This is a genomic window from Microcoleus sp. CZ3-B2 (assembly GCF_036705055.1).
In the GTDB taxonomy this organism is placed as follows: domain Bacteria; phylum Cyanobacteriota; class Cyanobacteriia; order Cyanobacteriales; family Microcoleaceae; genus Microcoleus.
On sequence record NZ_JAUBTN010000021.1, the window covers coordinates 44992 to 97608 of the forward strand.

Below are 52617 nucleotides of genomic sequence, written 5' to 3' on the forward strand. Positions count from 1 at the left end.
CTAGTAGTAATTGTATAAATCAGCGTATCGCCCGCCTTGATGGTTGCCGGAGCAGTCTTTTGGGTGACAATATCGGCACCAGGACTGACGCTGGTGGACACGGTGGCGCTGGGGTCGGTACCGTTGTTGTTGCCAGGAGTCAAGTCGGGAGTGATCGAGCTACTTCTGGCGGTGTTGCTGAAGGAAGTTGCTGTCAGGGGTACTGTGAAGCCGATCGTCCGGTTGACTGTTTCACCGTTGGCGATCGCCACGGGTGGGAAGGTAACAATTCCTGTCACTGCATCGTAAGTGCCCTCGTTAGATGCCGTGACTCCCGTTAATCCGGGAACGATGCTGTCAGTGATGGTTACAGCTTGTGCCGGACTGGGGCCGTTGTTGAGTGTGGCGATGCTGTAGCTGACCGAGCTGCCGGGGATAGCAGTGGTAGAGCCGGTTTTGGTGGTTGCCAGATCGGCGTTGGGCGTAATAGTTGTCGTAACACTAGAGTTGGTCGGAGTTCCCTCTTTGTTGGTGGTGGAGCCGTTGTTGTTACGGTTGTTCGGGTCGGGAGTCGCCGATCGGCTCCGAGCCGTGTTGCTGATGGTGTTAAGCGTGGCTGGCGCAACGAAACTGACGGTGCGGGGCTCAGTCGCCCCGTTTGCCAGCGTCGCCACCGGTGGAAAGGAGACAATGCCGGTTTGTGCGTCATAGCTCCCGCCGTTGGAAAAGCTAACTCCTGTTAAACCCGGAATAATACTGTCAGTGATGGTCACGTCGATCGCTGGGTCGGGCCCCCTATTAGTCGTGTTCAGCGTGTAGGTGACGGTTGACCCGGCAGCAGCAGTCAGATTGCCGCTCTTGGTAGTGACTACATCCGCGACTGTATTGACAATTGTGGTAAAGACTACACCAGGCCCATCGACTTGCCCCGGCGGGGATATAGCGCTGTTGTTGCTGAGGTCAGGGTCGAAAGTCGAGCTATTGCTGAATGCAATGTTAGAAAAAGTAGTGCCGACAGGTAAATCAGACCGCACATTAACTGTCACGCTGTAAGTGAGAGTCTCGCCGGGATTGAGAACGGGAACTACAGGCCAGGTGACAGACTTCGTTTGGTTCTGGTAAGTGCCATTATCCGAGACATTGAGAATTGGCGGGTTTCCGGGGGGAATGAGCAGTTCAAAAGGTATTTCGTCTTGAATCTTGACGTTTCTAGCGGGCGCTGGCCCTTTGTTGACCGTTGTAATCGTGTAGGTAATGCTGCCCCCTGGCTTGATGAACGCAGGGCCGGTCTTGATCGTGCTCACGTCAGCCGAGATAGTCGGAGGATTTACCGTCTCGACTACCAGGTTTTGAAGTTCGTGAATGTTGTTGGCACCTCCTGTGGAACTGCCAAAACCAAATTTGAAAATTGGCGGTACTGGGCCGTTTTCGGTTGACAAGTTGGGGATGTCGATCACTGTAGTTTCGTAGGTGCCGTCAAAATCCCTATCGAAGGCAACGGTGAGGCGATTGGGATCCACCTTGTCGTTAGATGGATTTAGGGTAACTTGAACGGCTCTTCTGGCTTGATCCCGATCGCTCGTGAAGGTATTGCTGAAATTAAAACTGCTGCCGGCAACAGGGCCACTAAAGTCAATGCTCGTAGGAATGTTATCGATGCCGAAGGGAACGATCGCATTTGTTAAAAACGAATAACTATTTGCTTGATTTCCTCTAATAGTTACTGAATCAGGTCTGAAAGAACCAATAGAGGAGCCGGGAATCGAAGGAGGCTCCGGGCCAGAGCGCCCTTCTGTGGATGTTGAAAAATTGCCAAACTCGTCAAGCCCAATGCCTAAATAACCTCCGTCAATACCGGCTGTACCCGTTCGTGGAGCATAAGCCAGAGAACCGCCAAAACCCCCAGTCCTGGTTGGGCTAACAGTGCCATCAATCAAGAAGAAACCCAGCCCGTCTCCTGGCTGAGGGCTAATAAAGCCTTGCGGAGACGCAAATTGCTGGCTTGAACCGTAGGAATAAAAATCAAACTTAACTCTGATACCGTCGGTTGAAGGAATGGGGTTGTTGTAGATGACGAAGGCTTCCCGGTTGTTTACTGCTGGAGTTAATCGCAGGGCACCATCGCCTGGAACACTGCCTCCGACAGCCGGAAGTATGCCGGATACAGTCCCTCCGGTAATGCCGGGGATATCTTGAGAAGATGCTGGCCCCCCAGCCGGATTGAACAGCGCACCGCCTGTTCCCCCGTAAATCCAAGGCCCCCTAACTGTGGCGTTCTTGAAAGTTTCGTTAACTAATGTGCCTAGGGTGTAGCTGTATGCTTCGAGCGCTGCTTTTTCAATGGCGATACTCGCCTCGATTTCCCCTGTCGCAAATTCTAATTTCCAGTCGCCGCCTAGTGCCGCGCTCCCCGTCAAGTTGTCGGAGGCTGCAATATCTGCACCACTAATTGCCTTCAGCCGCCGCACGAAGGCCCGGCCGCTTTCTCCGGCTGCGACGCTGCACCCGCACAACAAGATAGCTCCTCTCTCGCTGAGGCTTTTTCCCCACTGCTGCAACAAATGGCTGTAGGTTTCTATGTTGTCGCTGCTCAGGGCGATCGACCCTAGTTGCACTGCTGCTTCTCGACCGTGAGAAATTATTTGCAGGCTGTCTAAATTGCTACAACTAGCCAAAATTGTAGTAATTTGCTCGACTCCATCCCGCTGCGAGTCGAGTATAAATACTTCTGTACCTGCTGTTGCTCCGCTTGCCAAGCTGTCGTATTGCTCTACTCTGGCATCGAGGAACAGCACATTTTTTACACTCCGGGCGATCGGCGATTCTGTTACTGGCAAAAATTCTGTTTGGGAGTTCCCAATTCCCGCACTCTCATCGTTTTTTGAGGAATATAAACACCAGTCTCCATTTACTTCTTGTATTTTTTGAGCGGGATGAGTTGCTATTATTCGGGATGTTTTGTTAGTAATGCTTGCGGTGGTATTGCTTACTTTTTGGGTTGTGAAAATTGGTTTGTTGCAGATGCTTTGCATGGTAGAATTCCCTGAGTAATAATTGCCGTAAGATGCCCGTTTCAAGATGATAGCGACATCGGAAAAAAAAGCTTGGATTGCAGAGTTATCAGCTATGCAGCTTGAATGTGATCGAGAGCAAGAGGCTTATTTTACTCAGCACAAAGCTGTGCTATCTCGCTCTTTGATAGCATTGCAAATATAGTCGGCGCAAGCGCTGAAGATTGGGAACTTAAATTCCACCAATCTATCTATTAGGAGATATTTCGCATTCGATTTTTGCGATCGAGTGTATTTTTATACCCGCATTTTTTTTACATCCGGCAACGGACAATAACAAGAATTCTCAAAAATTTATTTTATGAGGTTTCTGTCGATCGTCCAATGCAGTTTACGGGTAGAGAAATTTCACTATTTCTGAACTAAGAAACCGGGCTTCACAGACAAAAAGAGTTCCTTGCAGCCCTCACTCCCGGTAAAAAACCCGGTTTCTTGGGTTTTGGTGCGCTAGCCCCCTTCGCAATCGCCCAAAGAGATTAATTAAGGATGGGATTGCTAGAAAGCGGCCGGGACATCATTAGGCCGGCAGCATCCAAAACCTGTGATTAAACTGAAACATACATACCCTGTAGCGACGAGGTGTCTTAAAAATTTATGAGTTGCAGTCTGGAGACAACAATTATGGTTTGAGACTGCGTTTATTTGCACAAAAACAGATTGGTACAGCTAGCAAGAAACTTCTCACTCCAACTGTCAACTTATAGTCTTCTAGCGAGTTTATGTTTGAGGTTAATGGTCGGGACAATTGTTTGTACACAATTTTTCATGATGTTTTGCAGAAATCGAGTTGCAGATGTGTTTGTCAGCTACTGGCGATTTTTATTCGCTCATTTTTTCAACTGCAGGAGGGCGTCTAGGAGAGTCGGAACTAACTTGATTCCTAGATTTTTCGCCACCAAATTCAGATTTATTCTCTAAACCTGGTTTTTGCGTGCAAGTCCTCAACTAGAAAAGCACCGGATCGCAGTCTGCCACTTATAGCAACTGTAACCAAGCAATACTGCTCGATTAATTTTTAATTGCTGAGTTGTGGCACGGCTTGTGCTGAAAAAGATCCAACAACAATCCTTACACTTAAGTACATACTAACTTATCAATTACTGCATCAGCAAATTTACGTAGATAGTAGCCCCATTACAAGCTATATCTTTTCACCGCGAACGTCAAGAGTTCTGGCTCGGTAGTAGCGACAATCAAGACAGGGCCCTGAAAGATTGACTGCACAACGGATGTAATGAGAGCGGGCGTTGTACTCGCGATCTCGCCGATCGCATAACCGAGGTCTTCTACGTAAGTGCGATCGACCGTTGCTAGTTGATTTCGCACAGGTATGTTTGCTACCGCTAGCCCGACCGCTGCAATTTTATCTTGGGCTTGGCTCTGGCCGATCGCATCACCCACAAAGACAGCAGCGACGGAGCTAAACCTATGAAAATAATCAAGATAGCAGTTAGTACATTTAGTCAACTTGTGTGGGGAATATTTTCTTTAATTTAGGCGATCGACAACAGAAAATTATCCGCCGAGAGACGGTTTTAAATCATAAAAGTTCCCGGAAAAGTTTGAAACTTTGCCGGTGCGTTAGCCGTTTGCTGGCTGCTACTCGCGGGAGAGCGGTTATTTTACAAAACTAGACAGGAGAAACCGGGTTTAGTTCAAAAACAGACAAGCCCGTAATAGGTTCGATCGTTCGGACTTTAATCCTCTTTAAATCAGAGGACTAAAATCCGAACGATCGAACGGTTGGAAAAAATCCGGTTCCTCTCAAAAACCAAAACGGTTAAACCTTAGCAACATCCGCCGCTAAATCCATCAATGTACTAGAAGCCTCCACCTTCGCAACATCCAACAAAGTCTTTAAAACCGAATCGGGATTCAAACTAATCGAATCAATTCCCAACTCCACCAAGAATCGAGCAAACTCAGGATAATCGCTTGGTGCTTGACCGCAAATCCCAATCTTGCGATCGTACTTTTTCGCCGCTTTAATGGCAATTTCTATCATCCGCTTCACAGCTTCATTACGTTCGTCAAAAATGTGGGCGACTAAAGCAGAATCTCGGTCTAATCCTAATGTTAGCTGAGTTAGATCGTTAGAGCCGATCGAGAATCCATCAAAAACCTGGGCAAATTCATCAGCAAATATGACATTGCTGGGCAATTCGCACATCACATAAACTTGCAAGCCGTTTTCACCCTTGACTAAACCGTGTTTTGCCATCTCAGCTAAGACTTTTCGGCCTTCCTCCGGCGTGCGACAAAACGGAATCATCGGAATCACATTTGTCAAGCCCATGGAGTCGCGAACTCGCTTCAATGCTTTGCATTCTAAAGCGTAAGCTTCGCGGTAATTCGGGTCGTAATAGCGAGAAGCGCCGCGCCACCCAATCATCGGGTTTTCTTCTTTGGGTTCAAACTGCCGCCCTCCCAAAAGATTAGCATATTCGTTGCTCTTGAAATCGCTCATCCGCACGATGACAGGATTGGGATAAAATGCGGCGGCGATGGTGGCAATTCCGCAGGCTAATTTGTCGGTAAAAAAATCTGGTTTGTGTTCGTAAAGTGCTGTGAGTTTGCCAATTCGACGCTTGACGGATTCGTCGGTCAATTCGTCAAAGTGAATCAGTGCCAGGGGGTGCGTTTTGATGTGGTTGGCGATGATGAATTCCAGCCGCGCTAAGCCTACTCCGTTGCAAGGAATTGCTGACAAACTAAAAGCTTCTTCTGGGTTGCCGACATTCATTAAAATTTGAGTGCGGGTGCGGGGCAAATTGTCGATTGCACTTTCTTGTATTTCAAACTCCAGTAAACCCGAATAAACTTTGCCTTCGTCTCCTTCGGCACAACAAACAGTAATTTCTTGATTGTTTTGCAAGACTGTCGTAGCATCGCCGGTGCCGACAATTGCGGGAATTCCCATTTCTCGGGCAATGATGGCAGCGTGGCAAGTGCGGCCGCCGGAATTGGTGACAATGGCGCTGGCTTTTTTCATGATCGGTTCCCAATCCGGGTCAGTTTTGTTGGTGACAAGAACTTCTCCAGCTTCAAATTCGGCGATTTTGTGAGAGTCTAAAATGATATGGGCTTTGCCTTGTCCGATCGCTTCGCCCACGGCGCGTCCCGTTGCCAAAACTGTGCTGGAACCGTGCAATTTGTAGTTCCGCAAAACTGTAGCGGATTTTTGTGATTGTACTGTTTCCGGTCGCGCTTGGACGACAAAGAGTTCGCCAGTATTGCCGTCTTTTGCCCACTCGATATCCATCGGCGTGTAGGTTCCCCGCACTTGGGAATAGTGTTCTTCGATCTGTATTGCCCAACGTGCTAGTTGCAGAATTTCGTCATCGTTAATGGCGTATTTGCCGCGTTCTTTTGGCGATACTGAGACGTTTTTGGTGTATTTAGAACCGCCAAGATCGTACACCATTTTGATGTCTTTTGTACCGAGCAGTTTGTCGAGAATTGGGCGGAAACCTTGTTTTAATGTGGGTTTAAAAACTAGGTATTCGTCGGGGTTTACGGCTCCTTGAACGATATTTTCTCCTAATCCGTAGGCGGCGGTAATTAATACGGCATTTTTGAAGCCGGTTTCGGTGTCGATGCTGAACATGACGCCGGAGGATGCTAAGTCCGATCGCACCATTTTTTGCACGCCGACGGATAAAGCGACTTCTAAGTGGTCGAAACCTCGGAGTTGGCGGTAGGAAATTGCTCTGTCGGTGAAGGTGGAGGCGAAGCATTTGTGACAGCATTCGAGCACGCCGGTGCAGCCGTGAACGTTGAGGTAGGTTTCTTGCTGTCCGGCGAAACTCGCGTCTGGTAAGTCTTCGGCGGTGGCGGAGGAACGTACTGCTACGTCGGTGCCCTCGCCGTAGCGATCGCACAATTTTTCGTAAGCATCGGCGATCGCCGCTTGCAGTTCTTCTGGAAATGGTGTACTCAGAATCAATCCGCGCGCTTCCTTGCCTTTTTGTTGTAGGTTGTGCAGGTTTTCTACGTCTAAATCAGCAAATATTTCGCGCAATTTTGCTTCTAAACCCCCCGCAGAGATGAAGTAGCGGTAAGCGTATGCTGTAGTTGCAAATCCGTTGGGGACGCTGACTCCTTTGGGTTTTAGCTGTTGGATCATTTCGCCCAAAGAAGCATTTTTACCGCCTACTAATGGGATGTCGGCGATCCCGACTTCATCAAACCACAATACTAAGGCTTTTTCTTTGGGAATTAAAAGTTGTTGTTGACTTGCTAATTTTTCTAGCATGAGTTTTTTCCTCTCAACTTCATTTCTGTTCTGTCAGTTGATATAGCCTTTCAAGCTCTCATAGGAGGTACTATCCGGCCTAGGGCATACCTCACTGTTTTAAGAACCGCTATATGAGATTTGAGATTGTACCTCTTCCATTCATTCACCAATAATCTGAAATAGCCTGGATCTGTGTCGATTCGCCTTTCATCTGGGGTTTATATCAAATCCTCTCTTCATCGAAATAGTAAATTCACTGTTGACTGTTGACTGTTAACCGTTAACATCATTTGAATCCACAAGCTTAAACTCTCGTCTCAACTTTTGGCTCGATCGCGAGTTCTACCTTCAACTTGTGTATCGCTTTTGGGCCGGGGCAAAAGACGGTCAACAAAAAACTGTCAACTTTTTAAGGTATTTTTTCGCGAAGTTTATCGAGTTTTTTCCTAGGCTGTATCCAGCAGAGTTTTTGATTGCCTATATTTCAATAGTATCACTTTTTTTATAAATAGCAAGACTGGTAGAAAAAAAAATCATTGCAAAAAGTTAAGAAATGGCTCTGGGGATTTTATGTAAGCTATTATAAAAAAAACTGGCGGACAGATGAATATCTAAGATAGTTGCCACGGTTTTTTTGCACTGACCGCGCTGTGCGGGGACAGGGCTGGGATTGTTTTGGTAGCCGAATCTACGGGCAAAAAAGAATTGGTTGCTGGGGGCGATCGCCCAAAAAACACAACACCAAGCAGCTTTGTTTATTGAAAAAACCGAACTTCTCAAAACCGCAACGCAAAAGTTTGATTCCTGATTGGCTTAACCTAATCGGAGCGCAAACACTCGTTCTAGAGTATTAGAATTGAGTTGCCCTCAAGGGCTTTAAATTATTGAATGATCTGCCTCGATCTGTGTCGCACCTTGGGAAATCTGCGGTTAACAGAGCGATCGAATATTTATGCAACTCAATTCTATTTTATAGCCTTTCAAGCTCTCCTATGAGGTGTGCCGAGGTATGCTGCAACCCTTACAGTGTCAAGCTTTTCATAGCAAAACTGGTACTTCACCTTTTAGAGAAAGGCTATATAACCTTTGTAATGGGTTACTGGTAATAAAAATTGTCAACTGCGAGCTTTTGTTTCCATGCTCAATTACCTTTTTCCCTACGAGCTGTAACTCATATTACCTTCCAAAGGCTGTAGTTGTTAAACCGGCAGTTTTTTAACTTTGAGTAGCGGTATTTTGGGGTATTAAATTATTTATATGCTATAATAGTTAGCTCGACTGCCTTAGGACAAAAAACAAGGTATATGATATCAGTTTTGAACTCAACCGGAAAGAAAAACGGCTTTAAAGTTCTCTTGGTCGAAGATAATCAAGCCGAAGCCGAGCTGATCGAAGAATTATTATTAGAAAGAAACGTCAGGAGACCAGAAGCGCAAAGGCTTTCTGTAAGCTGTACAGACCGTCTCAGCACAGCGCAGCAACTTTTGAGGGACGAACATTTTGATGTGATTTTACTAGACCTTTCCCTGCCAGACAGCCAAGACTTGAGTACAATTGTCAAGATACAAGAATACAGCCTCAATACTCCGATCGTCGTATTGACTGCCCGCAACGATGAAGAACTAGCCGTGAAGTCAATCCAAGCAGGAGCTCAGGATTATTTAGTCAAGCGAAAAATTGACAGCGAATTATTAATGCGATCGCTCCGCTACGCAGTCGAGCGGCAGCACAACCAAGAAGCTTTGCAAAAAAGCGAAGAAAAATATCGCTCGGTAGTCGAAAATTCCCTCGTCGGAATTGCAATTATTGCTCCTCCAATTTCCCCCGATTTAGTCGGCAAATGCGAGTGGTTGGAAGTTAACGATGCTTTGTGCGATTTGCTGGGATACAACCGCCAAGAACTTCTGCAGGGAAATTGGGAAAATTGGAGTTTTTATGAAGATTTGCCTGCCAGTTTAGAGCAGTTAAATAAAATTCTGACAGGGAAAAGTGAAGGCTATGTTTTAGATAAAAGGTGGCGCAAAAAAGACGGAAAAACTATTTATACGAGAGTTTCGCTACGCTGTATTCGCGGCAGAGACGGCTCGATCGACCGGATGATTAAAATAATTTTGGACGTGAGCGATCGCTACCGCTACGAAGATGAATTAAAAGCATCAAAAGAGTTTTTGAATCACACGATCGATGCTACTCCCGATCCAATTTTTGTCAAAGACGAGCAGCACAGGTGGGTTGTATTAAACGACGCTTTTTGCGAGTTGATGGGGAAAGGGCGATCGGAACTGATTGGGAAATCTGGATACGAGTTTTTACCCGCAGCACAAGCAAATTTTTTTGAACAGCAAGACCGAGAAGTTTTTCAAAGAAGCCTGCCTCAAGAAACAGAAGAAACCTTTACTGATTCCGCAGGAAAAAAGCGGATTATATCTACAAAAAAGACGGTTTTCAATAAAACCAACGGTACTAAAATGTTGGTCGGAACAATGCGAGATGTGACCGAGTACAAACGCCAGCAAATAGCGCTGCAGGAAAGCGAAGCTCGATTTCAAAAAATGGCTGCCAACGTGCCGGGAATGATTTATCAATTTCGGCTATCTGTTGATGGGAAAACATTTTTTCCCTATGTTTCTTCTGGTAGTATCCAGCTCTACAATTTAAGACCGGAAGAAATCGAAAAAAATGCCCATTTGCCTTTTGCAACAGTTTATCCTGACGACATCTCAGACTTGCAGCGATCGATCGCAAATTCAGCGACAACCCAGCAAGCTTGGCAACACCAGTGGCGGCAAGTTGTGGGAGAACGAGTGAAATGGCTGCAAGGCGCTGCCAAACCGGAAAAACAAGCCAACGGCGATATAATTTGGGATGGTTTGGTGATGGATATCACTGAATTAAAACAAACCCAGCAAGAGCGCGATCGCTTCTTTAATATTTCCCTAGATTTACTTTGCATTGCAGGTTTTGATGGCTATTTCAAACGCTTAAACTCCGCTTGGTCAAATCTATTAGGTTACAGCATAGCCGAACTTATAGCCAAACCTTTTCTAGAATTCTTGCATCCCGAAGACCTAGCAATAACTACAGATGCAGTAGAAACACTAAAAAACGGCAACCCCGTTATTAACTTAGAAAACCGCTATATTTGCCGTGATGGTAGTTATAAATGGCTGTCGTGGACGGCATCGCCCTTTGCTGAAGAAGGTTTGATTTATGCAGCGGCCCGCGACGTAACACTGAGCAAACAAGCAGAAGCTGAATTGCGAAAGAGCGAAGCCACCAACCGCGCTCTTTTAAACGCGATACCTGACATGATTTTTCGCTGTCGCGCTGACGGTACTTTGGTAGACTTTAAACCCGCAAAAGACCTCCTGACTCTAGTACCGGCAAACATATTTATTGGCCAAAAAGCACAAGACATATTGCCGTCTGCTTTTGCTGAAGAAATCTTGTCCGCTAATCAACAAGCCCTCGATACAGGGGAGGTTCAAGTTCTAGAATATCAACTGCCAATTCAGGATGCACTGTGCCATTTTGAAGCGAGAATTGTCTTCTGCACGGATGACGAAATTATCGCGATTGTCCGCGACATCACCAGCCGCAAACGTTTCGAGTCAAAACTCCAGCGACAAGCCGCAGCAATGGCAGCCGCTTCCGAAGGTATAGGCATTGTTAAGGCCAGCGGAGAGGTGATTTATGCCAACGCAGCTAAACTCAAAATCTACGGTTACAATTCCGTCGAAGAAATGTTGGGCAAAAGTTGGAAAATATTTTATGAAGGTGCAGAACTTGCAAGGTTTGAGGAGGAAATTATGCCGACTGTAGTGCGGCAAGGTTATTGCAGTACGGAAGCTGTAGGCTGCCGCCGCGACGGCTCTAAATTCCCTCAAGAAATCTCGCTGACAGCCTTGCCAGACGGCGAATTAATTTGCATTGTTCGCGACATTGCTGCGAAAAAGAAAGCTGAAGCAGAGTTGCAAGATAGCAAGCGCTTCGGCGCTAGAATTGCTGAGGCAAGTCCTAATATTTTGTATGTTTGTGACTTAATAGAACAAAAAAATATCTATGCGAATGCTTCTATTTATCACGTTCTCGGCTATACGGTAGAGGAGATTTTGGCGCTCGGGCCGTGGATGCTGTCAAGTTTCATCCACCCGGAAGATGCTATCAAAATGCCTGATTATTTACAGCAAGTCGAAACTGGCATTGAAGGGGATATATTTGAAATTGAATACCGCCTCAGGCATAAGGATGGTTCTTGGCGCTGGATTCTCAGCCGAGATACTGTTTTTGCTAAAACAGCAGAGGGTAAGTTAAAACAAATTCTCGGTACGGGAACTGATATTACTGAAAGCAAGCAAGCAGAAGATGAAATTAAGCTGTTGCTGGCGGCAACTCAAGCAATTAGTCAGTCGGCAGATTTTCACAGCGCCCTCCCGGATATTTTGCGGTTGTTGTGCAATGCGATTGGCTGGGATTTTGCGGAAGCTTGGATACCTGCGGCTAATGCTAGTGTTTTGGAACACAGCAAAACTTGGTATGCTAGCGATCGCGATTTAGATAAATTCGGTCGCGAAAGTAAGAAAATTAGATTCGCCCCCGGAGTGGGAGTGCCGGGACGGATTTGGTCAACCCAAAATGTAGAATGGATGGAAGATATTTCTGCCGTCAATAATTCGTTGTTTGCCCGATCGCAAATGGCGGCAGCAATCGGATTGAAAGCTTGTTTCGGAGTGCCGATTCGCACTAAATCTCAGGTGCTGGCAGTTTTACTATTTTGCAAGCGTTCTCGCTCGATTATGGAGCCGCGCGTAGTAGAGTTAGTCAAGGCGGTAGCGACTCAATTAGCTTCTCACATTCAGCGCAAACAAGCTGAAGAAAAATTGCGTAAAAGTGAAGAAAGGTGGCAGTTAGTTCTTAAAGGCAATCAAGACGGAATTTGGGATCTGAATCTTCAAACAGATGAAGCTTTTCGATCTGCCCGCTGGCAAGAAATTATCGGTTATGCAGACGGCGAAATCGACAGTTGCAACAGCGAATGGATCGATCGCATCCATCCAGACGATCGCGAGCGAGTGCAAGCAGCGCTCCAAGATTATCTCGATCGCCAAACCCTCAATTACGCCGCCGAATACCGCTTGCAGTGCAAAGACGGCAGCTACAAGTGGGTGCTAGCCCGCGCTCAAGCAGTGTGGGACGAAGCCGGAAACCCCCTGCGGATGGTGGGTTCGATGACGGATATCAGCGATCGCAAACAAGTAGAATTAGCTTTGCTGCAAGTCACTCAAGCCGTCGAAAGTACCAGCGACGCGATCGCCATCGCCGACTTAAAAGGGCGGTCTCTTTACCACAATAAAGCCTTCATTCAGCGTTACGGCTACAGAGTAGAAGAACTCAACGAACTCGGCGATCGCGCAGCCCTTTATCTCCGGCCTAAAACTTACAAACAAATCTATAAAAACATTCGCCAAGGTCGCTCTTGGTGCGGCGAAATTGCGCTGCAAACTAAGAGCGGTGAAGCTGTTACCGCCCTGGTGCGAGCCGACACTATTAAAGATAAAAATTGCCATTCTATCGGCTTAATTGCAGTCATTACCGACATCACCCAACGCAAAGAAGCCGAAGCAATTTTGCACCAGCAATTAAAGCGCGAACAGTTGGCAACAGCCATGATGGAACGCATTCGTTCTTCTCTCAATCTCGAAGAAATTCTCACCAACGCTGTCGAAGAAGTGCGACATTTTTTGCAAGTAGACCGCACTGTTATTTACCAATTTAAGTCGGATTGGAGCGGGTTTATCGCTGTCGAGTCGGTAGCTGACAATTCCCTACAAATTCTAGGAACAGAAATTTACGACCCTTGTTTTGGAGAAACCTACGCTTCTCTTTACCAAGACGGTAGAATTAGAGCCACAGATGATGTTTACAATGCCGGCATCGCCGACTGTTACTTGACTTTGTTGGCTGGGTTGCAGGTGAGAGCGAGTCTGGTAGTGCCGATTTTGCAAGGCCAAAACTTGTGGGGGCTGTTAATTGCCCACCACTGCACGGGCGCGCGTCCCTGGCAAAAAATGGAGGCAGAGTGCCTGAAACAATTGGGGGTGCAGTTGGCGATCGCGATCCAGCAATCGACCCTATTTGAACAAGCACAAACCGAAATTGCCGATCGCAAACAAGCAGAAGCCGCTCTGCAATTAGCCGCTGAATCCGCCGAATCCGCCAATCGTGCTAAAAGCGACTTTCTCGCCAACATGAGCCACGAATTGCGGACACCTTTGAACGGAATTTTAGGATACATTCAACTGCTAAAAACCGATCGCAATTTAACGGCAGATCAGCAGGAAAGTCTCAATAGCATCCACCAGTGCGGCAACCATCTGCTAACGCTGATTAATGACGTTTTAGACATCTCAAAAATCGAAGCTAGTAAAATGGAACTGTCACCGATAGACGTGCATTTTCCCAGTTTTGTTAAAAGTATTGTTGATTTGTTCCAGATGCGGTCGCAACAAAAAGGAATAACCTTTAATTATGAGCAAGTATCGGCGCTGCCAAACACAATTTTTGCTGACGAAAAAAGGTTGCGCCAAGTTTTGATTAATTTGCTCAGCAATGCAGTTAAGTTTACCCTGAGCGGTGGCGTAACATTCAAAGTCGGTTATGCAGAAAATCCGGTAGAACAACCTCCTCAAATTAACAGCGCAGAATTGAACTTCACACCGAAAGTAGCGCCTAAAAGAATCAATTCAATCGCGAATTTAGACGCACCGATGGCAACACAAGAAGCGTGTGAAGCTATAATTTCAGCAGCAAATAAAAAGCAATTACGAGTTGCTAAAATTCGCTTTCAAGTCGAAGATACTGGCATGGGCATCGGGCAGGATAAATTAGAAGAAATATTTTTGCCTTTTCATCAAGTGGGCGATCGTAGCAATTTCGTCGAAGGTACCGGACTGGGGCTTTCCATCAGTCAAAAATTAGTCAATATGATGGGCAGCAAAATTCACGTTCAAAGTACCTCGGACAAAGGCAGCATATTTTGGTTGGATCTAGACTTGCCCGCAGTCGCCGAGTCTTCTCAACTCCCCGCCCCGCAAGAAAAACGCCGGCTTATCGGTTTTAGCGGCCGCCAGCGGAAAATACTGATCGTGGACGATAACGAAGTAAATCGCGCCATCCTAAACAGGATGCTTTCTCGTTTGGGTTTTGAAATCGCCCAAGCCGTAGACGGCGAAGACTGCTTGCAAAAAGCACAGGAATTTCTACCGGATATAATTTTAATGGACTTGTTGATGCCGGTAATGGACGGTTGGGAAGCTACCAAGCTGCTGCGACAGTTGCCGGAATTAAAAGATGCGGTTATCCTTGCTTTATCTGCTAGCGTCTACGAGATTACGAGGCAAGAGAGTATACTTGCAGGTTGCAATGATTTTCTCACCAAGCCGATTCAAACTAACGAGCTTTTAGAATTATTGCGCCTGCATTTGAGACTAGAATGGATTTACGAAGACGGAACAGGAACCAAAAAACGGAAAGCTCAAACTCCCAAAATATCATCTGAGATTGCTGCTGACTCAACAATAGTGTCTCCTAGCTCAGAGTCAATCTTAGTCTTGTTAAGATTGGCTGCAATGGGCGATATTGAAGCTATTCTGGAGGAAATTGCTAAACTCGAACATTCAGATCCGACATTAGCGCCTTTCGTTCATCACCTGCGGCAACTTACTAAAGGATTTCAGCTCAAGCAAATTCGAGACTTTTTGAAGCAACATTTGTCCTAACATTGAGGGTAGTTAAGAGAAAATTTAAAATTAGTTAAATCTCGCGCCCCGATCGTCATTGTCAATAACGCAATACGCTTGGATTAAACCCGATCGCCCCTAGCCCCCTTGAAGAATGGGGGAACCCTAAGCGATCAAAGTCCCCCGACTATCCGGGGGATTTAGGGGATCAGCAGAAAATAAACACTGTTAACTGAACATTCTCGCCCTAAAACGGTGGTTGCAAATAGAATCATCTACGAAGCAACGGGGTTTCTAAAGCCGCAGAACATTAGTTGAATCCGATTGTAAGTCACAATTGACAACCCACAAATCAAAAATTTGAAGATTTCCGTTGAATATGAAAGATCAGAATTCCACAAGAAGCATCATACTAATTGTAGATGACAACCAAACCAATCTCGACGTACTTTTCGAGCTGTTAAGGAATTACGGCTATAAAGTATTAGTGGCTCTAGACGGCGAAAGCGCGATCGAGCAAATCGAATACATTCATCCCGACTTAATTCTTTTGGACATCATGATGCCAGGAATTGACGGTTTTGAAACTTGCCTGCGTTTGAAAGCAGACCAGTTAACCCGAGACATTCCCATCATCTTCATGAGCGCCCTTTCCGACACCCTCGATAAAGTAAGAGGCTTTCAGACAGGAGCCGTTGACTACATCACCAAGCCCTTCCAGCACGAAGAAGTATTGAGCCGCATTGAAACTCACCTGACAATCCGCAGCTTGCAAAAAAAACTCGAAGAAAAAAACCTCGAACTCGCCCACCTCAACCAAAACCTAGAAAGACTTGTCGAACAAAAAACCAAGCAATTGATCGACCAGGAAAAAACAGCAATCATCGGACGTTTGACTCAGGGCATGGTGCACAACTTCAGAAGTCCGCTGCAAGTAATCCAGACTAGCGTCGAATTGATTGAAACAAAAGCCACAGAAATGCAAGAAGACTCTTTTTTTAGTTACACAAAATATATTTTTCAAGCTGTCACAAAAATTAATCAGATCATGGATACTCTGATGATGAAAAGCAGAGAAGAGCAAAAGCAAGATTTGCAGCCTGTGAATATCAACGATTTAGTACAACGAGAAATTCAGTTATTGGAAGGAAATATGTATTTTAAAAATAAGATTAGAAAAAAATATTTTTATGACGACGAAATTGTCACCATTCCCTTAATTTATTCCTATATATCTCAAGTTTTTTATAACTTAATCAATAATGCAATGGATGCTATGTGGGCCAAGAAAATCCGGGAACTGACTATAGTGACCCGGCAAGATGACTCCAACATATACATGGATATTTCAGATAACGGATGCGGTATAACACCTGAAGATTTATCAAAACTATTTGACCCTTTTTACACATCAAAGCCACCTAAAGGCGAAGAAAAAACCGAAGGAGAACCGACAGGAACTGGTCTCGGACTTTATACTTGCCTTGAACTTTTAAAACCGTTTAATGGCGAGATTGCTATTAGCACTAATCTCGGTAAAGGCAGCGTATTTACAGTTGTGCTGCCCAAACAGCAGCCAACTCAACCGACCAATTAGATAACCAGAGTTAAGCTCACAATTAGGTTTTCGATCGGGTTCGTAGTGAGGACTAAAGTCCTCACTACAAACCGGCGTTACTTATCAGTGATTCAACCGAGACAATTTCCTAGCGTATTCCGTAAATTCACTGTAATTGACCTACGTTCGCAGTCACGAATGCAACTCTTTCTCGACAATCCGCGCTTTTTTGCCTTGACCCTTGCTATTTCCCTGTCAAAGGTTGTAAATTAAAACAGAGTAGAGTTGTAATATCAATAAAAAAATGATAATTTTAGCCCGCTAGGTGTGGTGCGAAGTCAATAATCTAGTGTCCTGTCGTTTGACCGCACTATATAATTCCGATGTTACCGGATTTGATATAACCTACTGCAGATTAAAGTTCACACTACGAACGGTTTTTGTTATAATAATTGACCCGACAGGATATAATTTGCTGCGATAGACTCAATTTTACACATAAATCTGGAGTCAGTAGGCATCCAGCGCACTCTAAACCGTCCGGTTCAAGTTATCCAAAAATAAGCTAGGTAGCTTCATCCGCTGCTACATTTTTATTAAATACTAAAAAATAGCAATGAAATCTGTTTGTGAGTCAACTTTAACGCTTGCTACTTTGAAAGTTCTGTTAGTAGAAGACTGTGCAGAAGATGCAGAACTCATTCAAGAATTGCTGTCTGAGTATCGGTTGAGAGGATCGATTGAGACGACGAATGTAGTTCGCCTTCAAGATGCTATAGAAATTTTAAGCTGCAAGATTTTTGATGTAATTTTATTAGATCTCACCCTTCCTGACAGCCAAAAATTCAATACTTTTTTCCGGCTGCAAGGTTGTGGGATCAATATTCCGATCGTCATTCTGACAGCCGCCGATGAGGAAGAAATGGCAGTTGAGTTAATTGCAGCAGGCGCGCAAGATTATCTGGTAAAAAAACAAGTAAACAGCAGGCTGCTGGTGCGGACGCTGCGCTGCGCGATCGCCCGCGAAAAACGGCAAGCACAATGGCAAAAAAGTCAAGTAAAATACCAGCAACTTGTTGACAATATCAAAGAAGTTGTTTTTGAAACAAATATTGCTGGCGATTGGACTTTTCTGAATCCGGCGTGGACGGAAATTACTGGATTTACCGTTGATGAAAGCTTAGGAAATTCCTGTTTGGGTTACATTCATCCAGACGACCAATTTCAATATTTAAATTTGTCCAGAAGCCTGAGCAAAAATCAAGGAACGTCTTGTTGCTATCAAATTCGATATCTTACTAAAAATGGCGAGATTCGGTGGGTGGAAGTGCAGGTTTTTTTGATTTTGGGCCAGGGGGAGGCGCTGGGGACGACAGGAACTATTAACGATATTACCGATAAAGTTTTAGCATTAGAGGAGCTGGAAGCTAGTAAAAGATTTTTGAATTATACGATCGATGCAGTTGCCGATCCAATTTTTGTCAAAGATGAACAGCACCGCTGGATACTGTTAAATGATGCTTTTTGCAAGCTGATGGGCAAGCCGCGCGAAGAACTGCTAGGTAAATCGGATTATGACTTTTTCCCAAAAGAAGAAGCGGATTTTTTTTGGAATAAAGATGAACAAGTTTTTAGGACGGGAGAAGAAAACGAGACAAAGGAATTTTTTACGGACACCAGCGGTGCCCAGCACATTCTGTCTACTAAAAAAACTCTTTTTGAAAATACCGAGGGCGGTAAATTTTTGGTGGGTATAATTCGAGATATTACTCAGGATAAGCGCCAACAATTAGCGCTGCAAGAAAGCGAAGCTAGATTGCAGCAAATTGCTGCAAATTTGCCGGGAATAATTTATCAATTTCGACTTTCAACCGACGGCCAAATGTCTTTTCCTTACATTTCTTCTGGTTGCCGCGATTTATATGAATTAGCCCCAGAAGATATTCAGCTAAATCCCGAACTTATTTTCAATTGTGTTCCTCCAGACAACCGGGCAAAAATTTACGAATCAATTGCTGTTTCGGCGGCAAATATCCAGCCGTGGCAGCAGGAATGGTGTGCGATTTTGCCCTCGGGAACAGTTAAGTGGATGCGAGGGGTTGCGAGACCGGAACGAGTGGATTTTCCGACAGCAAGAGGGCAGGAAGGGGATATTGTTTGGGAAGGCATGATACTGGATATTACTGATTTAAAACTAATCGAAGCAGCTTTGCGGGAGACGGAAGCCAGATTTCGATCGCTCGTTGAGAGTATTCCCGGCGCTATCTGCCGCAGTTTGTACGATGCTGATTGGACGATGGTGTTTGTTAGCGATGAAATTCAGGCAATTAGCGGCTATCCGGCTGCGGATTTTACCGACAACAGCCGCTTGAGTTTTGCTAGCATTATCCACGAGGTCGATCGTCCAATGCTTGCAAAACAAATCAGAGCAGCGGTAGAGTCAAAACAGCCGTACCATGTAGAATACCGGATTGTGCGGGCTGACGGAGCCCTGCGGTGGCTGTCGCAAAGAGGCAGACCGACTTACGATCGAGAAGGGTTGGTTTTGTGGTTGGATGGAGCGATTTTTGACATTACCGATGGCAAAACCGCCGAACTGACTCTGTGCTTGGTAACTCAAGCTGTAGACAGCGCTAGCGATGCGATCGCGATCGCCGATTTGAACGGCTGTTCAATTTATCACAATCAAGCATTTATTCAGCGCTACGGCTATACAGTTGAAGAACTAAATAATGCCGGCGGCCCGGGAGCAATGTACAAATCTCAAGAATTGAGAAAGTTATTTAAGGTGCTGTGGAAAGGTTTGTCCTGGAGCAGTGAAATTGCACTCAAGGCTAAAAATGGCGAAATTATAGAAGTTTTCTTGCGAGCTGACTGCATTAAAGATAGCGACAATAAGCCAATAGGAATGATGGCAATAATTGCCGACCTCACAGAAATAAAACGCACCGAATCGGCATTAAAACTCAGTCAAGAGCGATTGCAGTTGGCGGTTTCCGGCAGCTCTTTGGGGCTGTGGGATTGGAATGTAGCCACTGGCGAAACTTATTTCGACGCGCAGTGGAAATCAATGCTCGGTTACGCAGAAAATGAAATTGAAAATAACCTTCAAGCTTGGGAAAATTTGCTGCATCCCGAAGACAGGCTGAAGGCAAAGGAATCTTTAAAATCCTGTTTTGAAGGTTGCACCGATATCTATGAAGTTGAATTTCGGCTGCTCAACAAAGCTGGAAATTGGCAGTGGATTCTGGCGATGGGTAAGGTGGTCGAGTATGACGAATGGGGTGGGCCGCTGCGGATGACAGGCGCTCACAAAGATATCAGCACCCGCGTTGAAGCTGAAGCCGAAAAAACAGAGTTGATCGTATCTCTGCAACAACTTGCCGATCAGTTGCAAGCAGCGCAAAAAATTGCCCGCATGGGGAATTGGGAATTCGATATTCAGACACAAATTATTACTTGGTCGGCGGAAGTATTTAGAATTTACGGTCGAGAATTGAATCAGCCGCCGACAATGAAAGAACTTTTAGAGCAAATTCATCCCGATGACAAAGAAAAGTTTACACAAGTTGTGCAAAAGGCAGTGACTGAAGGCACAGCTTACGACATTGACCACCGGATCTATTTTCCATCAGGAGAAATCCGGCACGTTAACGGTAAAGGACGAGCTGTTAAAAATGAGTTTGGTCAAGTGGTGCGGCTGTTTGGCACGGAAATGGATATTACCGATCGCAAAAAATCAGAAATTGCTTTGCAAGAAAGCGAAAAACGGTTTCGAGCTGTATTTGAACAAGCGGCCGTCGGCATTGTTAAAGTGCGGCCAGACGGTTCTTTTTTGAATGTAAATCCAGGCTTTTGCAATACTGTCGGGTACTCAGCATTGGAACTGCAAGCCCTAAATCTTTGGGATATTTCGCACCCGGAAGAGATAGCAGCAGATGTCGATATGGCAAAAAAACTGTTAGCTGGGGAAATCTTTAATTATGCACTTGAGAAACGCTTTGTACGCAAAGACGGTTCATTGGTTTGGGCGAACGTGACTGTATCTTTAGTGCGGGATGAGTTTGGGGAACCGAATTACGGACTTGCTGTGATTGAAGATATTAGCGATCGCAAACTTGCCGAGTCTATTTTGCGTCAGCAACTAAAGCGAGAACGTTTGGTGGTAGGGATGCTGGAACGCATTCGTTCTTCTCTCAACTTAGCAGAAATCTTGACAAAGGCTGTGGCTGAAGTCCGGCAATTTTTGGATACAAACCGGACAATTATTTGTCGCTTTAATCCTGACTGGAGCGGTTTTGTAACTGTCGAATCTGTAGGGGAGAATTGGCGAGCGATTCGGGGAATAACTATTAACGATTCTTGTTTCAAATCCACCAGCTATGCTGCTGCTTACAAAAATAATCGCACTGTAGCGATCGATGATATTTACCAAGCCGGTCTTTCCCAGTGCCACATTGATTTGTTAAGTCAATTTCAGGTGCGAGCTAATTTGGTAGTGCCGATTTTGCAAGGCGAGAACTTGTGGGGATTATTGATTGCTCACGAGTGCGCGGGCCGCCGCCACTGGCTGGAAATTGAGGTGGAGTGTCTCAAACAAATTAGCGTGCAATTGGCGATCGCGATCCAGCAATCGACGCTGTTCGAGCAAGCACAAATTGAAATTGCCGATCGCAAACAAGCCGAGTCAGCTTTGCAGGAATCGGAAGCGCGAGAACGCTTAAAAGCACTAGAGTTGGAAGCAGCAATTAATAAACTTAAAACGACTCAAGCTCAACTCGTTCAAAATGAAAAAATGGTGAGTTTGGGTCAGTTAGTTGCTGGTGTTGCTCACGAAATTAACAACCCCGTCAGCTTCATTCACGGCAATATCAGTCCGGCTAGCGGTTACAGTTTAGATTTACTGGAATTGATTCAAGTTTACCAGCAATACTGTCCCAATCCTCCGGCGGAAGTTTTGGATAAAATTGATGCGATAGATTTAGATTATATTGTTGAAGATTTTCCGAAATTGTTTACTTCGATGCAGGTAGGAACCGAGCGCATTGTAGAGATTGTCAAATCATTGCGTAACTTTTCCCGCTTGGACGAGTCGGCGGGGAAGTCGGTCAACATTCACGAGGGAATTGATAGCACTTTGATGATTTTGCAAAATCGGTTGAAATCTCACAGCAGCCGTCCGGCGATTCAGGTAATTAAAGATTACCAGGAACTGCCGCAAGTTGAGTGTTTTCCGGGCGAGTTGAATCAGGTATTTATGAATATTTTGATTAATGCGATCGATGCTTTGGAAGAACGGGACAAAAGGCGGACGATCCAGGAGTGCGATCGGCATCCGGGCGCGATCGCGATTCGGACTTATCCGGCTGCTGCAGGCTTCGTAGCGGTATCTATTACCGACAATGCCGGGGGGATACCGGAGTCGGTGCGATCGAGGCTGTTTGACCCGTTTTTCACGACTAAGCCTGTGGGCAAGGGTACGGGTTTGGGACTGTCGATTTCTCACTCGATTGTAGTCGATCGGCACGGCGGTCGATTGAGCTGTATTTCGACACCGGGAGAAGGATCGGAGTTTGTGATTGAAATTCCAGTGCGATCGAATTTAACTGGTAGTAGTTCTAGTTTGGGAAAATAAATTAGGAATTGGCAATAAAAAAGTAGACGATAAATTGCATTTATTGACTTTCCTCGGAATGAAATCATCTGCATTAATCTGTGTTCATCTACCTGTCATGTGGGGTAGATATATCAATCAAAGTATACAATTCAATTCAATGTTATTCTTCCTTATTCCCTCTTTTCACCCTGAGCGAAGCCGTAGGGTCTTCTTCCCTCTTCCTTCTTCCTTCTTCCTGATGACGTTGGAGGGAAAGATCGGGGGGCGACAGCACTAATGACTAATAACTAATGATATCGTTTCCGGTAGCATCGTCAGGTGATTTAACCGGCGCTAGGGCGCAGAGAACACAGAGGAAGACAAGAGAGAGATGAATACAGAACTATGAAGCGCGGATTTGATCTGACTCGATTTTATCATTCCGATGCAACCGGATTTGATATGATACCAATTCCGGTTGCACTCATACATGATGTTAACAGTCAACAGTCAACAGTCAACAGTCAACAGTCAACAGTGAATTTACTATTCCGATGAAGACAGGATTTGATATGACTAATGACTAATGACTAATGACCAATGACTGTTAGCTGTTAGCTGTTAGTTGTTATTGGTTATTTGTTAGTTTTTATTGGGAATTGAGAATTGGGCGAAGCGGAGGGATTGGGAATTCGTAGCCAGTAACCAATAACCAATAACCAATAACCAATAACTAATGACTAATGACTAATGACTAATGACTAATGACCAATGACTGTTAGCTGTTAGCTGTTAGTTGTTATTGGTTATTTGTTAGTTTTTATTGGGAATTGAGAATTGGGCGAAGCGGAGGGATTGGGAATTCGTAGCCAGTAACCAATAACCAATAACCAATAACCAATAACTAATGACTAATGACTAATGACTAATGACTAATGACTAATGACTTCTTCCCTCACATCAAAATCGGCGTAGATTCCGACTTGCTGCTAGCGTGACAAATGCGATTTTTACCTTCAGTTTTAGCTTGAAAAAGGGCGCTGTCAGCGCTGCGAATTAGGGTGCAGGGAGATTCCTGCGAATCAGGCATCGCTGTGGCAATTCCGCAACTGAGGGTAAGATAAGAGCCGATCGGCGATCGCGCGTGAGGCATTTTCAAACTGGCGATATCGTCGCAAATTTTCCGGGCGACAACGTTTGCCCCTTCGGCGCTGGTATTGGGCAGCACTACGGCAAATTCTTCGCCACCGTAGCGGGCGGCAAAATCCCCAGCCCGCTTGGTAGAAGAGGCGATCGCGCTGGCAACTTGGCGCAAACAATCGTCGCCGCCCACGTGGCCGTAAAACTCGTTGTAAAGTTTAAAAAAGTCGATGTCCAACATAATTAAAGAAAGCGGCAGTTCCTCTCTTGCCAATCTGCGCCACTCCAACATCAAAACGCGATCGAACTGGCGGCGGTTGGCAATACCCGTCAGTCCGTCAGTAGTTGCCAGTTGCTGCAATTTTTGATTGGCTATTGCGAGCTGGCGGTAAAGTTGAGATTGTTCGATCGCGATCGCCACTTGATTTGCTAAGTGCTGTAAAAAATCTATTTCCCACTGCTGCCATTCCCTCATACCGCTGCAATTGTATGCTGTCAGCATTCCCCACAATTTATTGCAATTTTCACTCCTCAAATCCGGCATACTAGAACCCTGCGCCTGCGGTTGAGCAGCCTGCCAAGAGATATAATCTTCCACTGCATCTGGTGTCTTTTCTGCTTCCCAAAAAGTGCCTTCTAGTCTGTTATTTGCCGTTTCCCAGTCGCTCGATTGCCAAATTGGCACGCTTAAAACTGCTGCAATTTCACAATCTGCCAGCAACTCTTTGTAACTGTCAGACAATTCGGCAGCGCTGACATCTGCTATTGCTTGTACCGACTGAGATTCGACCAAAACAAAGCATGACACCGCCAATGCAGCACTAATATTTTGATTTTCAATATAACCCAATGGCAAACCATCACCTGCGGCGATCGCACCTTGTTGCTCTTCCCCGTCGAGTTGAGATGCCCAATCCTGACAGCGATAAATTAAAACGCGGTCTGTTTTGAGAAATTGGCGCACTTCTGCGACGGTACTTTGGAGAATGCTTGCCCCGTCTATTGACGATCGAATATGTTGGATCATTTGTCCCAACAGCCGCTCCCGGAGAGCTTGTTGTCGCAATTGTTCTTCGACTTGCTGGCGTTCGATCGCGTAATGGATCGCCCGCACCAGCAGAGTTCTGTGAAATCTTCCCTTCACCAAACAATCTTGAGCGCCCGAGCGCAATAGCGACAGCGCCGTATTATCATCATTGGTATCCGTCAGCACCACCACCGCCACTGTGGGCGATCGGGCTTTCAAAATAGCAATATCCTGCCTTCCCCCCAAGCTGTCTGACACTGACAAATCCAACAGTATTGCATCAAAATTTTCTGCTTCTAGACACGCCAGTCCTTTCTCCAGAGAATTAACAGTTTGAAGGCAAAACAGAGACTCGCTGAATGACCCTAAAAGGTCTTCAATCAGCGTCGCATCTGCGAGGTCATCCTCAACCAACAAAATTTTCAGATATTGATGACGTGTTAACACAACTATAGCGTTCGCAGCGGGTTGAATGAAACTTTTTTGTTTTGAAATCTATACTTACCCTGCAATATGTCGGTCTATCAAATGTAGCCTACACTCACACTATCCATCTCAAGGTCAATTAAAGCTTACAGATCCCGACGCGGGAGCGAAACAATTTCAAACCAATACTCACATAAAGTCTTCATTACTTCAACCAATCCTTCAAAAGTCACTGGTTTGGATATAAAAGAATTAGCACCCAAGCGATAGCAAAGCAAGATATCTCCGCTGCGGTGCGACGTTGTGAGAATCGCCACCGGAATTTGTTGTAAATCCGGATCGGCTCTGATCGAAGTTAGTGTTTCTCGCCCGTCTAGCCTCGGCATATTCAGGTCCAAAAGTATCAAGTCTGGCTGGTGCCAATTACTGCTACCAGCATATTCACCGCGACCGTACAAATAATCTAACACTTCTTCTCCATTTTCCACAAATTCGATTTTAATTGTCAATCGAACTTCTCGCATTGCTTCCTGCATCAAAAAGCGCGTGTCCTCGTCATCGTTGGCTATTAGAAGAGTAAAATTTTTATTATTATAATTCACGACTTTACCTCACTACCAAGAAATTTTGTGAAGTCGCGGGACTTGGAGCGGTGTCCGATCGCCTGCAAAGCATCTCTAGTTCTCATCCGGCCAACCAATCTGAAAAAAAATGCCATTGTGTTGCAACAATTTGAGACTTTGCATAATGCGCCAAGCTTTGCGAATTCGGCTTGTTTCACTTGGCACTCTATCCGAGAACAGGCCAACTGCCAAGACATCACAAATGCTAGTCTGCGAATTACTAGGGAAACGACTGCATCCCACAGCAAGATGCTCGGGATAAATTTGAAATAAACTGACAAGTCTTGCACGCACCGCTGATTGTTAAGTTGTATAAGGATCGAGCTAATATATTGATCGTGATAGATTTTGAACTCGATGTCATCAGTGAATATGCTACTCTTTTACCAGCATTTGTGTAAAGACAAGATAAAGTTATTTAAAATTTAAGTAAAACCAGTTTCAAAAAAGCATCCAAATCTAGGCCCGCGATCCAAGCCCGGACACCTATTCCCAATTCGCAATGCCCCAATTCCCCAATCTAAAATCTCAAATCTCAAATGGTTAATGACAGCAGGGGGACTCCTGACTTCACTTAGGTACAGGAAAAGAAAAATAAAAAGTCGAGCCTCGACCCGGTTCTGATTCTACCCAAAGCCTTCCACCGTGGCGATCGACAATTCTTTGACAAATCGCTAAACCGATACCGGTTCCAGAATATTCTTTTTGCGCGTGCAAGCGCTGAAAAATCTGAAAAATTCGCGGATAGTGCTCTTCGGCAATACCAATACCGTTGTCCTGCACCGAAAACACCCAGTTATCCCCCTGACGCAAAGCGCCCACCTGTACCACCGGCATCCTGTGGCTGCAGTACTTAATGGCATTGCCAATTAAATTTTGAAACAGTTGCAGTAGTTGAAAACAGTCACCTGCGATCCTTGGCAAATCGCCCCTAGTTACAGAAGCTTGATTCTCGCGGATCGCCAACTGCAAATTAGCGCAAGCATCCTCAAAAACCAGATTGCAATCAATCAAATCGAAACGTTTCTGACTGCGACTAACCCGCGAATACTCTAGCAAAGCATCAATCAGCACCTGCATCCGCAGGCAAGAATTAACAATATTGTCGAGAAATTTAATTGCTTGGGGATCAAGTTGGTTCTGAAAGCGCTTTTCTAATAGTTTAGCATAGCCGGCAATCGTGCTCAAAGGCGCTTGCAAATCGTGAGAAGCCACGTAAGCAAACTGTTCGAGTTCGGCATTAGAACGAGTTAATTCTTCAGCATAGCGAGTTTGAGTCTCTAAACTCGCTTGGAGCAATTCTTGTACCAGCTTGCGCTCGGAAATATCCTCAATCGCACAAATCAAATACTGCGCCGTCCCCTCAGCATCGCGGATTGTCGAAACAGTAACGTTCGCCCAGCGCACTTCCCCATCTTTGCAGAGCAAACGCTTTTCCAGAGAAAAAGTTTGCATCTCCCCGGACAACAGCAAGCGCACGTATTCCGTGTCAGCTTCGATGTCATCGGGATCAGTAATTGCCCGCCAATGAAGCTGCAACAATTCCGATTCTGTATAGCGGACAATTTGACAAAAGCCGGGATTCACCCGTATAAATTGACCGCACAGCGCAGTTTTCGCTATGCCGACTGCCGCTTGCTCAAAGATCGCGCGGAAGCGTTCTTCGCTTTCTCGCAGGGCAATTTCGGCTTTTTTGCGATCGGTTATATTGCGAAATGTTACTGCCAAACCGTCGTTTAATTTGACCGCGACAAGGTGCAGCCAAACACCTGAATCTCGATCGCATTCGTAATAAAATTCTTGGTCTACAGTTTCTCCTGTTTCTACTACAGAAACGTACAAATCAAATAACCTGCTATTGCGAATTTCGGCAATTTCTACCAACAAATACTTGCCAACTATCTCATTTAATGGCACATCCGAAATTTGTTCAGCAGCACGGTTGACTAACAGCCACAGGAAATCCACAATATTTCCCTGATTGTTGCGGACAGCAGAATAAGCCACCACACCGTCTAAGGAACTATTTAAGATGCTAGCAAGCAGCGATTGCGACTGTTGCAGTTGAGCATTTTGCTCTTTTAGTTGCTGTTGCAGTTTTTGCAAGCTGACTTGCTTGTCGATGCGTGCTAAAACTTCTTCTATTTGAAATGGTTTGGCAATATAGTCCGCGCCGCCAACTCGAAAAGCCTGTAATTTATCGTTAATATCATCTAGTACGCTTAAAAAGATCACCGGAATTTGTGCGGTTTCCGCTGTCGATTTCAGTCGGCGACAAACTTCATAACCGTTCATTTCCGGCATTCTAATGTCGAGTAAAATTAAATCGGGGCAATGGGCGATCGCAGAATTCAACGCCAGTTTACCGCAAATAGCTCGGTAAACTTGATATCCCTGGGCTGTTAGTAGTTGAGATAAGAACCGCAGATTGCTCGGTTGATCGTCTACCACCAATATTTTAATTGGGCTTTTATCCATTTATTTTAAACTCGATTGAGTTAAATCCATTATCCTGTCTAGCCGATAATCGACAAGCAAATCTTTTAAAGCCTCAGCTAAAGTTGGATGACTTTCAGAAATGCGATCGACAATTTGAATCGCCAGCTCTTCATTAACATCATTAGCTGCGCCGTAGAGTTCCTGCACCCAACTTCCAGGCATCTGGGCCAGCAGCGGCAGGAAAAATGAATCGGGTTTTTCGCTGGCAAAATAACGCCGCCAAGCCCCCGCTTCCAGTCGGGGCAACTCTTGATAGATATAGCGCACTCCCAAGTAGCAAGCCATCTTATCAAAAAGGATTTGTTCTTGAAAAGGTTTCCGCACAAAATCGTCGCAACCTGCAGCAATAATTTCGCCTTTTCTTTCCTCAAAAGTGCTAGCAGTCAAAGCAATAATTACAGTTCGCGGCTTAGTTGCTTCCTCTTTAGCTCTAATTTGTTTGACAGCTTCAAAACCGTCCATTACTGGCATTCGCGTATCCAGCCAAATTAAATCCGGCTGCCAACTTTCCCAAAGTTCCACAGCTTGGAAGCCGTTTTCGGCTTCTCGGACTTCAAAACCAATTGGTTGCAGTATTTTCACCAGCAGCAGCCGATTTTCTTGATTGTCGTCAACTGCTAAAATCCGATAAACTGGTCTATCTGGTTCCACTCCGATTACCCGCTGCAAAGTCGCGACTGTTATTTCCGACGAAATAGCAGCAAATACTCGGATGTTGAATTTAAAACTGGTTCCCTTGCCTAAAACACTTTCTACCCCAATCTCTCCGCCCATTATTTCTACAAATTTTTTAGTAATTGTCAAACCCAATCCCGTACCATCAACCGCTTGTTTGCCAGCTTCTGTTTGCACGAAAGCATCAAATAAAGTATCAATTTCTGCCGCTGCTATGCCAACTCCCGTATCTTCTACTTCAAATAAAATTAAATATTGTTCGGCGCTGCAAGAACTAGGAGAAATTTCTGATGCTGCGGGATGCTGCTTGTCTTCCACCCTCGCTCGCAGCCAAATGCTGCCGCCGTTTTCCGTAAATTTCATGGCATTTCCCAACAGATTGATCAAGCAGACGCGCAGCTTTTTTTCGTCAGTTTTTATATATTGGGGAACATTGGTCTCCACGGAAAATCTCAGTTGCAAATTTTTGGCTTCAGCTTTGATTTGAAACATATCTTCGAGAGTGTCGAGGAGTTGATAAAGGTCAAAGCTGCGTTCGTCTAAGCCAATTATCCCGGCTTCTATTTTCGACAAGTCTAAAACATCGTTAATTAGTTCCAGCAAATGTTGACCGCTGCGGTTAATAATTCGGAGATTTTCGAGATTTTCGTGGCTCAGTAAAGAGTCGCGGCTCATGACTTGGGTGAAACCCAGGATGGCATTCAGGGGAGTCCGCAATTCGTGGTTCATGTTGGCAACAAATTGACTTTTTGCTAGGGATGCAGCGGCTGCGGCTTCTTCGGCTTTTTTGCGTTCTATTATTTCTTGTTGGAGTTCGGTATTGCGATCGAGCAATTGTCTTTTCAGTCTTTGGATGGTCAGTTGGTGTTCGATTCGCGCTAAAACTTCTGCGATATGAAACGGTTTTGTGATGTAATCTACCCCTCCAACTTGAAAGGCGGTTACTTTGTCCAATACTTCATCTAAAGCGCTGATAAAAATAACGGGAATTTCTGCTGTCTTCGGATCGGCTTTGAGCTGCGTGCAAACTTCGTAGCCGTCCATTTCCGGCATTTTAATGTCGAGCAAAATCAAATCTGGAGAACCCGATCGCGCGGCTCTAATTGCCATTTTGCCGTTAATTACGCCCCGGACTTTGTACCCCCGATCCGACAGGGTAGCTGATAAAACTTGCAAATTTTCTGGAGTGTCATCAACAATTAATATGTTGCCTTTATTCTCTTCTGTTTGATTTCCGATCATTGATGCTATTTGTTGTTAAATTTAAAATTACTGAAATTATGAAAATAGATTAAATTGTTATTGTAGCACTCGCTCGTGAACCCAGGACTTTCATGTTTACAAAACTTAGGAATACCCACCCCAAGAATTGGGTTTTTATAAGCGGATAGGACTAAGGTTAAAAAGTAGTTGGACGCGCCAATTATAGCGATAAATTGCGACCGGACAAACCATACATAATTAGGTTCTACGTCCCAGACTTAAATAGTCGATCGACCTAAATCATCAATCATCCCTAACCCGCCTCTGTCCCCTGGAACCTCGAACTTCAACTGACCTCCGTTAAATCTGTTACATCCGTTATATCCCGTACATTGTTCGTTTGTCTAACTTCCTTCAAAGATTTCTAAACTCCTCAATCAAATCAATAATCCGATCGCACCGGAAGTTATTCGCCAAATCGGCGATCGCCCTGCTGAAACCAAGATTAATCCCAGGAATCGACGACAGCAGCCGAAAAATCTCCTCGTTATCAACCGCATCCGCCGCAGCGTACAATTCATCAACCCATTGGGTCGGCATCCCTTCAAACAACGAAGCATTCAGCGTAAAAGGTACATCAGCAGTTTCAGACGCCCAAACGTCACCGGGTGCGACAGCATCCGAACTCGGCGCAGCTTCTCGATCGTAAACATAGCGAACTCCCAGATACTTAGCCATCTTTTCCAGAATCACTTGCTCCCGAAAAGGCTTTGCCACAAAATCATCGCAACCAGCAGATAAAATCATCGATCGCTCCTCATCAAAAGCACTCGCCGTCAGAGCAATAATCACCGTTGCTTGACCTTTCAAATGCGCTTTAATTTGTTTGGTAGCTTCGTAGCCGTCCATCACCGGCATCCGCATATCCATCCAAATCAAATGAGGTTCCCAACTCGACCACACCGACACAGCTTCAACCCCATTTTCAGCGTCCCGCACCGCAAAACCAAGCGATGCCAGCATTCTCACCAACAGCAAGCGGCTTTCCAGGCGATCGTCAACAGCTAAAATCCGATATTCCGGCTGGCCCGGTTCCAGCCCCACAACCAAACGCGCTGTTTGAGCCACCTGAATTTCCACTGCATTTGGTAGCGAAACTTTAACATCAAATCTAAAAATACTGCCGTTACCGACACTGCTTGTCACCGTCATTTTTCCTCCCATTAACTGCACGAACTGTTGGCTGATCGGCAAGCCTAAACCAGTTCCTTCTTGAGCTTTTCTCCCGCTTTCTGTTTGCACAAAAGGTTTAAACAAATTATCCATTTCTTGGGCTGAAATTCCCGCACCCGTGTCTTCAACTTCAAATTGCAAGCAGCAATTCTCACTCGGCGGAATCTCTCCGCGATTAGTGTCTGACAGCAGCTCATGTTTAACCCTCAAATTAACACCGCCTTCCGCCGTAAACTTGATCGCATTTCCCACCATATTAATCAATACTTGGCGCAACTTGCTTTCATCTGTTTCTACATATTGAGGTAAGTCTGGAGTCGAATCAAAAATCAACTGCAACCCTTTTTTTTCGGCTGGCAGCTTCAGCATATCTTCAGTAGTTTTTAGCATTCTGTGCAAGTCGAAGGTGCTGTTATTAACTGTTACCAGCCCGACTTCAATTTTTGACATTTGCAGAATATTGTTGATCAGATCGAGCAAATGTTCTCCGCTGCGGCTAATAATTCCTAAGTATTGCTTTTGGTCGGCATCGAGGACTGCCGCACGGGCAAGCAGTTGGGTGAAACCGAGAATTGCGTTGAGGGGAGTTCGCAATTCGTGGCTCATATTCGAGAGGAATTCGCTTTTTGCTCTGTTGGCTCTGTCGGCTTCTTCTTTGGCTTTTTTCAGGGCTGTTTCTGCTTGTTTCCGCTCAGTAATATCGCTGGCTGTTCCTGTTGTACCGCTGATATTTCCGTCTGCGTCGAATCGCGCGATCGCCTTCGTATTGACATCGATCGATCGGCTATCTTTTCCTATTACTATACTTTCGTACTGAAACACATCATCTCCCGTCAACAAGCGCTGCTGCAGTTCCCTGTTCCAGTCTATTTGTCCGGGCGCCAAGAAATCGCCAAAAGAACATCCGAGCATTTCTTCAGCTTCGTAACCGTAGATTTGTTTGACTGCTTGATTCACAAAAGTAATGTGTCCTTGGGCATCGCAAGACCAGATAATATCTTGGGAAGTTTCAACTAAATGGCGGTATTTTTCTTCGCTCTCTGCTAGAGCTATTTCTGCCAGCTTGCGGGCAGTAATGTCCATCAAAGTTGTGAAAAGTTTTGTCACTTGCCCTTGTTGGTTGACAACTGTTTCTCCTCTGGATTCGATGTAGCGGATGAAGCCGCCTTCACTTGTTTTTGACGGGAAATTATCCGCACTAATTGTCGCTTCAGGCCGCACAATTCTAAATTCCAGACTGTAGCATTGTCCGCTAGCAATAGCAGCGTCGATCGTAGTTTGCCATTTTTGTCGATCGTCTGGATGCACGTATTGCGAAAACTCAGCTACTGTTGGCGCAGCCTGAGTTGAACCGAGACCAAAAACTTGAGATAATTCTTCCGACCAAGTAGTTGTATTAGCAGAGAAATCCCATTCCCAATTGCCGAGGCGGGCAATTCTTTGCGCTGCTGCTAAAGAAGCCGCTAAAGCGCGGAGTTTTTCTTCTGCCAATTTGCGATCGCTAATATCTTGAATCACAGAAATCACGCAGGTTTCGCCATGAATTTCAATGATTTCAGCAGACAGCAGTCCGGTTCTGAGTTCCCCAGTTTTAGTGTACCAATCAAATTCGTAGTTGCGAACAATTTGTTGTTCCCCTAACATTTCAAACAACTTTGACCGGGCTTCTATACTTTTCCAAATATTAAAGTCGAGCGCCGTGCGATCGAGAATCTCTGCTGCTGAATAACCGATAGTCTGGCAAAATGCCTCATTAATTTCTAAATAACTACCATCTTGAAATCTGGTAATAGTAATCGGGTTAGGAGAAGAACGAAAAGCTTTAGCAAACTTTTCCTCAGACAATCGCAGTTGTGCAGTCCGTTCCTCCACTAAAGTTTCCAATTCTTGATTCAGCGTTTGGAGTTGAGCATTTTGTTCCGCTAATTGCTTCTCCATAAAATAGCTGTTGACCGCTTCTTTTACGGTCAACTTCAAATCTTCTGACTGCCAAGGCTTCGATATATAGCGGTACAACTTAGCATATTTAATAGTATTCGCCACTGCTTCGAGGTCTGCTTGCCCCGTCAGCATAATTTTGATAGTTTTGGGCAAAATTTTGTGAATTTGCTTCAGCAATTCATCCCCTTTAATATTCGGCATCAGATAGTCCGAAATTACTGCGACAATTTCGCTGCCATCTGCCAGCAATTCATCTATTAACTCTAAAGCATCTTCGCCCCCTTCAGCAATTTCTAATAAATGTTCTTCTCCCAAGACTTTTTTTAACTCGATTTTCAAACTTTCAAGAATTATCGGTTCGTCATCCACGCAAATAATCACAGGTTTATTGTTCATATTTTTGCCAAACCAGATTTTATAGTTTCTACTAATTCTTGCCCATCCCACGGCTTATACAAACATCGGTGCAAGTTTGCTTGCTTTTTTACCCGTTCTATTGCAACTTCGTCGGCTTGACCTGTCAGCATAACTTTCACAATTTTGGGATATTTTTGGTGAACCTGGATCAAAAATTCATCTCCTTTAATACCGGGCATTAACCAGTCCGATACTATGACCAAAATATCGCTTTCATCTTCTTCTCTCAGTTCCTCGATAATTTCCATAGCTTCATCGGCATTTTCTGCTACCTCATACAGGTAAGCATCGCCAAATTCTTTTTTAAGTTGAATTTTTAAACTATTTAAAACCACAATTTCATCGTCAACGCACAGAATTACTGGTTTGGACATAAAATTTTACTCATCTTTTAATTTCAAATTGGGAGGAAGATTTCGCCGAATTTTTAATTTCTCTCAGTGATTTAGACGGGCAAAGATACAGTAAACTTGGTTTGACCTGGCACGCTTTCTACTTGCAGTTTACCTTGGTGTTTTTCAATAATTTTGTGAACTATATCCAATCCCAAGCCGCTGCCTTCTCCCGCAGATTTAGTTGTAAAAAAAGGCTCAAAAATTCTTGGCATAATCTCAGGAGGAATGCCTTTGCCGCTGTCGGTAATACTGACAAAAATTGTGTTATTTTGGTGTTTTACATCAATTTTTAAAATCCCTTTGTTGCCCATCGCTTGTAAAGCATTGTGAAGCAAATTTGTCCAGACTTGATTTAGTTCATCAGCATAGCATAGCACAAAGGGCAAATCAGTACCATAGTTTTTTACTACTTCTACACCGTGTTTGATTTGGTAGTGGTAAAGGGTTAAAACGGTATCAATGCCGTCAGTAATATTTGCGATCGCCTTGGAGCCAGACTGGTCGTAACGAGAGTAGCTTTTTAAAGCAAAAACAATTTTGGCAGCCCTATCTGTCGCAGTAGCAATATTTTTAGTGCTTTTTTGTACTGTAGCGAATTCGTAGGCAATTTGTAAAATATTTAGATTTTTAGGGTCTTTCAACAAAGGTAAAAAAGGTTCTACGTTATTGCAGATACCAATATCTAACAATGTGCAGGCAAGGCTATCTGCGTTGTCAATTGCTTCTGATTCTAATTGCCGCTGCACAAGTTTTTTCAACTGACGTTTTTCTTTACTAGATAACCTGTCTGTTTCCTCGCTTGATTTATGCAGTAGGGCAAAGAAATCCTGCTGCCGTTCCGGGGATAGTTGCTGAAAAAATATCGGCAAATGCTGCAATTGTCTGCCCCAGAAGTCGGCGATGTTCTGCACAGAGGAGCGAATCGCCCCCAAGGGAGAATTTATTTCGTGGGCAACTCCGGCAATTAACTGTCCGAGGGCTGCCATTTTTTCTGATTGAATCAGTTCTTGCTGAGTGCGCTTTAGTTCTTGCAGCGTATGAGCTAATTCCGCATTTTTTTTGTGCAGCGCCGACTCTGCTAGTTTGCGGTCGCTGATGTTACGAGCAACCCAAATCACAGCATTTTTTGAGAACAAAGAAATGCAGGCAGAAAACCAAATTGCGCGATCGGCTACTGTTAAGCTATAGTCGAAATTGATAGTTTCTTGCGTTTCTAATACTTGCTTAACTAACTTCCACCAATCATCTGGGTTATCTTCATCAAAAAAATGTTCTATAGTCAAGCTGACTGTATCGCAATCAGGATCAGAAAAGGCTGCTGTATTGGTCGGCAAAACTTCTATGTTGCCCTGAATGTCGAGTACGAGAACGATATCTGTCATGGCTTCAAAAATTCCGCGAACTTTGGTTTCAGAAAAATATAACTTTTCTTCTAGCAATTTGCGTTCGCTAATTTTTTGCTGCAATTCTTCGTTGCTGGCAGCTAGTTGAACAGTGCGCTCTTGCACTCGCTGTTCGAGTTCGGTGTTCAGGCGTCGGACTTCCTCTTCTGCTGTGGCGCGGTCTTGTATTTCCTGCTTTAACTGACTGTTAGCGTTAATTAGTTCTAAAGTTCGCTGTTGAATTTGTTCTTCTAAATTTTCATTTAAAAGTCGCAGTTGTTCCTCTACTTCGCTTCTCAGAACAGCTTCTTTTTGCAATTGTTCGTTCACTTCTTTTAACTCCTGAATTTTATTGGTCACTGTTTCTTGCAAAAGCTCGATATTGTGCATTTCTACCGGATATAAAACCTGCAGCAGCGTACTTTGGGTTACAATTCCGGCTAAATATCCTGCTGCGTCATTACCTCAGAAATTGTCAGCCCTGCTAGGGGTATTTCGCTAGCAGTTATTTCGACAACATCGCGCTCCGTCAAAATCCCGATCGGTTGCCGCTCAAACGCGATTAAAACGCAACTGGCGCTCGCCTCAGTCATGGCGGCGATCGCAACTTTCAAGGGTGTGTCTGGAGGCAGCACAGGCGGTTTGAGGTCGATCGCCTGTTCGAGCAAGTGTTGGTTATCATAAATTGTGGTTGACATAAGCAAATTAAGGGTAGAAATGGAGATATAATCTGCAATTAAGACACTATAATAATTAAATATTTCCTTTATTTATTTATTACCCCGCTCTCGGAATTGCGAAAGTTGATCGATCGGCGGTTGAGGCAGCATGATTATAAAGTTTACGTTACTCTGAACCGACAATTAATACTATTTTAAATTTGACATCTTACAGTGTCAACAGCCCGATCGCGATCGAAGTTTAACATCCGTCTAATATCATTTTTGATTTGACATTTTTCATTAAAAAATTAACAATTGGAAATCACCGAGCGCATAACGGTTTAGAACGCGCCCCTAAATTTGCATTTTTTTAACCCCGCCCAAAAATGGATACCGTGCCACGCAATCTTGTCCTATCAATTCCGGTTGCACTCATACATGATGTTAACTGTTAACAGTCAACAGTTAACAGTGAATTTACTATTCCGATGAAGAGAGAATTTGATATCATCTAGAGCCAAAACATTGAGACTCCTGTATTTGCTCCGGCGATTCACGGCATTGCAAGTAAATCTCAAAATCTCAACTCTAAAATCGAATGACATCCGTCTAAAGTTGCATTTTTGGTCGTGCATCATATAATTTCGGGTGCACAGCGGGCTAAATGGCGATCGAAATTGACACAGTAAACGTCCTTTGACCGATCGCCGATCTTACTTCTATCTTAGCCGAATGTTTTTCGACAACTTTCTTAACAATATCCAATCCCCAGCCAGAGCCTTCGCCAGCGGGTTTGGTGGTAAAAAACGGGTCAAATATGCGCGGCAAAACCTCCGGCCCAATTCCCTTGCTGCGAATATTTGATGCTAACGAACATTCTCTGATTTTAAGCTCTCAGCTATATGCTGAAAACTCCACAATTGTCCATCGCTTGTAAAGCATTGTGAATCAGATTTATCCAAACTTGATTTAGTGTAGCCGCTGATATGTGTCCGCAGCGATCGCCCCAAATATTCTGATACTTGCCTGTTACCGCTAAGCCACGAGCTTCATCAATTCTTCTTGACACTCCTCGACCTTAAGGCACGAGGATTCTTAAGACATTACGGCCTTAATATCCCCATTACTAGGGTTCCCTTGCCTCACCACATTTGCTTTTTGAGCGTGGTGATATATTTTGGGCGTTTAGGTGCGTAGCACCAGGTTTCGCGGAGTCCCCACGTACCATTTTCAAAGCTCGATCTCTGATGGTTTTAGCAGCACCTATATCGGCGTGTTCGTAATAGCCACACTCCACACAGATGAACTTTTCTCCATCTCTGTTGGACTTGTCAATGTTACCACAATTTCGGCATTCTTGGCTTGAGTGTTTAGGATTGACTTTGATTACAATTTTTCCTTTCTTCGCAGCTAGATACTCAATCTTTAAAATCAATTCACCCCAACCTGCATCAGAAATAGAACGGTTCAAACCTTTTTTTCTAGATTGTCCATTTTTCAGAAATCTTCCCGTATTTTCATCGACTTTTACCCGACAGCGACCCCCTCATCGCAGATATATTCAAGTCTTCCAATGCAATAGCATCAATTTTTCGAGATCCAATTTTGTGAGCTACCTTCCATTGGTAAGCTTGACGCATCTCACTGATTTTTTGATGGAACCGCCCTACTTTTTTAGCTGCTTTCTGGCGATTGCTGCTCCCTTTGACTTTACGGTTAACTCTTTTCTGTCTAATTTTTAGGGTGCGTTTAGCTTTTTTGGATGTTGAAAAATTAGGGTTTTCAATTTGATATCCATCAGATAGATGAACGAGCTTTGTAATTCCTAAGTCACATCCAATTACTTTAACAACATCCTTGAGAGATTTTGCCATGTAATCGGGAACAGACTTATTCTCTATCCTAATGGACACATACCAACCATTTTGACGCTTCCTGACAGCACAAGCCTTGATAGTAAAACCATCGGGGATTGAACGTGAATTGTAGAACCGCATCCACCCTAATTTGGGTAAATAGATTTTATTCCCTTTGACTTTTATTCCCATTACAAAAGTAAAAGAGGTAAAGTTACTCCGATTTTTGAATTTCGGGAAACCTCTGCCTTCAAAGAAGTTCTTGTAAGCAGTATCTAAACGTTTAATATTCTGTTGTAGAACTGTTGAGTCAATACCACTATACCAGGGTCTAGCTGTTTTCAAATCTGGCAAAGATGTGATTTGAATGTCGCCAGCACTGCGACGAGGATTCTTAGTCTTACCTGAGCAAGCGGTTTTCGAGTCTTTCCAAGGATTTCCTGTTGCACCATTTTTACTGACAGAGCAGGTTAATGGCGAAACTTCGCTTTGAGTTCTAAGATAGCAGTAATTTCCTTGGATGAACTGTTGGTTATACTGGGTGATTCTGTCGTTAAGACACCAATTGTAGTGACTTCGTAACATATCTACCCAGTTCGACATCTTTGAGTCTTGTGTTTGATTTGGACGAAGTTTGTAAACGTAGTTTGTGAGCAAGATTGAGTCACCTCTTATTTGAAGAGTGCACTGTTTTAGTCTAATCTAAAAACTTACTTGATTCAAGCATTGTCGCAATTCTTAATTTTTCAATGAGTTAAATTTTTACCAACCTACTTGAATTAAAGCCGTCCTAAAAGGACGGGGTTTTCAACCCATTTTTTTGATAAATCTAAAATCTAAAATCTAAAATCTAAAATCTAAAATGGTATAACCCTGCTTTTGCGAGCTAGCATTCAAGGCAAGGTTATTATTAAGTATTCGGAATTCAGAGCCAGTAGCCCATTGCTCGGAGCGCGGATTCGGCTGCCAAGCAGTGCGCTACTCGCCCAATCGAGTTATTTTAGAGCTGCGTTCGACCAACATCAGGACTACATAAATAGTCATGACATAACCGGCGGCCAGAACGGGAATAATTAGAGGAATATCGTGATAAGTCATAATGATAACCAAAAGTCAAGGACGAGGAGGAGAAGGATAAGTTCAATACCTACGACATTAAGTCAGCACCCAAGGCAATAACTTGGTTCTGAAGGCTGCTTTTCCATATCAAGGCTGGGGGAACATTTAGGCGTTCCCGGTCAGTGGATTTTAGATTTTAGGTTTTAGATTAAAGATTTACTCGCAGATGAATCACTGGAGCAGGCACTAGCCTCTAAAATGTTGGATCTCTCTACGACTGTTGTCGATTTTAGATTTTAGGTTTTAGATTTGAGATTCACTCGCAGATCAATCATCGGAGCAGGCACTAGCCTCTAAAATGTTCGATCTCTCCACGACTGTTGTCGGTGGCTTCCGTTTTTCGGCGGGGTCAATAATGATTTACTGCTTTACAGGTGCTTAAACAACGTAAAACCATCCACTTTAGCTACTTTGAGCTACCGCGCACATAAGATGCGCTAGTCTTAACTTCTGAAAATTTTTAGTCCCAAGGAACTAAAAATCTGTCCCAGAAATTTTTGCTGCGATCTGACTAATAAGGCTGGTTATACGAAATTCTTACAGGCACCTGCAAGCTACCTGCCCGCCTGGATTAATCACAGCCTGTACTTAATGTATAGAATTGTTTAAATCCTTAATACCCATAATAACACAGGGTTTCTGGGATTTACAGATTTTTCGACAAGATACTTAACAATTCGTTACAATAGGGTAGCGGCTCTGGCAGCAGGCTACTGGCTGGAGGTAGTCGGGTGACTTCGATCGGGCTACCGATCGCAAATCAGTGGCGATCGCCAAAATTTCTCTTCCCTGTTGCAAAGAATTACCTTAAAATAAAGATATGATATGTAAAATTTTGTTACTTTACGGCTTGAGTCGGCGTATCCATGATCTCTAGCACTGTCCTATTTTCCTCGGTTGAAGAAGACCTGCGACTGTTGACAGAAAACTTAAAACAGTTAGTGGGTGCCCGTCATCCCATCTTGTACGCGGCTGCAGAATACTTATTCGGCACAAAGGGAAAACGGGTGAGACCCGCAATAGTCTTGTTGATGGCCAAGGCGACAATGCCCGATGGTGCCATCACAGAAAAACACCGCCGCCTCGCGGAAATCACCGAAATGATTCACACAGCCAGTCTAGTTCACGACGACGTGGTGGACGAGTCGGACTTGCGGCGGGGAGTACCGACGGTACACAGTCGGTTTAACAACCGAGTGGCAGTATTGGCGGGAGATTTTCTGTTCGCTCAATCTTCGTGGCATTTGGCAAATCTGGACAACCTGCCAGTAGTCAAACTGCTTTCGGAAGTGATTATGGATTTAGCAGAGGGGGAAATTCAACAGGGACTAAATGGATTTGACACCAGTTTGTCGATCGAAGCGTACCTCGAAAAAAGTTACTACAAAACAGCATCTTTAATTGCCAACAGTTCCAAAGCAGCGGGATGTTTGAGCGAAGTTTCACCGGAAATAGCAGAAGATTTGTATAACTACGGTCGCCACATTGGTTTGGCATTCCAAATAGTAGATGATATATTAGATTTCACCGCTTCAACGGAAACTTTGGGGAAACCTGCAGGCTCGGATCTGATCGGCGGAAATCTGACAGCGCCAGCGCTATTTGCCCTAGAAGAAAAGCCTTATTTGGAAGTTATCATAGAACGCGAGTTCGCTCAAGAAGGAGATATAGAACAGGCTTTGACATTGGTAGCAGATTCTCAAGGCATAGTGCGATCGCGAGAACTAGCAACAAATCACGCGCAGAAAGCTGTCGAATACTTGGCAGCGCTGCCCCATTCAGAGTCCCGCCAAGCTTTGATAGATTTAGCAGATTACGTTTTGAGCCGACTTTATTAGCAGGAAGAAGGAAGAAGGAACTGGGTATTAGTTACCAGCTTGGGGCTGCCAATTCCCAATTCCCAATTCCCAATTCCCAACTCCCAATTTCCAATTTCCAACTATGCGATATCCGGTGGGAGATTGCTAGAATTTGACTGTAAAGCCGATCGGTACTGTTGCAAATAAACGTTAATTAATTCCTGCACTTGCTGGCGAGGGATTTCCGTCCCTACTTCCTGATTGCCGGGATTTTCAAAAAAAACAATGCTGTCTAGACCTTCGAGGGCGATCATCTGAAATAAAATGTGAGTAACAGGCAAACACACGGGCCTGACGCGATCGCCCCCAGCCGCCGCTGCGGAGGACGCATCTTCAAGAGTGGGAAAAGCATAAATCACCTTTTTTTCCCGTCCCGGTTGCTTGAGATTGCTCAAAACCACGATCGCCCAACTTTCGTCTACCGCTTGCAGGATAGAGTATTCCAGGTGCTGTAGCTGTTGGGCAATTAAAATCAGCGCCGGGGCGATCGCCTTTAAAATTTGTGGTGTCGAACCGTCGGGCGGAGCTTTGTCGATCAGTGCTTCAATCTGTTGGTCTAAATCCATCAGTCAGTTAATTTGAGATTTTAGTTTCAAATTTTTAGGGTAACAGGTGCAGGTTAAAGTATGTGAATACCCAGCACTGCCCACTGTGACATGACTCCGACTGTCAAGGTACGGAGCTTCTTTGAATCACTTCAAAGATTTCCTAGTTGTTCCCTTATGGGTTTTCGACTTTGACCTAGACTGAGATACTTCAGTCCCCGGCAAACCGTCTGCATAGGCGTTTTGGATTCCGACGTGTCCCGCCGTACTAATTAATTCTATTCCTCTATTTCTGATTACTTGACCACTAGCTACATCTCTATCGGCAATGAATCCACACTCTTGACAATGATGTACTCTAACACTCAAGTCTTTTTTAACTGTTGCACCACACTCAGGACACTCTTGAGAAGTCCTCCTGGCCCTGACTTCCACAAAGAACTTACCACGCTTCCAGCACACGTACTTGGTGATAGCTCGGAATTGCCCAAAACCCTCCGCCAGCATCTGTTTGCCAAGCATCCCTTTGGCAAGAATTCGGTAATCCAAGTCTTCCATGAAGACCATATCACCAGCGTCACAAAGCGCATGAGCTTGCTTGAAGTGGAAATCCTTACGGGTATTATCAATTGTGTGGTGAAGTCTAGCAACTTTGATCCGTTGTTTCTCGTAATTTTTAGACCGCTTCTTTTTCCGATCAAGTCTGCGTTGCAGCAATTTCAGCTTGCTTTGCATCACTTTCAAGAACTTAGGCGACTTTACAAGAACTCCGTCGCTAGTTGCCAAAAACTTGGAAAGCCCAACATCTACCCCAATTGGATGACCATGAGGCATAGGATTGGGAACACTAACATCGCATTGGATATTGATGCTAGCGTACCAAATATCAGCCTTGTTAATTATCCGAACCTGCTTAACTACAAAGCCACTCGGTATCGGGCGATGCAAGTTAATTGCAATGGGCCCCAACTTGGGCAAGGCAATATGTACTCCCTGCACTGGATTCTGTTTAAATTGGGGAAACAACAAAGACTTGAATTGTCCAAATTTTTTAAATCTGGGAAATCCATGCCCAACTTTTTGAAACCCATCCCAGGCTCGGTGCAGTTGTTTAATAGCTTGCTGCAAAACTTGGCTTGGCACTTCACCCAATCGGGGAAACACCTTTTTAGCGTTTGGCAAAGCATTAAGCTGATTCACTTCACTAGGGAAAGGAATATCAGCAGCCATGATATATTCATGACTGATGGAGCATCTGTCAACCATGCACTTCCGGCTATTGCACCAATCCTTAATCTCGCGCAGCCCGTAGTTATAGGCAACGCGACAAACATCCATCCACTCTTTGAGCGACTGCTCTTGAGTGATGCTGGGATAGATTCGATAGCGGTAATTCATGGTTAGCATTCCACTACCTTAACATATTTAGTGGCAGATGCAACGCTAGTAAATATAAAGTCGCCATAGAAGGACGGGGTTTTAAACCCAATTTTCTGATAAAATCTTAAATATAAATTTAAAGTCCCAGGGTGTGCTACTTTCAAAGTGAGCTGTCAACCATCATGCGGGAAATCGGCCAGAGCGTGGAAACCATATTTCAACTGCTGTTAGACGAACTCAAAAAGTCCACTCGGGCGTCTGAGCAGAACTGCCAAGATGTAGCAGGGCGACTCGCAGTAGAAGTCACCAGGATATGCACAGAAAGCCAGCGGATTCAAGACTCAGGAGACATAGAAGGTGCAGCCGAGAGCCTCGCCCGGCACCGCTTGCAACAATGTCTCCACTATGAAAATTTAGGATCCGGGCCAGGGCGAGTAGAATTGCAAAGCACTCTCAGCGCGATCGTCTATCGCTCCATCACCCCTCCCCAATTGCAGTCTAGCTATCAAGCGCGAATAGAACTGATCAGAGATTTCTTGCAAGGATTTTATCTCGAAGCCTTAAAAGCATTCCGGCGCGAAACCCAACTACCACCCACCTACAGCCCCCGCACTCGCTTAGAACTAGCAGAGTACATGGCCTTTGTAGAGCGCTTCGGGAAACGGCGCATTCCCTTACCTCGGAACCGCAGCCAGCAACTAATTATTTTACGGGCCCAAACCTTTTCCCAGCAGCAGCCCAAAGAAACCTCTGTAGATATGGAACAAGCCGCCGACGGAGGGGCTTGGGATTCTGACCAAACTTGGAACGACACCTCCGTGCACTCGGTGCGGGAAGCAATGGCCGGACAGGGTTCATCTGCAATTCGCTCCCCAGCCGACGAGTCAGAATCTCTGCGGCAAAACGTGATTGACGAATTAGTGGCCTACTTAAAAGAGCGCAACCAAGAAGAATGCGCCGATTACTTCGTGCTGCGCTTGCAAGACTTGCCGACTAACGAAATAGAGTCGATCCTGGGCATAACTCCCCGCCAAAGAGACTATTTGCAGCAGCGCTTCAAGTACCACTTGCTCAGGTTCGCCATGTCGCACCGCTGGGAACTCGTTCACCAGTGGCTGGAAGCAGACTTAGACAAAAATTTAGGTTTGCTGCCTTCTCAGTGGCAGTCCTTTGGCGAACAAATTGGCCCAGAGGGACAGCGTTTGTTACAGTTGAAACAACAAGGTCTGTCAGAGTCAGCGATCGCGCAAACCCTCGGCAGCACGGTAGCCCAGGTACAGAAACGGTGGTTTAAATTGCTGGAACTTGCCTGGGAATTGCGAAATCGTTCAGATTCCGGAGAAGGGGCATCTACTGATGAATAACGAAACGAACAGGGATGCAGAGGCTTTCGAGCGCCATTTTTTAGACTGGATATTGCAGGCGCCAATCCCGAATGCCTCTAGCGAAGAGCAGGAAAACGTCAATGACCCCCTTCCCTCAAAAGAGTGGGGCGAAACAGAAGAGTATTCCGGGGTGGAATACTGGGAATGGGACGAACCAGACCCGCTGGACTATCAAGTGGGCTCGCAGAGCATTTCACCCGCACAACCCCTGACTATTGGAGAAATACCGACCGTGCAAGACCGTTTTCAGACCTTGTTAAAAGAAAGGCTTAGATCCGAAATTGAAGCCAACCCGCCGCTGTTCCCCTGGGAAACAGAACTCAAGAGCTACGAACACGACTATCCAGACGATGCAGTCCCCCAATGGGTTCCACCCCTGCACCTCTGGACTCCCCAACTACAAAATATTAGATGGGGTCGCCTGCCAATTCCGATCGCCCAAGGGGTTTTTGCTCAACTGCTAGAACCTTGTCAGCAATTGGTAATGTCGTCGCTGCGGGAAGGCTCGAAATTAGTTCGCGCTGTAGATAGCTTGTTTCCGGGCCAGTCTGAGGAACTCAACCAATTAGCTGGTTTAGTACTCAGAGGTGCTACCAGAGGAATTACAGGTTTAGAAGTAGAAGATTTACCGAATTACTCCGAGGCAACTATCGATCAACAAATGCTAATGTCGTTGTTGGCCGCCCGAGAAATCATTGAGTCTCTAACTTTGAATTGTCCTGTAAACCAGCCCCCTATTTCGCGGGAGTGGCTGACTGCTTTGGGCTCCCTGACTCTCTCAGCTCAATACCTGTCGAACCGCAACACAGAACCACCAAGGCCGTGTTTAAGAGTTGAGTGCGAATTTCCAGGGGGAGGAAGTTTGGAACTCAAGGGAGGAGATGCCGAAGCAACTGCACAGCGTCCGAATTCCGGGCATTTAAGTGTGGAGTTGTTTGACCCGCAACCTGACAAGACTTATGCCCTAGAAGTCAAATTCCAAAACTTCGATACCAGACCTCTGATGTTTGCTATTCGTCCAACTTTGGCTGGATAAAACAGCAACTATCGAGGTAAAATTAGAGTAGTTAACTGCGTTTTTTACTCTGCGGTTTGACCTCACACAAAAACAGATACAATCTGCTGATTTCTGTCGCGGAAAGCCAAAAAAATTAGAGACGAATTAAAGCCCCCAGATTCATCTGTGAAGTTAATCTGTGGATTCAATCTCAAATCGAATGGCAGAGAAATAAGATTTAGATATTAGTTAAAACCCAGATCGAACTGTGGATTTAATCTCAAATCTCAAATCGAGTGGCACAGAAATAAGATTTAGATATTAGTTAAAACCCAGATCGATCTGTGGATTTAATCTCAAATCTCAAATCTCAAATCTCAAATCGTTGGATGGGTGCACATGACAACTGATAACCTGCGAAATATACCTGTTTTGGGTAAACTGTGGGAGCGGATAGAGGCAATGCCTCCGCCGGTGACTGAGGATTCTTTACTGCTGCGAATCCTAGTTCAGTTGTTGGTAATTGTGGGAATTGTGGCTACTGATGTTGCTTCTGAAGAAAGCCTGAACCTGTGGGCTGTGCCTGTTAGTATTGTGGGAGCAACTTGGAGTTGGTACCGCCGCCGCGATCGCAATGTAGCCGCTAAATTCTGCATAGCTATTGGAATGCTGGTGGCGCTGTTCGCCTTTTTTACCCGCTTGGTGGGAGAATTAAACGATACGCGGTTAGTTTTGGCGCAACTGTTAATTAACATTCAAGTGTTGCACAGTTTCGATTTGCCCCGCCGCAAGGATTTGGGCTATTCGGTCGTCATCGGGCTGATTTTGTTGAGTGTAGCGGCGACCATCAGTCAAACGCTGACTTTTGGGCCGCTGCTGTTGGTATTTTTGGCTTTAGTGCTGCCGACTTTGGTGCTGGATTACCGATCGCGCTTGGGACTCTCGAAGCTAGAAAACATCAATCCGGCGACAGAAAGTAGAAGTAAAAACAACAATTTATCCCTATTTGCTGCTACTTTATCCCCCAAGTATTTTAGTTTGTTGCTGTTGATAACTGTAGGGTTGGGGCTGGCTATTTTTGCGTTTTTGCCGCGCCTTCCAGGCTATCAATTGCGGACTTTTCCCGTGAGTGCTCCTATTGAATATCAGGGGGAGTTTGACTCGCGCAGCATTCTGAATCCGGGGTATGTCAGGGGGGGAAATCAAAAAGGAACTGGCGGAGGGAAGGGGAGAAACCCAGACAAAGGGCCAGGAGAGGTAGACTCTACTTTTTATTACGGTTTCAACCAGCGCATCAATCAAAATTTGCGGGGGGTATTAAAACCTCAAGTGGTGATGCGGGTGCGATCGCAGGCGGCGGGTTTTTGGCGAGTGTTGGGCTTTGACAAATATACCGGTCAGGGTTGGGAAGTTTCGCGCAACGACGACGCTTTTAAGGTGAATCGACCTCGCTGGTCTTATCAATTTTATCTGAATCCGTATCCGAATGCGCCCCGCACTCAAGAGGTGATTCAAAGTTATACTATTCTTGCTCAGTTACCGAATTTGATTCCGGCTTTAAACAAGCCGAAGGAACTTTATTTTCCGACGCAGGAAGTGGCGATTGATGCGGAGGGAGGTTTGCGATCGCCTGTGGAATTGGCGGAAGGTTTGACTTATACGGTGATTTCTAACGTGCCGTTTCGCGATCGCTCCTTGTTGGGGCAAACTGGTACTAATTACCCGAAAAATATTCGCAAATTCTATTTGGACGTGCCGCCAGAAATTGCCCAGAAAGTGCGAGAAAAAACTGAAGAAATCTTGTTGGGGAGAACAAGAGTGGCTAAGTCGGACAGGGCGATCGATTCTCCCTACGAAAAAGCTTTGTACTTAGCTCAATATTTGAAACAAAATCCTAATTACAAACTTGTCAAAGCTTTGCCTTATTTAGAAGAAAGTGAAGATTTAGTCGAGGGTTTTTTGTTTGGCTATCAAAACACGCAAGACGGCAAAAAAGTTACAGGCGGATATCCCGACCATTTTTCGACGGTACTGACAATTATGCTGAGATCGATCGGGATTCCGGCGCGAGTGGCTGGCGGTTTCGATACGGGAGAATTCAACCCGTTTACAGGTTTGTATGTGGTGAGAAATACCGACGCTTTCTTGATGACGGAGGTATATTTTCCCAGATACGGGTGGTTTGGTTTTAATCCGATTCCAGGTTATCCGCTGATTCCGGCTTCGGTGGAAGACAACCAGACTTTTAGCGCGCTGGAATCGTTTTGGAAGTGGATCGCGGCTTGGCTACCGACTCCTCTCAGAAGCGGGCTGGATTCAGTTATAGGTTTTGTAATTGGCTGGATCAGTTTGAGTCTGGGTTGGTTTCTGGGACAGTTTGCTAGGGGTTGGGTGGGGTTATTTACTGGGTTGATTAGCGCGATCGCCTTTGGGTTTATTGGCTGGTTAATTTGGCAAGGGTGGCGCAAGTGGCGCTACCGCCGCTGGCTGGCGAAGTTGCCGCCGGTGGAGGGGGTTTATCAGCAAATGCTGAAGGATTTGGCAAGTCGCGGATTTGCCAAGCAGAAAGCTCAAACGCCTTTGGAGTATGCTGAGACAATGCGCGGCCACCACGAAACCGATGAAGCTGAGGTAATTGAGGAAGTTTCGCAAGCTTACGTGCGCTGGAAGTATGGCGGCGAAGCGGGAAATTTGAGTCAGTTGCGACAGTTGGTGGACAATTTGAGGCGATCGCACTTGAAGAAACTCAAAAAGCTAAGATAATATAAATTCTCAGTCGGACACGGCGCCGTGTCCTGACTGTGGTAATATGAATATCGCGAAAATTGCAAATAATTTACCGTGCCGATGGTAGCTTGAGTTCGATACCCAGTTTTTGACCGACATCGATCGCCTTATCAGCAAAATCAGTCACGCCAGCGATGCCAACTCCGATCGCAGTTGCCGTCGCTAAAATAGCTTTTAAACTTTTCTTTAATCTAGCTGGATTCCTTTCGTTTTCCGGTTTCTTGATTTCGGATTCAACATCTTCAATATCGATAATTACACCCTCGCGAATGTCTTCGGGAAACTGGGCGGCGGTTTCACGCATTGATGCAATCTGTTTCAGAAGTTCGGCGGTATTGGTGTTATTGTTTTGGATAAATGCGTTATTCCTAACTGTGGTGTTGTCGCTGCCAATCACACCAGACATCGGGCCGTTGAAGTTGTTGGTTTTGGAAGAATCTTGAGTCATTTTTTTACCGTTAACGTTGATATTGAATTGAATGCTAGAAGAATCTCCAAAATCGGGGCTATCGATTCCAGAAATTCGCTCTTTCTCTTCCCATTGTTGCAAATTATCCGGGAAATCTTCCATCAAGCCGCGTACGTTGACCATTTGATAAGATTTGTCGCATTCGACTTCGTAGCGGCGGTTGGTCAAACGGCGGCGCAAAGACTCAAAATTGTAGAGGTGAGGGTCTTGGCTGCCTTTGCATTCGGCACAGTTGCAGGGGATGAATTCTTGGTATTTGAGGCGATTGTCGTAAGTCGCGTGAATTTTCCAGAGTTCGTGGCGGATGCGGTCTAAAAGAGATTTTTTGTGGTTGCCGGAAACTCGAATGCGGATTTCTCGTTGGTGGTAATTCTCGATAACTTCAGCCTTGGCGTAATTGTCGGCGAGGATGACTCCATCGCGCCACACGATATCTCCCCTACCCTTTGGTAAAGAAGGTTGAGGGCGGTAGATTAACAAGTGCATTTCGACAATAAAACGGGTAATGATGCCTTTGGGCATGAAGTCGTATTCGTAGCGCAAAATCAGGTTATCGGTGTCGTCCCAGGTGTAATCGGGCGTTTCCAGGGGGAGAAGTTGCGGGGCGATGTAGCGTCTGGGTTGGCAGGGGATTTCGTAACACAGTTTGAAGTGTTTCATCAAGTGGAGTAGTTCGTCGTGCAAGTCTCGGTATTCTCTTTCGCACCAGATTTGTTTGAGGTTTTCCTGGGTGAAATACCCGCAGTTGGCGATGACTTCTGCGTTGTCGGCGACTTCTTTTTCGTCAGTAATTTCTTTCTTGCTGATGACTTTGTAAACAGCATTGGTTGCCAATTCGGGACGCAGAATGACTATGTTTTTGAGGATGGGGTCTTTTTGGAAGTGGAGGATAATTCCCAAGTCGTGAAGGTATTTGCTGAGAGTCAGCATGGCGGGTTTATCGGATTTTTTAAAGCCTTGGCTGGCGCAGATGTCGAAAAATTCGCTGACTGCGATGTGGGTTTGGCGTTGGGAATAGTTTTCTAAAATGTGGCGGACGCTTGCCCAGCGTTTGGGAACGGGCGTGCTGATGTGGTCGAGGGTGGCGATGCGGTTTTGGAGGGCGCGTTGGAGTTCTGCGAGTCCGCGATTGCTGGCGAGGTTGGTAGCGAAATCTTTTTCTAAATTGGCAAAGTCGCGCCGCTGTTGGGAGAGGTTGATTTCGCAGCGGATGTCTTGTTTTTCGTTTTGGACGAGGAAGACGGGACTGCTGTTGCTGAGGAGTTCGACGGCACTCAGCCAGTAGCAGAGGTTGGGGTTTTGGCGGCGGTTATCGACGAGGAGGACGTACAGGGAACGTTCGGTGAGGAAAAATTGGTGGGTGGCGTGGTAGATTTCCTGTCCGCCAAAGTCCCAGAGGTGGACGCGGAAAGGTTTGCCGTTGGCTTGTGTGAATTCCCAGCGCATCACGTCGATGCCTTCGGTGGAGGGTTCTCGTTCTTTGAGTTCGTAGTTGCGGTTGAGGAGTTTGTTTGCAAGGGTGGTTTTTCCCGCTTCGCCTTCGCCAACAATCAAAAGTTTGGCTTCGTTGAGTTCTTCGGTAGCGTCGGGGTCGCGGGTTTGGAAGTAGAAATCGAGGATGGTACGTAAATCGCCTAGTTGAGATGATTGTTTTCCGCCCAATATTTCCAGCGGAATTGGTATCGGATTACCTCGCAAATCCAGTTTTTCCAGCTTCTCCATGCCACGAATCGCCTCTGGGATGGAGGTAATCTGATTGCCACCGAGGTCAAGCCGTGTCAGATTCGACAGTTTGCCGAGCGCCTCTGGGATGGAGGTAATCTGATTGCTACTGAGGGAAAGCTCTGTCAGATTCGACAGTTGCCCGAGCGCCTCTGGGATGGAGGTAATCTGATTGCCACTGAGGACAAGCTGTGTCAGATTCGACAGTTGCCCGAGATCTTCTGGGATGGAGGTAATCTGATTGTCCCAGAGGTAAAGCCGTGTCAGATTCGACAGTTGCCCGAGATCTTCTGGGATGGAGGTAATCTGATTGACAGTGAGATAAAGCTGTGTCAGATTCGACAGTTGCCCGAGATCATCTGGGATGGAGGTAATCTGATTGTAACTGAGGACAAGCTTTGTCAGATTCGACAGTTGCCCGAGATCATCTGGGATGGATGTAATCTGATTGTCACTGAGGCTAAGCCGTGTCAGATTCGACAGTTGGCCGATGACTTTTGGGATGGATGTAATCTGATTGTTATGGAGGTCAAGCTCTGTCAGATTCGACAGTTGGCCGAGATCCTCTGGGATGGAGGTAATCTGATTGCTCATGAGGTTAAGCTGTGTCAGATTCGACAGTTGGCCGAGATCCTCTGGGATTGCTGTAATCTGATTTTCACTGAGGTAAAGCCGTGTCAGATTCGACAGTTTGCCGAGATCCTCTGGGATGGCTGTTAAACCAATCCTGGTTAAATTTAAACTCTCTAATTGCTTCATTTCCAGCAGCAATTCTGGCATCGTTCCGAATGGATTGCTGCTGAGGTCAATCGATCGCAAATTTACGAGTGATCGCAATTCCTCTGGCAGTGTTCTTAATTGATTCGGGATTATTAGTTTCAGACTCGGGTTAACATTAAACCCTTGCCACCTTTCTACCTTCCCCAACACCAACTTCTCAAGCTGCGTGCACTTGCCAATCTCCGGCGGCAATTCCTCCAAGTCCAGCCCCGACAAATCCAGTTGAGTCAATTTTTCCTCGGCTGCCCGGTGAATTCGCCGCACTGCTTCCTCTCGCGTCATGCCCTTTGTCTCTTGGTAGGATTCAGTTTATTGTGACAGGATTTTTGTTGGGTGGGGAAAGCCAGCAGGAATCAGGACACGACGCGGTGCCGTTTCCCGAAAATTAATCTGGCGATGATTATATCCGAGGGAGGGCGATCGTCGATTATTTTGGGGTAGGGAAACGGCATTGCCGTGTCCTCCGTGGCCTACGCATCAAAACCTTCATAACCGGGTTTTTTGGGTTTCTACGACTGTAACCCGTCTTCTGAGCAAAAACCCGGTTTCTTGCCACCCGCGAGGAATCTGGGGAGGAAAAAGGCTACACATTTTTTGTTTAGTAGATTTATGTTAAAGGGAGATGAATGATTCGGTCTTGGTATTCGTTATCAAACGAACCATCAACAATCACAATCAATTCCTCAATATTTTGCCCAATACTTAAATCCTGATTCAAAACGAAAATCCCTGGAATATGACCACCTTGAGCCAGATGATCTACCAAATGTACCGGCATTGACTTGCGATTGTTTGTCACCAAAATAAAGTTACGATCCTCACACCAAACCAAAATCTCCGGATCGAGAGTGCTTTTTGGGGGTGTACCAATTTCGCCCACTGCCCAAACTACTAAATCAGGGCATTCTCGCCGAAGTTGTGTAGCATAAATGGGCGTAACATTCTCGTCCATTAAATATTTGAGCGCCATTTCTCAAGTATCCTGGATTGCAGTTTTACTTTCCCGTTCAGCCTTCAATTTTCGCAATCTTTCCGCAGCCGGATGCGGATTTGCTGCTTGCATTTTTCGCTGCTGATGCGACCATTCCAACCAATCTTGTATATATCTACTTACTGATTCCTTGTTGAGCAAATAATACAAAATAGTTGTGTAAACTTCTGCTAAAGTTAGAGATGGATAGAGTTGCTGAATTTCTTCTGGGGTGCGTTCCCGATGCAAATATTCATACAGCACGGTCTCAATCCCGATACGATGTCCTTTAATCCGAATATCATCCGGTGCTAAGAAATCAAAATACTGATTCATTTCCATATCTAAAATCCCTCTTTTAGCTATCTACTATTCTACTATTCGGTTTGATGAGAAACTATAATGCGATCGATTTCTGCGCGGTGGCGATCGTAATAACGCCAAGCATTCTCTAAATCGCGATCGGATAAACCTGGATAATTCCGAAGTAATTCAGCCTCATCAGCCCCCTGTTGGTGAAGCGAAACCAGCGTCCAAACAGGAATGCGGGTGTTGCGAATTCGGGCATATCCTCCACACACTCCAGGCGTACTCTGAATCGCCCTAGCCCAGAGTTTTTCTTGAAACAGCAAACTCTCTTCAGGTGTCAGCGACTCAATGACTTGAATTAAGGAGTCAACCAACTGAATGTTCATAGCTGATAATTTACGCAATGTAGAATAGTGCGATCGCTCAAACTATCATAGCAAATTTCCCCCAACACCAAAGTCTCAAGCCCAGTGCACTTGCCAATCTCCGGCGGCAATTCCTCCAACTCCAAACTCGGCAAATCCAATTTTGTCTCGCCCTCATCCGTCGCTTTGTCGATTATAGTCATTTCAAATAAGTATGAGACTATTTAAAAATGAGGTAAAATGAATAAAAATAGTGAAGCTGCTAGGAAAA

General features: G+C 45.1%; 30 protein-coding genes. 7 read left to right on the forward strand and 23 right to left on the reverse strand.

From position 1 onward, the window contains the following. From QUA97_RS12220 to ppsA, 3 genes are all read right to left on the reverse strand, one after another. The coding region (locus QUA97_RS12220; RefSeq protein ID WP_333194720.1) for a DUF4347 domain-containing protein at window positions 1–3011 on the reverse strand (3011 nt) is incomplete at its 3' end. Between the two features lie 1173 nt (window positions 3012–4184). After that, entirely contained in the window at window positions 4185–4517 is a 333-nt protein-coding gene (locus QUA97_RS28295; protein ID WP_442922510.1) for a hypothetical protein, read from the reverse strand. Between the two features lie 313 nt (window positions 4518–4830). After that, a complete protein-coding gene (ppsA, locus tag QUA97_RS12230; protein ID WP_194065853.1) occupies window positions 4831–7305 on the reverse strand; it encodes a phosphoenolpyruvate synthase in 2475 nt (824 codons plus the stop codon). 1286 nt (window positions 7306–8591) lie between these two features. Between ppsA and QUA97_RS12235 the strand changes: the two genes are divergently transcribed. The 3 genes from QUA97_RS12235 to QUA97_RS12245 all read left to right on the forward strand — a co-directional run bounded on the left by QUA97_RS12235 (window position 8592) and on the right by QUA97_RS12245 (window position 22219). Continuing rightward, the gene (locus tag QUA97_RS12235) at window positions 8592–15065 is read left to right on the forward strand and encodes a PAS domain S-box protein (RefSeq protein WP_333194721.1); all 6474 of its coding nucleotides are present in this window, start codon (window positions 8592–8594) and stop codon (window positions 15063–15065) included. A 340-nt stretch (window positions 15066–15405) separates the two neighbouring features. After that, on the forward strand, window positions 15406–16623 hold the full coding sequence (locus QUA97_RS12240; RefSeq protein ID WP_194065850.1) for a hybrid sensor histidine kinase/response regulator: 1218 nt from the start codon (window positions 15406–15408) through the stop codon (window positions 16621–16623). Window positions 16624–17200: 577 nt separating this feature from the next. Continuing rightward, window positions 17201–22219 carry a PAS domain S-box protein gene (locus QUA97_RS12245; protein ID WP_333194722.1) on the forward strand — a complete coding sequence of 1673 codons (5019 nt, stop codon included), beginning with the start codon at window positions 17201–17203 and terminating at the stop codon, window positions 22217–22219. 916 nt (window positions 22220–23135) lie between these two features. Here QUA97_RS12245 and QUA97_RS12250 read toward each other — a convergent pair. From QUA97_RS12250 to QUA97_RS12310, 13 genes are all read right to left on the reverse strand, one after another. Beyond that, window positions 23136–24794, reverse strand: a complete 1659-nt coding sequence (locus QUA97_RS12250; RefSeq protein WP_333194723.1) for a diguanylate cyclase domain-containing protein — start codon at window positions 24792–24794, stop codon at window positions 23136–23138. A 125-nt stretch (window positions 24795–24919) separates the two neighbouring features. Next, complete coding sequence (locus QUA97_RS12255) at window positions 24920–25375, reverse strand: response regulator (RefSeq protein WP_333194724.1); 456 nt, start codon at window positions 25373–25375, stop codon at window positions 24920–24922. 591 nt (window positions 25376–25966) lie between these two features. Further along, complete coding sequence (locus QUA97_RS12260) at window positions 25967–27874, reverse strand: PAS domain S-box protein (protein WP_333194725.1); 1908 nt, start codon at window positions 27872–27874, stop codon at window positions 25967–25969. Continuing rightward, a complete protein-coding gene (locus QUA97_RS12265) occupies window positions 27875–29812 on the reverse strand; it encodes an ATP-binding response regulator (RefSeq protein ID WP_333194726.1) in 1938 nt (645 codons plus the stop codon). Window positions 29813–30187: 375 nt separating this feature from the next. Beyond that, a complete protein-coding gene (locus QUA97_RS12270) occupies window positions 30188–33343 on the reverse strand; it encodes a PAS domain S-box protein (protein ID WP_194065842.1) in 3156 nt (1051 codons plus the stop codon). Next, a complete protein-coding gene (locus QUA97_RS12275; RefSeq protein WP_194008497.1) occupies window positions 33340–33738 on the reverse strand; it encodes a response regulator in 399 nt (132 codons plus the stop codon). The genes QUA97_RS12270 and QUA97_RS12275 overlap by 4 nt, the downstream gene beginning before the upstream one ends. A gap of 71 nt (window positions 33739–33809) precedes the next feature. After that, on the reverse strand, window positions 33810–35501 hold the full coding sequence (locus QUA97_RS12280; RefSeq protein WP_333194727.1) for an ATP-binding protein: 1692 nt from the start codon (window positions 35499–35501) through the stop codon (window positions 33810–33812). Between the two features lie 80 nt (window positions 35502–35581). Beyond that, entirely contained in the window at window positions 35582–35839 is a 258-nt protein-coding gene (locus QUA97_RS12285) for a CBS domain-containing protein (RefSeq protein WP_228049712.1), read from the reverse strand. A 624-nt stretch (window positions 35840–36463) separates the two neighbouring features. Continuing rightward, window positions 36464–36631 (reverse strand): ATP-binding protein, encoded by a 168-nt coding sequence (locus tag QUA97_RS12290; protein WP_304941026.1) that lies wholly within the window; start codon window positions 36629–36631, stop codon window positions 36464–36466. Window positions 36632–36701: 70 nt separating this feature from the next. Further along, entirely contained in the window at window positions 36702–36872 is a 171-nt protein-coding gene (locus tag QUA97_RS12295) for a hypothetical protein (RefSeq protein WP_194065841.1), read from the reverse strand. 57 nt (window positions 36873–36929) lie between these two features. After that, window positions 36930–37274, reverse strand: coding sequence for a transposase (locus tag QUA97_RS12300; RefSeq protein ID WP_333194728.1), 345 nt, complete (start codon window positions 37272–37274; stop codon window positions 36930–36932). A gap of 46 nt (window positions 37275–37320) precedes the next feature. Beyond that, entirely contained in the window at window positions 37321–38262 is a 942-nt protein-coding gene (locus tag QUA97_RS12305; protein ID WP_255515786.1) for an RNA-guided endonuclease InsQ/TnpB family protein, read from the reverse strand. Between the two features lie 1185 nt (window positions 38263–39447). Then, window positions 39448–39576, reverse strand: coding sequence for a hypothetical protein (locus QUA97_RS12310; RefSeq protein WP_255515785.1), 129 nt, complete (start codon window positions 39574–39576; stop codon window positions 39448–39450). Between the two features lie 68 nt (window positions 39577–39644). On the opposite strand from QUA97_RS12310, the gene sds reads away from it, so the two are divergent. After that, window positions 39645–40616 (forward strand): solanesyl diphosphate synthase, encoded by a 972-nt coding sequence (gene sds / locus QUA97_RS12315; protein WP_194065838.1) that lies wholly within the window; start codon window positions 39645–39647, stop codon window positions 40614–40616. A gap of 101 nt (window positions 40617–40717) precedes the next feature. Here the strand turns inward: sds and QUA97_RS12320 are convergent, their stop codons facing one another. Then, window positions 40718–41203: a hypothetical protein gene (locus QUA97_RS12320; RefSeq protein ID WP_194065836.1), complete on the reverse strand. Its 486-nt coding sequence runs from the start codon at window positions 41201–41203 to the stop codon at window positions 40718–40720. A gap of 126 nt (window positions 41204–41329) precedes the next feature. After that, a complete protein-coding gene (locus QUA97_RS12325; protein WP_194065835.1) occupies window positions 41330–42589 on the reverse strand; it encodes an RNA-guided endonuclease InsQ/TnpB family protein in 1260 nt (419 codons plus the stop codon). 155 nt (window positions 42590–42744) lie between these two features. Between QUA97_RS12325 and hetZ the strand changes: the two genes are divergently transcribed. The 3 genes from hetZ (at window position 42745) to QUA97_RS12340 (ending at window position 47707) form a co-directional block, all read left to right on the forward strand. Further along, window positions 42745–43926, forward strand: coding sequence for a heterocyst differentiation protein HetZ (gene hetZ / locus QUA97_RS12330; RefSeq protein WP_194065834.1), 1182 nt, complete (start codon window positions 42745–42747; stop codon window positions 43924–43926). Next, the gene (locus QUA97_RS12335) at window positions 43919–44983 is read left to right on the forward strand and encodes a hypothetical protein (protein WP_194065831.1); all 1065 of its coding nucleotides are present in this window, start codon (window positions 43919–43921) and stop codon (window positions 44981–44983) included. The genes hetZ and QUA97_RS12335 overlap by 8 nt, the downstream gene beginning before the upstream one ends. A 360-nt stretch (window positions 44984–45343) precedes the next feature. Next, on the forward strand, window positions 45344–47707 hold the full coding sequence (locus QUA97_RS12340; RefSeq protein ID WP_333194729.1) for a DUF3488 and DUF4129 domain-containing transglutaminase family protein: 2364 nt from the start codon (window positions 45344–45346) through the stop codon (window positions 47705–47707). Between the two features lie 73 nt (window positions 47708–47780). Here the strand turns inward: QUA97_RS12340 and QUA97_RS12345 are convergent, their stop codons facing one another. The 5 genes from QUA97_RS12345 to QUA97_RS12365 form a co-directional block, all read right to left on the reverse strand. Continuing rightward, window positions 47781–50984: a leucine-rich repeat protein gene (locus QUA97_RS12345; protein ID WP_333194730.1), complete on the reverse strand. Its 3204-nt coding sequence runs from the start codon at window positions 50982–50984 to the stop codon at window positions 47781–47783. Window positions 50985–51309: 325 nt separating this feature from the next. After that, window positions 51310–51672 carry a DUF5615 family PIN-like protein gene (locus QUA97_RS12350; RefSeq protein ID WP_194065826.1) on the reverse strand — a complete coding sequence of 121 codons (363 nt, stop codon included), beginning with the start codon at window positions 51670–51672 and terminating at the stop codon, window positions 51310–51312. 3 nt (window positions 51673–51675) lie between these two features. Continuing rightward, on the reverse strand, window positions 51676–52014 hold the full coding sequence (locus QUA97_RS12355) for a DUF433 domain-containing protein (protein ID WP_333194731.1): 339 nt from the start codon (window positions 52012–52014) through the stop codon (window positions 51676–51678). A 35-nt stretch (window positions 52015–52049) separates the two neighbouring features. Next, window positions 52050–52367, reverse strand: a complete 318-nt coding sequence (locus QUA97_RS12360; protein ID WP_194065824.1) for a DUF433 domain-containing protein — start codon at window positions 52365–52367, stop codon at window positions 52050–52052. Further along, entirely contained in the window at window positions 52364–52549 is a 186-nt protein-coding gene (locus tag QUA97_RS12365) for a hypothetical protein (RefSeq protein WP_333194732.1), read from the reverse strand. The genes QUA97_RS12360 and QUA97_RS12365 overlap by 4 nt, the downstream gene beginning before the upstream one ends. Window positions 52550–52617: the final 68 nt, after the last annotated feature.

Excerpts from the sequence above, each read along its gene's own strand:
- QUA97_RS12240 (WP_194065850.1), top strand. The coding sequence starts at position 15,406 with ATGAAAGATCAGAATTCCACAAGAAGCATCATACTAATTGTAGATGAC.
- ppsA (WP_194065853.1), bottom strand. The coding sequence starts at position 7,305 with ATGCTAGAAAAATTAGCAAGTCAACAACAACTTTTAATTCCCAAAGAA.
- QUA97_RS12325 (WP_194065835.1), bottom strand. The coding sequence starts at position 42,589 with ATGCTAACCATGAATTACCGCTATCGAATCTATCCCAGCATCACTCAA.
- hetZ (WP_194065834.1), top strand. The coding sequence starts at position 42,745 with ATGCGGGAAATCGGCCAGAGCGTGGAAACCATATTTCAACTGCTGTTA.
- QUA97_RS12340 (WP_333194729.1), top strand. The coding sequence starts at position 45,344 with ATGACAACTGATAACCTGCGAAATATACCTGTTTTGGGTAAACTGTGG.
- QUA97_RS12360 (WP_194065824.1), bottom strand. The coding sequence starts at position 52,367 with ATGAACATTCAGTTGGTTGACTCCTTAATTCAAGTCATTGAGTCGCTG.
- QUA97_RS12345 (WP_333194730.1), bottom strand. The coding sequence starts at position 50,984 with ATGACGCGAGAGGAAGCAGTGCGGCGAATTCACCGGGCAGCCGAGGAA.
- QUA97_RS12365 (WP_333194732.1), bottom strand. The coding sequence starts at position 52,549 with ATGACTATAATCGACAAAGCGACGGATGAGGGCGAGACAAAATTGGAT.
- QUA97_RS12305 (WP_255515786.1), bottom strand. The coding sequence starts at position 38,262 with ATGTCGAACTGGGTAGATATGTTACGAAGTCACTACAATTGGTGTCTT.
- QUA97_RS12335 (WP_194065831.1), top strand. The coding sequence starts at position 43,919 with ATGAATAACGAAACGAACAGGGATGCAGAGGCTTTCGAGCGCCATTTT.
- QUA97_RS12245 (WP_333194722.1), top strand. The coding sequence starts at position 17,201 with ATGAAATCTGTTTGTGAGTCAACTTTAACGCTTGCTACTTTGAAAGTT.
- QUA97_RS12235 (WP_333194721.1), top strand. The coding sequence starts at position 8,592 with ATGATATCAGTTTTGAACTCAACCGGAAAGAAAAACGGCTTTAAAGTT.
- QUA97_RS12355 (WP_333194731.1), bottom strand. The coding sequence starts at position 52,014 with ATGGAAATGAATCAGTATTTTGATTTCTTAGCACCGGATGATATTCGG.
- QUA97_RS12265 (WP_333194726.1), bottom strand. The coding sequence starts at position 29,812 with ATGATCGGAAATCAAACAGAAGAGAATAAAGGCAACATATTAATTGTT.
- QUA97_RS12270 (WP_194065842.1), bottom strand. The coding sequence starts at position 33,343 with ATGAACAATAAACCTGTGATTATTTGCGTGGATGACGAACCGATAATT.
- sds (WP_194065838.1), top strand. The coding sequence starts at position 39,645 with ATGATCTCTAGCACTGTCCTATTTTCCTCGGTTGAAGAAGACCTGCGA.
- QUA97_RS12350 (WP_194065826.1), bottom strand. The coding sequence starts at position 51,672 with ATGGCGCTCAAATATTTAATGGACGAGAATGTTACGCCCATTTATGCT.
- QUA97_RS12260 (WP_333194725.1), bottom strand. The coding sequence starts at position 27,874 with ATGGATAAAAGCCCAATTAAAATATTGGTGGTAGACGATCAACCGAGC.
- QUA97_RS12275 (WP_194008497.1), bottom strand. The coding sequence starts at position 33,738 with ATGTCCAAACCAGTAATTCTGTGCGTTGACGATGAAATTGTGGTTTTA.
- QUA97_RS12320 (WP_194065836.1), bottom strand. The coding sequence starts at position 41,203 with ATGGATTTAGACCAACAGATTGAAGCACTGATCGACAAAGCTCCGCCC.
- QUA97_RS12285 (WP_228049712.1), bottom strand. The coding sequence starts at position 35,839 with ATGTCAACCACAATTTATGATAACCAACACTTGCTCGAACAGGCGATC.